Annotated in this window: 50 protein-coding genes, 1 tRNA gene and 3 riboswitches (1 of these 54 running past the window's edge); of the genes, 19 read left to right on the top strand and 32 right to left on the bottom strand. The window is 66.4% G+C overall.

What is annotated here, in order from left to right:
• From ABRP34_RS18725 to ABRP34_RS18715, 3 genes are all read right to left on the bottom strand, one after another.
• Positions 1-28, bottom strand: the beginning of a protein-coding gene (locus ABRP34_RS18725; protein ID WP_353711306.1) for a C40 family peptidase. Its footprint begins 575 nt before the window's first position; the window shows 28 of its 603 coding nt (coding positions 1-28); the start codon lies at positions 26-28; its stop codon lies off the left edge, out of view.
• Positions 29-188: 160 nt separating this feature from the next.
• Positions 189-382: riboswitch (cyclic di-AMP (ydaO/yuaA leader) on the bottom strand.
• A gap of 112 nt (positions 383-494) precedes the next feature.
• On the bottom strand, positions 495-1319 hold the full coding sequence (locus ABRP34_RS18720) for a M23 family metallopeptidase (protein ID WP_353713405.1): 825 nt from the start codon (positions 1317-1319) through the stop codon (positions 495-497).
• An 11-nt stretch (positions 1320-1330) separates the two neighbouring features.
• A riboswitch (cyclic di-AMP (ydaO/yuaA leader) is annotated at positions 1331-1573 on the bottom strand.
• A 150-nt stretch (positions 1574-1723) separates the two neighbouring features.
• Complete coding sequence (locus ABRP34_RS18715; protein ID WP_353711305.1) at positions 1724-2419, bottom strand: metal-dependent transcriptional regulator; 696 nt, start codon at positions 2417-2419, stop codon at positions 1724-1726.
• Between the two features lie 347 nt (positions 2420-2766).
• Here ABRP34_RS18715 and serC point away from each other — a divergent pair, with 347 nt between their 5' ends.
• Complete coding sequence (gene serC / locus ABRP34_RS18710) at positions 2767-3897, top strand: phosphoserine transaminase (RefSeq protein WP_353711304.1); 1131 nt, start codon at positions 2767-2769, stop codon at positions 3895-3897.
• A gap of 204 nt (positions 3898-4101) precedes the next feature.
• Here the strand turns inward: serC and ABRP34_RS18705 are convergent, their stop codons facing one another.
• Positions 4102-4716 (bottom strand): DUF3027 domain-containing protein, encoded by a 615-nt coding sequence (locus ABRP34_RS18705; RefSeq protein WP_353711303.1) that lies wholly within the window; start codon positions 4714-4716, stop codon positions 4102-4104.
• Positions 4717-4724: 8 nt separating this feature from the next.
• On the bottom strand, positions 4725-5108 hold the full coding sequence (locus tag ABRP34_RS18700; RefSeq protein WP_003804678.1) for a cold shock domain-containing protein: 384 nt from the start codon (positions 5106-5108) through the stop codon (positions 4725-4727).
• 183 nt (positions 5109-5291) lie between these two features.
• Between ABRP34_RS18700 and ABRP34_RS18695 the strand changes: the two genes are divergently transcribed.
• The 6 genes from ABRP34_RS18695 (at position 5292) to ABRP34_RS18670 (ending at position 12467) form a co-directional block, all read left to right on the top strand.
• A complete protein-coding gene (locus ABRP34_RS18695; RefSeq protein WP_353711302.1) occupies positions 5292-5525 on the top strand; it encodes a hypothetical protein in 234 nt (77 codons plus the stop codon).
• Positions 5526-5535: 10 nt separating this feature from the next.
• Entirely contained in the window at positions 5536-8028 is a 2493-nt protein-coding gene (locus ABRP34_RS18690; protein WP_353711301.1) for a helicase-associated domain-containing protein, read from the top strand.
• 13 nt (positions 8029-8041) lie between these two features.
• Positions 8042-9685, top strand: a complete 1644-nt coding sequence (locus ABRP34_RS18685; RefSeq protein ID WP_353711300.1) for a DNA repair helicase XPB — start codon at positions 8042-8044, stop codon at positions 9683-9685.
• 61 nt (positions 9686-9746) lie between these two features.
• Complete coding sequence (locus ABRP34_RS18680) at positions 9747-10460, top strand: response regulator transcription factor (RefSeq protein ID WP_043419482.1); 714 nt, start codon at positions 9747-9749, stop codon at positions 10458-10460.
• Positions 10461-10534: 74 nt separating this feature from the next.
• On the top strand, positions 10535-12052 hold the full coding sequence (locus ABRP34_RS18675; RefSeq protein ID WP_353713404.1) for a HAMP domain-containing sensor histidine kinase: 1518 nt from the start codon (positions 10535-10537) through the stop codon (positions 12050-12052).
• A 127-nt stretch (positions 12053-12179) separates the two neighbouring features.
• Complete coding sequence (locus tag ABRP34_RS18670; protein WP_003804689.1) at positions 12180-12467, top strand: WXG100 family type VII secretion target; 288 nt, start codon at positions 12180-12182, stop codon at positions 12465-12467.
• A gap of 24 nt (positions 12468-12491) precedes the next feature.
• Here the strand turns inward: ABRP34_RS18670 and ABRP34_RS18665 are convergent, their stop codons facing one another.
• From ABRP34_RS18665 to ABRP34_RS18640, 6 genes are all read right to left on the bottom strand, one after another.
• Positions 12492-13565, bottom strand: a complete 1074-nt coding sequence (locus ABRP34_RS18665; RefSeq protein WP_353711299.1) for a ribonuclease HI family protein — start codon at positions 13563-13565, stop codon at positions 12492-12494.
• A 117-nt stretch (positions 13566-13682) separates the two neighbouring features.
• Positions 13683-15311: a chaperonin GroEL gene (gene groL / locus ABRP34_RS18660; protein WP_003804695.1), complete on the bottom strand. Its 1629-nt coding sequence runs from the start codon at positions 15309-15311 to the stop codon at positions 13683-13685.
• Positions 15312-15600: 289 nt separating this feature from the next.
• Positions 15601-16875 (bottom strand): ABC transporter substrate-binding protein, encoded by a 1275-nt coding sequence (locus tag ABRP34_RS18655; RefSeq protein WP_353711298.1) that lies wholly within the window; start codon positions 16873-16875, stop codon positions 15601-15603.
• Entirely contained in the window at positions 16875-17078 is a 204-nt protein-coding gene (locus ABRP34_RS18650) for a cold-shock protein (protein ID WP_139023375.1), read from the bottom strand. The genes ABRP34_RS18655 and ABRP34_RS18650 overlap by 1 nt, the downstream gene beginning before the upstream one ends.
• 158 nt (positions 17079-17236) lie before the next feature.
• The gene (locus ABRP34_RS18645) at positions 17237-17887 is read right to left on the bottom strand and encodes a LytR C-terminal domain-containing protein (protein ID WP_353711297.1); all 651 of its coding nucleotides are present in this window, start codon (positions 17885-17887) and stop codon (positions 17237-17239) included.
• Positions 17888-17936: 49 nt separating this feature from the next.
• A complete protein-coding gene (locus ABRP34_RS18640; protein ID WP_043419556.1) occupies positions 17937-18245 on the bottom strand; it encodes a DUF3263 domain-containing protein in 309 nt (102 codons plus the stop codon).
• Between the two features lie 205 nt (positions 18246-18450).
• Here ABRP34_RS18640 and ABRP34_RS18635 point away from each other — a divergent pair, with 205 nt between their 5' ends.
• Positions 18451-19245 carry a uracil-DNA glycosylase gene (locus ABRP34_RS18635; RefSeq protein ID WP_353711296.1) on the top strand — a complete coding sequence of 265 codons (795 nt, stop codon included), beginning with the start codon at positions 18451-18453 and terminating at the stop codon, positions 19243-19245.
• A 10-nt stretch (positions 19246-19255) separates the two neighbouring features.
• Entirely contained in the window at positions 19256-20095 is an 840-nt protein-coding gene (locus tag ABRP34_RS18630; RefSeq protein WP_353711295.1) for a siderophore-interacting protein, read from the top strand.
• A gap of 36 nt (positions 20096-20131) precedes the next feature.
• On the opposite strand, the gene ABRP34_RS18625 is transcribed toward ABRP34_RS18630, so the two are convergent.
• The gene (locus ABRP34_RS18625; RefSeq protein WP_353711294.1) at positions 20132-21628 is read right to left on the bottom strand and encodes a threonine/serine exporter family protein; all 1497 of its coding nucleotides are present in this window, start codon (positions 21626-21628) and stop codon (positions 20132-20134) included.
• Positions 21629-21755: 127 nt separating this feature from the next.
• On the bottom strand, positions 21756-22829 hold the full coding sequence (locus tag ABRP34_RS18620; protein WP_353711293.1) for a peptidoglycan bridge formation glycyltransferase FemA/FemB family protein: 1074 nt from the start codon (positions 22827-22829) through the stop codon (positions 21756-21758).
• Between the two features lie 154 nt (positions 22830-22983).
• Here ABRP34_RS18620 and ABRP34_RS18615 point away from each other — a divergent pair, with 154 nt between their 5' ends.
• Positions 22984-23556, top strand: coding sequence for a TspO/MBR family protein (locus ABRP34_RS18615; protein WP_353711292.1), 573 nt, complete (start codon positions 22984-22986; stop codon positions 23554-23556).
• A 1-nt stretch (position 23557) separates the two neighbouring features.
• On the opposite strand, the gene ABRP34_RS18610 is transcribed toward ABRP34_RS18615, so the two are convergent.
• From ABRP34_RS18610 to ABRP34_RS18585, 6 genes are all read right to left on the bottom strand, one after another.
• The gene (locus ABRP34_RS18610; protein WP_353711291.1) at positions 23558-24970 is read right to left on the bottom strand and encodes an L-serine ammonia-lyase; all 1413 of its coding nucleotides are present in this window, start codon (positions 24968-24970) and stop codon (positions 23558-23560) included.
• A 144-nt stretch (positions 24971-25114) separates the two neighbouring features.
• The gene (gene glyA / locus ABRP34_RS18605; protein WP_353711290.1) at positions 25115-26464 is read right to left on the bottom strand and encodes a serine hydroxymethyltransferase; all 1350 of its coding nucleotides are present in this window, start codon (positions 26462-26464) and stop codon (positions 25115-25117) included.
• On the bottom strand, positions 26461-26844 hold the full coding sequence (gene gcvH / locus ABRP34_RS18600; RefSeq protein ID WP_003797444.1) for a glycine cleavage system protein GcvH: 384 nt from the start codon (positions 26842-26844) through the stop codon (positions 26461-26463). Before gcvH ends, glyA begins: the two co-directional genes overlap by 4 nt.
• A gap of 250 nt (positions 26845-27094) precedes the next feature.
• Positions 27095-28258 carry a glycine cleavage system aminomethyltransferase GcvT gene (gcvT, locus tag ABRP34_RS18595; RefSeq protein WP_353711289.1) on the bottom strand — a complete coding sequence of 388 codons (1164 nt, stop codon included), beginning with the start codon at positions 28256-28258 and terminating at the stop codon, positions 27095-27097.
• Between the two features lie 152 nt (positions 28259-28410).
• A complete protein-coding gene (gene gcvP / locus ABRP34_RS18590; RefSeq protein ID WP_353711288.1) occupies positions 28411-31257 on the bottom strand; it encodes an aminomethyl-transferring glycine dehydrogenase in 2847 nt (948 codons plus the stop codon).
• A gap of 201 nt (positions 31258-31458) precedes the next feature.
• Positions 31459-31557, bottom strand: a riboswitch (glycine riboswitch).
• 127 nt (positions 31558-31684) lie between these two features.
• Positions 31685-32224: a TetR/AcrR family transcriptional regulator gene (locus tag ABRP34_RS18585; RefSeq protein ID WP_353711287.1), complete on the bottom strand. Its 540-nt coding sequence runs from the start codon at positions 32222-32224 to the stop codon at positions 31685-31687.
• Positions 32225-32291: 67 nt separating this feature from the next.
• Here ABRP34_RS18585 and ABRP34_RS18580 point away from each other — a divergent pair, with 67 nt between their 5' ends.
• Positions 32292-33866 carry an MFS transporter gene (locus tag ABRP34_RS18580; RefSeq protein ID WP_353711286.1) on the top strand — a complete coding sequence of 525 codons (1575 nt, stop codon included), beginning with the start codon at positions 32292-32294 and terminating at the stop codon, positions 33864-33866.
• Positions 33867-33947: 81 nt separating this feature from the next.
• Here the strand turns inward: ABRP34_RS18580 and ABRP34_RS18575 are convergent, their stop codons facing one another.
• The gene (locus ABRP34_RS18575; protein WP_003798344.1) at positions 33948-34427 is read right to left on the bottom strand and encodes a DNA starvation/stationary phase protection protein; all 480 of its coding nucleotides are present in this window, start codon (positions 34425-34427) and stop codon (positions 33948-33950) included.
• A gap of 215 nt (positions 34428-34642) precedes the next feature.
• Here ABRP34_RS18575 and ABRP34_RS18570 point away from each other — a divergent pair, with 215 nt between their 5' ends.
• From ABRP34_RS18570 to ABRP34_RS18560, 3 genes are read left to right on the top strand one after another with little or no spacing between them, the layout of a single operon-like run.
• Positions 34643-35704 (top strand): nitrilase-related carbon-nitrogen hydrolase, encoded by a 1062-nt coding sequence (locus ABRP34_RS18570; protein WP_353711285.1) that lies wholly within the window; start codon positions 34643-34645, stop codon positions 35702-35704.
• The gene (locus tag ABRP34_RS18565; RefSeq protein ID WP_353711284.1) at positions 35701-36726 is read left to right on the top strand and encodes an agmatine deiminase family protein; all 1026 of its coding nucleotides are present in this window, start codon (positions 35701-35703) and stop codon (positions 36724-36726) included. Before ABRP34_RS18570 ends, ABRP34_RS18565 begins: the two co-directional genes overlap by 4 nt.
• Before the next feature lie 12 nt (positions 36727-36738).
• A complete protein-coding gene (locus ABRP34_RS18560) occupies positions 36739-38295 on the top strand; it encodes an APC family permease (protein WP_353711283.1) in 1557 nt (518 codons plus the stop codon).
• Positions 38296-38438: 143 nt separating this feature from the next.
• On the opposite strand, the gene ABRP34_RS18555 is transcribed toward ABRP34_RS18560, so the two are convergent.
• From ABRP34_RS18555 to ABRP34_RS18545, 3 genes are all read right to left on the bottom strand, one after another.
• Positions 38439-38987 (bottom strand): hypothetical protein, encoded by a 549-nt coding sequence (locus ABRP34_RS18555; protein WP_003798335.1) that lies wholly within the window; start codon positions 38985-38987, stop codon positions 38439-38441.
• 374 nt (positions 38988-39361) lie between these two features.
• Entirely contained in the window at positions 39362-39664 is a 303-nt protein-coding gene (locus tag ABRP34_RS18550) for a DUF4193 domain-containing protein (RefSeq protein ID WP_003798333.1), read from the bottom strand.
• A gap of 103 nt (positions 39665-39767) precedes the next feature.
• Positions 39768-39995 carry a hypothetical protein gene (locus tag ABRP34_RS18545; protein ID WP_353711282.1) on the bottom strand — a complete coding sequence of 76 codons (228 nt, stop codon included), beginning with the start codon at positions 39993-39995 and terminating at the stop codon, positions 39768-39770.
• A 192-nt stretch (positions 39996-40187) separates the two neighbouring features.
• On the opposite strand from ABRP34_RS18545, the gene ABRP34_RS18540 reads away from it, so the two are divergent.
• The gene (locus ABRP34_RS18540; protein WP_353711281.1) at positions 40188-40535 is read left to right on the top strand and encodes a hypothetical protein; all 348 of its coding nucleotides are present in this window, start codon (positions 40188-40190) and stop codon (positions 40533-40535) included.
• Between the two features lie 77 nt (positions 40536-40612).
• Here the strand turns inward: ABRP34_RS18540 and ABRP34_RS18535 are convergent, their stop codons facing one another.
• From ABRP34_RS18535 to ABRP34_RS18500, 8 genes are all read right to left on the bottom strand, one after another.
• Positions 40613-40876, bottom strand: coding sequence for a hypothetical protein (locus tag ABRP34_RS18535; protein WP_353711280.1), 264 nt, complete (start codon positions 40874-40876; stop codon positions 40613-40615).
• 38 nt (positions 40877-40914) lie between these two features.
• Positions 40915-42408 carry an aldehyde dehydrogenase family protein gene (locus ABRP34_RS18530; protein ID WP_353711279.1) on the bottom strand — a complete coding sequence of 498 codons (1494 nt, stop codon included), beginning with the start codon at positions 42406-42408 and terminating at the stop codon, positions 40915-40917.
• Positions 42409-42446: 38 nt separating this feature from the next.
• The gene (locus tag ABRP34_RS18525; RefSeq protein ID WP_003798323.1) at positions 42447-43928 is read right to left on the bottom strand and encodes an alanine/glycine:cation symporter family protein; all 1482 of its coding nucleotides are present in this window, start codon (positions 43926-43928) and stop codon (positions 42447-42449) included.
• Between the two features lie 3 nt (positions 43929-43931).
• Positions 43932-44825 (bottom strand): 4-hydroxy-tetrahydrodipicolinate synthase, encoded by an 894-nt coding sequence (gene dapA / locus ABRP34_RS18520; protein WP_353711278.1) that lies wholly within the window; start codon positions 44823-44825, stop codon positions 43932-43934.
• 75 nt (positions 44826-44900) lie between these two features.
• Positions 44901-46286 (bottom strand): FAD-dependent oxidoreductase, encoded by a 1386-nt coding sequence (locus tag ABRP34_RS18515; RefSeq protein ID WP_353711277.1) that lies wholly within the window; start codon positions 46284-46286, stop codon positions 44901-44903.
• Between the two features lie 518 nt (positions 46287-46804).
• Complete coding sequence (locus ABRP34_RS18510; protein ID WP_353711276.1) at positions 46805-48133, bottom strand: MFS transporter; 1329 nt, start codon at positions 48131-48133, stop codon at positions 46805-46807.
• 286 nt (positions 48134-48419) lie between these two features.
• Positions 48420-48493 (bottom strand) — tRNA-Thr (locus ABRP34_RS18505).
• A 144-nt stretch (positions 48494-48637) separates the two neighbouring features.
• Positions 48638-49528 carry a DsbA family protein gene (locus ABRP34_RS18500; RefSeq protein WP_353711275.1) on the bottom strand — a complete coding sequence of 297 codons (891 nt, stop codon included), beginning with the start codon at positions 49526-49528 and terminating at the stop codon, positions 48638-48640.
• A 269-nt stretch (positions 49529-49797) separates the two neighbouring features.
• On the opposite strand from ABRP34_RS18500, the gene otsA reads away from it, so the two are divergent.
• From otsA to ABRP34_RS18480, 4 genes are all read left to right on the top strand, one after another.
• Positions 49798-51210 carry an alpha,alpha-trehalose-phosphate synthase (UDP-forming) gene (gene otsA, locus ABRP34_RS18495; protein ID WP_245531454.1) on the top strand — a complete coding sequence of 471 codons (1413 nt, stop codon included), beginning with the start codon at positions 49798-49800 and terminating at the stop codon, positions 51208-51210.
• Positions 51200-52027, top strand: a complete 828-nt coding sequence (otsB, locus tag ABRP34_RS18490) for a trehalose-phosphatase (protein WP_003798286.1) — start codon at positions 51200-51202, stop codon at positions 52025-52027. The genes otsA and otsB overlap by 11 nt, the downstream gene beginning before the upstream one ends.
• Before the next feature lie 240 nt (positions 52028-52267).
• Entirely contained in the window at positions 52268-53350 is a 1083-nt protein-coding gene (gene ugpC, locus ABRP34_RS18485; protein WP_003798282.1) for a sn-glycerol-3-phosphate ABC transporter ATP-binding protein UgpC, read from the top strand.
• A 180-nt stretch (positions 53351-53530) separates the two neighbouring features.
• Positions 53531-54949, top strand: coding sequence for a DUF4032 domain-containing protein (locus ABRP34_RS18480; RefSeq protein ID WP_003798280.1), 1419 nt, complete (start codon positions 53531-53533; stop codon positions 54947-54949).
• A gap of 51 nt (positions 54950-55000) precedes the next feature.
• Here the strand turns inward: ABRP34_RS18480 and ABRP34_RS18475 are convergent, their stop codons facing one another.
• Positions 55001-56371 carry an FAD-linked oxidase C-terminal domain-containing protein gene (locus tag ABRP34_RS18475; protein ID WP_353711274.1) on the bottom strand — a complete coding sequence of 457 codons (1371 nt, stop codon included), beginning with the start codon at positions 56369-56371 and terminating at the stop codon, positions 55001-55003.
• Positions 56372-56589 lie beyond the last annotated feature (218 nt).

Raw genomic sequence — 56589 nt, 5'->3', positions numbered from 1 at the left:
TGTTGGCGTCGGCTGCGTTGGCAGGCATGCCAACACTCAGGATGAGTCCTGAAGCAGCTGCGATAACAGCTGCCTGGCGACCTACTGTGCCGGCATTGGCGCTAACCGCTTTGGACACGGAGTCCAACGGGTTCATACGAACCGTGTGCGCGCGGTGGCGCGCGGCATTGTGGCGTGAAGACACGAAGGTAGCCTCTCCCAATGCCTACGAGGTGAGCTGTCGGATTCGGATGGGAGTCACCCGGCCGCTCCGCTTCCTGGGAAGCATTGCGACTTAACCCCAAGGCCTTCTTGCGAAGACCAAAATTGGTTCCCCCGCCCCTGCCAGACGATGTAATGCGAACGGACCTTGAGCGGTGGCAGAGTTAGGCAATCCACTCAAGAGCGTCAACTTCGGAAAAGTTGACGCGGTTTAGACGGTACAGCAGTTCGGAGCCAATGTCACATTCAGGTCACGGCGTGTCACAGGAATGAGAGTGCTCACTCGGCTTGGCTCAGAGCCAGCCGGTGGGATCAACGACGTCCCCGTTGATCATCACCTCGAAGTGGAGGTGGCAGCCGGTGGAGGCGCCTGTGGTCCCGCTGAGGGCGATTACTTCGCCGCGGGTGACCTTCTGGCCAACCTGGACGCTGGAGGACGACAGGTGGTTATACGTGGTCTCGAGGCCGTTGCCGTGGTCGATCACCACGCGGTTGCCTCCCCCGTACGGGTGCCACCCCGAGAATGTCACAGTGCCGCTGGCTGCGGCCAGCACCTCGGTGCCGCACTGGGCGGCAAAGTCCTGGCCGCGGTGGAACTCGCCGGCGCCGCCGGTGATCGGGCTGACCCGGTAACCGAACGGCGAGGACTTGACCAGCGTGGTCAGCGGGCCACCCAAGGTGCCCACCGACGCCGAACGGCTGATGCTGCCGGCCGACTGGGCGCTCAGGAGCTGCTTGAGCTTTCCGTCCGGGTCACCGGTGGTGGAGACGGACGTGCGGCTGAAGTCGATCTTTGCCGCCGCTTCAGCCGAGACTTTGGGCTGGGCCGGGGAGGCAACGGACGCGGACGCCTCTCCCTGCTGCTCTCCGGCGGCAAGAACAGGACTGGTGGCGGGGACGGTCACAGTCAGCAGCAGGCCCGTGGCGGCAAGGGCTACGCCGGCTTTTTGCCCAACGCCGCTGGCCGAGGCGAAATCCGTAACCTGCCGGAACGGACCCCGGCGGCGACGGCGCGCTTCACGCTGGGCGTCCCGGGGACGGTCCGCGGCAATGGCCTCCGCGAGGCGCGGCTCCGGAGCGGGACCGGACGCGCGGCGGCGGCCCCGGGCATTCTGCATGGACAAGTACTGTTTCCTCTCTGGATAGCCTGCGAAGTTAGCTGTCGGATTCGGGTCAGAGAGTTCGGACCCGGTCCGCCGTAACAAGCCATTCCGGCACAGGGGTATCCCAGGAGGATTCCTTCTGCGGAAGAGACTTGCTGCTGCGGACTTCACCCCAAGGCTGTTAGAAACAGCCGGTTGTGGTTCCCCCGCCCCTGCCAGTGGGTGACTCGTGCTGCTGATCTGCTGGCAGGGTTCGGCTCCAGATCAGGTAACGCTTGTGTATCGGCGTTGCCGTTTAACTATAGGCGATTAAAAGGCACAGTAATAATTCCGTTATATTCACTGTGCAAAAGTGGTAGGTCATCCTGCCTGCAGATGTCAGACAGATGCGTCATGGGCCCCGAGGGGCTGTTGAGAAGCTAGCCGACTCGCACGAACACGTGCGCAGCCACTTCCGGCGGCAGCTCAAGGGCACCTTCGAAACCGGGCACGCGGACAGAGATGTACTCCCCCACACGCTCCAGCGAGACGGCAGCGCCGGGCCGGATCCCGCCTTCATCCAGCTGGAGCAGCAGCTCCGGCTCCACCTGGATGGGTTCTGCCAGACGGATGACGGTGACCTGGGATTCCGGGCCGTAGCCGGTCATGGCATCGAGCAGGCTCACCACCCCGTCCGTAAAGGGGCTGGCAGGCGGCCCGCCCAGCGCCGCAAGGCCGGGGATCGGGTTGCCGTACGGCGACTCTGTGGGGTGGTCGAGCAATTCGTAAATCCTGCGCTCCACCCGTTCGCTCATGACGTGCTCCCACCGGCAGGCCTCGTCATGCACGTAGGCCCAGTCGAGGCCGATGACGTCGGCGAGGAGGCGTTCGGCGAGCCGGTGCTTGCGCATCACCTCGGTGGCGCGCTTCCGGCCCACTTCGGTCAGTTCAAGGTGGCGGTCATTGGAGACGACGACTAGGCCGTCGCGCTCCATCCTGCCGATGGTCTGGGAAACGGTGGGGCCCGAGTGGCGGAGGCGTTCGGCGATGCGTGCCCGAAGCGCCACGATGTTCTCTTCCTCCAGCTCCAGAATGGTGCGAAGGTACATCTCCGTGGTGTCGATCAGATCCGTCATTCAGCTCAGCTCCTCGAGCACAGTATTTGTGTCCGTCCCACCGTACCGCGGGCCCGCCGCACCGGGATCCGGCAAGCTGCAGCGGCGGTCGTATATCCGACGGCGGCGCAGCACCGGCTGTCTGCCCGTACGTTCAGTGCCAGCTTAGCCTATTTTGAATTAGTCCGGATAATTCGCAGGGCGGGCGGCGGGCACTGTCTCAGTGACTGGACTATGACGGGGGCGTGTTCCTCCGGTATCGGCGCTTCGGGCAGAATAAGGAGGGTCGACGTGGCGGTCAAGGTTGTCTGCCGGCCATCGCCCCGACCCAGCCGAACCGCATTTCCATGCCGAAAATTGGAGCCACTGTGAGCGACACCAGCATCACTATTCCCGCAAACCTCCTGCCCAAGGACGGACGGTTCGGCGCCGGTCCCTCCAAGGTCAGGCCGGAGCAGATCGAGGCGCTCTCCGCAGCCGCCACGACGCTCCTTGGCACGTCCCACCGCCAGGCCCCGGTGAAGAACCTCGTTGGCTCCGTCCGCGAAGGCCTCAGCACTTTCTTCCGTGCCCCCGAAGGCTACGAAGTGGTCCTGGGTGTCGGCGGTTCCACCGCGTTCTGGGATGTCGCCAGCTTCGGCCTGGTGGAACAGAAGGCGCAGCACCTGTCGTTCGGCGAATTCGGGTCCAAGTTCGCCGCGGCCACCAACAAGGCGCCGTTCCTTGCGGAATCCTCCATCATCAAGTCCGAGCCCGGCACCTGCCCCGCCCCCAAGGCCGAGGCGGGCGTTGACGTTTACGCCTGGCCGCAGAACGAGACCTCAACGGGTGTTGCCGCGCCCGTCCAGCGGGTGAATGGCGCCGACGAGGGCGCACTGGTGCTGGTGGACGCTACCTCGGCTGCCGGCGGCCTTGACGTCGACGTGGCCCAGACGGACGTCTACTACTTCGCACCGCAGAAGAACTTCGCCTCCGACGGCGGGCTGTGGCTGGGCCTCTTCTCCCCGGCAGCGCTGGAGCGGGCCGAGCGCGTCAAGGCGAGCGGGCGCTGGATCCCTGACTTCCTGGACCTGAAGACCGCCATCGACAACTCCAAGCTGAACCAGACGTACAACACCCCGTCGCTGTCCACGCTCGTCACGCTGGATGCCCAGGTGCAGTGGCTGAACGCCAACGGTGGCCTGGACTTCGCCGCCGGACGCACGGCCGACTCGGCCGGACGCATCTACAAGTGGGCGGAAGCCTCCGAATTCGCCACGCCGTTCGTTGCCAATGCCGCCGAGCGCTCCAACGTGATCGCCACCATCGACTTCGATGACTCGATCGATGCCGCTGCGATTGCCAAGGTGCTCCGCGCCAACGGCATCGTGGACACCGAGCCCTACCGGAAGCTGGGACGCAACCAGCTGCGCATCGCCACCTTCGTGGCCATCGAGCCATCCGATGTTTCCGCCCTGCTCGAGTGCATCGACTACGTGGTTGGCGAGCTGAAGAAGTAGCCAGGAGTTTGAGTTGATGTCCAGATAATCGGAGCTCCACGGCCGTTTAGCCCCATTATCTGGACAAAACTCTTCCGCTAAGGTTCGACGGCGTCGGGCGGGCTTGCGCCAGGCCGGTTCCGTCCGGACTCATGGGAATGCCCCCGCTACCTACGAGGTAGCGGGGGCATTCCGCATTAAGTCCCGGCTGATCCGGCGGTGTGATCAGTCCTGCTCTCGGCCGCGAGTTTCAGTCTCGCCATTGGTACCAGCCTCATCCCCGGAGGCCGCGTCGGCGCCAGACTCTGTTTCGGTGTCGGTGTCGGACCCTGTTTCGGTGTCGGACCCTGTTTCAGCGGCGGCTTCGGCGCCCGCGGCCGTCTCACCCGGAGCGCCGTCGGCCCCGTCTTCAGCAGGAGCTTCGTCCTGGGCGTCTTCCGCGTCCTGCTCCTGGGCGTCCTCAGGGCGCACGCGCTCGGCCCACGGCACCCACTCCGGGGCGAGGATCGAGTCTTCCGAGGGAAGCAGGCCAAGCTCGTTGACCGTGATCACCTTGGAGCGGGAGTTCCGGGTCAGGACGGCATACCACTGCCAGCCGATGTACCCCGGCAGCCGTGATTCAAAAAGGTGCGTCACCACGCGGTCGCCCTCGGTGCGGGCGGCCAGGTGCTCCCCGATTTCGGATGCCTTCGCAATGCCTTCGATGGCGGTCCGGGCGGTGTCCACGGCAGCGGCCAGCACGGCGTCGGGTTTCCCCGTCCGCCACACCGGGACACCGGCACGCCGCTTGGGTGCCTTGGGTTCCACCTTGGATTCGGCCTGTTCAGGTTCCGGGTTCATCGGGAGGCCTAGGCGTCCAGCTCGTCGGCAACCTTACGCAGGGCAGCGGCAATGGCCTTGCCCTTGTTGCCATCCGGATACTTGCCGGACGACAGCGTGCCGGACAGGTTGTCCAGAACCGTCACCAGGTCCTGCACCAGCGGGGCGAGATCCCTCGCGCTGGGGCGCTTTGCCTTGGCGATGGACGGCGTCTTTTCGAGGACGCGCAGGCCTAGGGCCTGGGCGCCTTTGCGTCCGTCCGCGACGCCGAACTCAACCCGGGTGCCGGCTTTCAGTTCAGAAACTCCGGCGGGCAATGCGGACTTGGGAAGGAACACTTCCTGCCCGTCCTCGCCCGCGAGGAATCCGAAACCTTTGTCCTTGTCGTACCACTTGACCTTGCCGGTAGGCACCTAATCAACCTTCTTCGTTCTGACGTTCTGGGACATGGCCAGCCGTCACCGCATCCACACTGATGTGCGGGTTCAAGGTATGACTGACTGGTCCATGTTGGTCTGTTCCTTCAAGGTTATCCTGACTGGCAGGCTAATCCCGCTTTGAGGCGCGGCCGCGGCGCTGCTGTTAGCGTTACGTCCATGAAATCCGCGCGTTTCCGGCGGCCAATGATGGCCACCGCAGTGCTCCTTGCAGTTTTGTCCCTTGCCGCCGTCGGGGCGGTCATGGCGTTGGCCGCTGCGGGCCAGGCCGCGCCGCAGTGGATCACATCAACGGCGCTCTACGGCCTTCCGGCGGCCTTCCTGCTGATGCTTGTGCTGGTGGTCGACGGCGTTGCCGCCCGCCGCCGGGCAGGAAGCCCCGGCGGGCGGTAACGTTGGACTGATGTCCCTCATTCGAGCGCTCAGCAAGGAACTGGAGGCACGCAGCGACGAGTCACTGCGTGCCCTGTTCGCTGCGCGGCCGGACCTGATCTCCCCCGGCGTTCCCGACTTCCCCGCGCTGGCCGCCCGCGCCAGCGCGCGGGTGAGCGTGCAGCGGGCCCTGGAACGACTGAACCGCCCGCAAATGCAGGTCCTCGAGACCCTGCACCTGTGCACCAACACGGACACCGGGCACAGCGCATCGGCCGCGGTGCTGAAGAAGTCCATCGCAGGGGCCACGGTGGCGGCCATCGAGCAGCTCCTGCAGTCGCTGCATGACCTGGCCCTCGTGCAGCGGGCGGAGCCGCCGCACGGCGCGGGACCCGGCGCCCAGCGGCAGCGCTTCTACCTTCCGGTGAGCAGCCTGAAGGACGTCGTCGGGATCTACCCCGCAGGGCTGGGGCGCAGCTACACCGAGCTGGTCAGGCTGCAGCCGGCTTTCGCCCAGCGCGTTGTCCAGCTTGTCGCGGAGCTGCACCGCAGCGGCGCCGCCGTGCAGCCGGCCACCACCCCGATGGAGGCGGCGCTGGCGCTGCAGCACTGGACCTCTTCCCCAGAAGGGCTGCACGCGCTCCTCGGCAGCGCCCCCGAACGGACAGCTGCACTGCTGGCACGGTTCAGCAACTGGGCCATGGGCGCCGTCCCCCAAGCCCAGCGGAAGGCTTCCGTCACAACTGAAGGTCACGACGTCGGGCCCGTCGACTGGCTGTTGGCCCGGGGCCTGCTGGTTCCGCTGGACGCCGCCCACGTGGAACTTCCGCACAGCGTGGGCATCTCCCTGCGCGGCGGCGCCATCATCGACAACTTCTCCCTCACGCCCCCGGCGCCGACGCTCGGCGTCACCACTGCCGCGCTCCGCCGCAATGCCGCGCTCGGCGCGATCGCCGAGACCCTGCGCCTCACCGGCGAACTGCTGCACGCCGTGAGGGGCCAGCCCCTGGCCACCCTGCGGAGCGGCGGCGTGGGCATCCGCGAAATGCGGAGGCTCGCCGAGACGCTCCGCGTGGACCACCACACCACCGCCGTGCTGCTGGAGCTCAGCGCCCTGGCGGGCCTGATCCGGCTGGACGTGGACAGCTCGTGCTGGGTGCAGCCGCCCCAGCTGGAATGGCTCGGACTGCCGCGGCAGGAACAGTGGCTGTGGCTCGTCAACGCCTGGCTGGCGAGCGAGCGGGCCCCGTCACTCGTGGGGCAGCCCATCAATGGCCAGCCCGCAGGGCCCGCGAGCCACCGGGCCGCCCCGGCGGCCACCGTCAACGCCCTCTCCGCCGAGGCCCAGCGGGCCGACGCCCCAGTCATCCGCAAGAGGATCCTGGAGATACTGCGGGAGCTGACGCTCGAAGCGGAGATGCCGGACGGTGCGGCGCCGGTACTCAACGCGGAGGCAGTGCTGCAGCGTGCCGAGTGGTCCCAGCCCCGCATGGCGCGGCGGTTCAGTTCCCTGATCGGCGGCGTCCTGGCCGAGGCGGAGCTGCTGGGGCTGATCGGGTCCGGTGCCCTCAGCCAGCTGGGCGCCGCCATCGCCGCGGATGCGCCTGACGACGCCATGAACCTCCTCGGCGAACACCTGCCCGCAGCCCTCAACCACGTGCTCCTGCAGGCGGACCTGACCGCGGTAGCGCCCGGCTATCTGTCCCCCGAGCTGGCCGAGCAGCTCCAGCGGATGGCGGACGCCGAAGGGCAGGGCCCGGCCACCACGTACCGGTTCTCCGTGGAGTCCATCCGGCGCGCACTGGACTCGGGCCAGGACGCAGCAGCAATCCTCGATTTCCTCCGCCGGCACTCCGCCACCGCCGTTCCGCAGCCGCTGCAGTATCTCGTGGAGGACACGGCCGCCAGGCACGGCAAGCTGCGGGTCGGGGCGGCCGCCAGCTTCATCCAGAGTGACGACGAAGCCGCACTCAGTGAGCTCTGCCGGGAAGCTGCAGCCTCATCCCTGGGCCTGGTCCGGATCGCCCCCACCGTCCTGGTCTCCATGGCCTCTCCCCGGCAGACGGCCCTCGTGCTGCGCGGGCTGGGACTGTCACCCGCCGTAGAAGAGGCCGGATCCGCCGTCGTACACCTCAACCGCACCGCGCCCGCAGCGGCCACCGGGCGCCCCGTCTACAGTGCGCCGCGAACCGCCCTCCCCGACGCCGACGTCACCGCCCAGCTCGCCATCCTCCGCCGCCATGCGGAGCACGGCGGCAGCCCCAACGGTGCCCGTCCGGCTCCCGCCGGCGGCGAGGAGGCAACCCAGCTGGGACTGGAGACCCTGCACAAGGCCATCCGGCTCCGGCAGAAAGTCGTGATGAACGTGGTGGACAGCCTGGGGAATGCGAAACTGGAAACGGTGGTTCCGGTATCCGTGGCGGGCGGACGCGTCCGTGTCTTTGACCCCGCGAAGGACACGGAGCGGGTGCTTTCCATCCACCGCATCATCGATATCGAGGCAGCAGAGGAAATGCAGCAGTGAAGGTTCGACCTGCGTGAATGACGGCCCCCTGATTGTCCAGAGCGACAAGACCATCCTCCTCGAAGTGGACCACGAGCAGGCGACGGAGGCCCGGCACGCCATCGCGGCCTTCGCCGAGCTGGAGCGCGCGCCCGAGCACATGCACAGCTACCGGCTCACGCCGCTGGGGCTTTGGAACGCCCGGGCAGCAGGGCTCGACGCCGAGAGGGTGCTGGACACGCTGCTCACCTATTCCCGCTTCCCGGTGCCGCACTCGCTGCTGATCGACATCGAAGAAACCATGTCCCGGTACGGCCGGTTGCGGCTGGAGAAGGACCCCCAGCACGGGCTGGTCATGCGCACCAGCGACTATCCGGTGCTGGAGGAGGTCAGCAGGGCCAAGAAGATCCAGCCGCTGCTGGGTCCGCGCATCGACGCGGAGACCGTGGTGGTCCATTCCTCCCAGCGCGGCCAGCTGAAGCAGCTGCTGCTGAAGATCGGCTGGCCCGCGGAGGACCTGGCCGGCTACGTGGACGGCACGCCGCACCCCATCCTGCTCAACGAATCCGGCTGGACACTGCGGCCGTACCAGCGGCTGGCCACGGAGAACTTCTGGGCCGGCGGCAGCGGAGTCGTCGTGCTCCCCTGCGGCGCCGGAAAGACACTCGTGGGCGCCGCGGCGATGGCCACGAGTTCCACCACAACGCTGATCCTCGTCACCAACACGGTCTCGGCCCGGCAGTGGAAGGATGAGCTGCTCCGGCGCACCTCGCTGACCGAGGACGAGATCGGCGAGTATTCGGGCGCCGTCAAGGAGGTCCGTCCGGTGACGATCGCAACCTACCAGGTCCTCACCACCAAGCGCGGCGGCCTCTACCCGCACCTTGAGCTAGTGGACGGCCACGACTGGGGGCTGATCATCTACGACGAGGTCCACCTGCTGCCCGCGCCGATCTTCCGGATGACGGCGGACCTGCAGGCCCGCCGGCGGCTCGGCCTCACGGCAACCCTGGTGCGCGAGGACGGCCGGGAAGGGGAGGTCTTCAGCCTCATCGGCCCCAAACGCTATGACGCGCCGTGGAAGGACATCGAAGCGCAGGGCTACATCGCCCCCGCGGACTGCGTGGAGGTGCGCGTGGACCTTCCCAAGGACGAGCGCGTGGCCTACGCCATGGCCGAGGACGCGGACAAGTACCGGCTGTGCGCCACGTCCGAGACCAAGACCCTCGTGGCCGAGCAGCTGGTGGAGCACCACCGAGGCGAGCAGGTCCTCGTGATCGGGCAGTACATCGACCAGCTCGACGAACTCGGTGAGCGGCTGGGCGCCCCGGTCATCAAGGGCGAAACCTCGGTCAAGGCGCGGCAGAAGCTCTTTGACGCCTTCCGCGCCGGAGAGGTCCAGACCCTCGTGGTGTCCAAGGTGGCCAACTTTTCCATCGACCTCCCGGAAGCCTCCGTGGCCATCCAGGTCTCCGGCTCCTTCGGCTCGCGCCAGGAGGAGGCCCAGCGGCTCGGCCGGCTGCTGCGCCCCAAGCAGGACGGCCGGGCGGCACGCTTCTACTCCCTCGTTGCCCGCGACACCCTGGACCAGGATTTCGCGGCCAAGCGCCAGCGCTTCCTGGCCGAGCAGGGCTACGCCTACCGCATCATGGACGCCAAGGACGTCGAATCCTGCTGACCCAAGCAACGCACAACATACATCCAGAAAACTCCCAGATTCTGGGAGCATCATGGGAGATATGAAAAAGAACAGCGCCGAAGCGAAGCTCCTCGTGGTTGATGACGAACCGAACATCCGCGAGCTGCTTTCCACGTCCTTGCGCTTCGCCGGCTTTGAAGTGGTGTCCGCCGGGAACGGGCGGGAGGCGCTGGCCGCCGTCGAGGCGCACGCACCCGACCTCGCGGTGCTGGACGTCATGCTTCCGGACATGGACGGCTTCACCGTCACCCGCCGGCTGCGCGCGGCAGGCAAGCATTTCCCTGTCCTCTTCCTGACCGCCAAGGATGACACCGAGGACAAGGTCACCGGCCTCACAGTGGGCGGGGACGACTACGTCACCAAGCCCTTCAGCCTGGACGAGGTGGTGGCCCGCATCCGCGCCGTGCTCCGCAGGACACAGCCGATGCTGGAGGACGACGAGGCCGTCATCCGGGTGGACGATCTGGAGCTCGACGACGACGCCCACGAGGTGCGCCGCGGCGGCAAGGTGATCGAGCTGTCGCCCACCGAATTCAAGCTGCTCCGCTACCTGATGCTGAACCCGAACCGGGTCCTGTCCAAAGCACAGATCCTGGACCACGTCTGGGAATACGACTTCAACGGTGACGCCTCCATCGTTGAGTCCTACATTTCCTACCTGCGGCGCAAAGTGGACATCGATCCTGACGCCCCGGCCCTCATCCAGACCAAGCGCGGCGTCGGCTACGTGCTGCGGACAGCAGAAAAGCGCTGACGTTGCTCGAGCGCTGGAGGTCCGCGCTGGAGCGCTGGAAGTCCGCCACCCTCAGGTCCCAGCTGGTAGCCATTATGATGGCCCTCCTGCTCGTTGCCCTCGCCGTGACCGGGACAGGTGCGCTGACGCTGCTGCGCGGCTACCTCCAGGGCCAGGTGGACGATAAGCTGCGGGCCGCCGTCGAAGCCGCCCAGCGCCAGCGCTCCATCTCCCCCATTGCCAACCCGGTGATTCCCACGGATTACACAGTGACCCTCTATTATCCGGGAGCCGCGGCGAGCCACCTGGACGAGAAGCCCGACCGCCCTGACATTGAATCGATCTCCCTGGATGAAGCCCGTGAGCGCGATCTGAGGCCGTACCAGGTGCGGGGCACCGACGGTGAGAACTGGCGCGTGGTGGCAGTCCCCGTTGTTGTGGGAAGCGAGCAGCAGCGGGCGGTGGTGGTTATCGGGCTGCCGCTGTCCACGGTGGATGAGGTGCTGCGCCTTTCCACCCTGGTGGTGGTGGGTGTTGGACTGCTGACGCTCATCCTCGCCTTCTTCATCGCCAACTGGACCGTGACCAGGTCCTTCCGCCCGCTGGCAAGAGTGGAGAAGACCGCCGCCGCCATTGCCGCCGGCGACCTGTCGCGCCGTGTCGACGTGGAGAACCCCGCCACGGAGGTGGGCCGCCTCGGCCGGTCGCTGAACGCCATGCTCGCCCACATCGAGGCCGCCTTCGCGGCCCGGATGGCGTCCGAGGACCGGATGCGCCGGTTCGCGGCGGACGCGTCCCATGAGCTGCGCACCCCGCTGGTGACGATCAGGGGCTACTCGGAGCTGTACCGGCACGGCGCGCTGCAGTCGTCGGAGGACGTGGCCAGCGCCATGGGCCGGATCGAGAGTGAGGCCAAGCGGATGGGCTCCATGGTGGAGGACCTGCTGCTGCTGGCACGGCTCGACGAGCAGCGGCCGCTGCAGCGCAAGCCGATCGACCTGCAGCTGCTTGCCCATGACGCCGTGGTGGACACCCAGGCCAGCGAACGGAACCGCACCATCACCCTGACCGGCCTGCACAACGGCAGCGCCGAACCGGCACCGGTGCTCGGCGATGAGGCGAAGCTCCGCCAGGTCATCGGCAACCTGGTGGGCAACGCGCTGCGCTACACGCCCGGGGGAACCCCCATCGAACTCGCCGTGGGCGTCCGGCGGGCCGACGACGGTTCCGCCCAGTCCGTCCTGGAGGTCCGGGACCACGGCCCCGGGATCTCCGACACGGAGGCGCCCAAGGTCTTTGAGCGCTTCTACCGGGCCGACACGTCACGCACCCGGGAGACGGGCGGCAGCGGGCTGGGGCTGGCGATCGTGGCTGCCATTGTCGGCTCGCACGGCGGCTCCGTCCGGGTGGAAGGTACCGACGGCGGAGGCGCAACCCTTGTGGTCAGCCTTCCCCTCCGGGAGGACTCCCCCGAGGCGGACAGCCGGGAAGTGGATGCTCCGGAGGTGGACGGCATCGGGACATTCTCGGACAGCGCCGATGCAGACGGTGTCACCGGGTCCGACACTGCCGGCGGGAACCGGGCGCCCGGCGGGCACCGGTTATCCACATAGCGGATCCGGCTGTGGTGCCGGCCGCCCGCGGGTTCCTAGGCTCGATGTAGCGGACCGCAACGGCCGGTCCGCCAGCCACAGCGACTGTCCTGCCGGGGCAGTTCCCCAAGTTGTCGAGAGGCCCGCCATGAGCATCATTACCGTCGATACCGATCAACTGCAGGTGAAGTCAGCCAACGTCAAGGCAACCGTCGACCGGATCAGCGCCGACGTACAGGCGATGAAGCACGGCCTGGACGAACTGCAGGCCACGTGGCGAGGTTCGGCTGCCACCAACTTCCAGGCCCTCGTTGCCGAGTGGACGCTGACGCAGGGCAAGGTCGAGGCCTCCCTCGCCTCCATCAACCTGGCCCTGTCATCGGCCGCGGACACCTATGCGCAAGCGGAACTGGGCAACGCGCAGCGCTTCAGCTGACGACTGCCCGGCTCGGGCCCCGGCTCAGGCCTCGGGTGTGCCCTGGTGGAACCGCAGGCGCCACTGTTCACCGTCCAGGACCCACAGGGAGCTCCGCAGGGCTGAGCCGGCGCGCGAGTAGCTGCGGTAGGTCAGCAGGACCGTGTCCGTGCCGATCCGGTCGGCGCTGAGCACGTCCAGGTCGACAGGACCGGCCGGGCTTTCCTCGAGGGACATCATCATCGCGTCGCGGGTCCAGAGGCGCCCGGCGGTACCGATTTCGGTGAAGTCCGGGTGCAGGAGCTGCCCCGTCCGGCCGATGTCGCTCCGGACATCAGGGCGAAGAAGCTCACGTTCGAAGGCCTCGACAATCTGTTCGGGCGTGGCGCCGGCCGGAGGCTGCGAAAACTCCTCTACACCAAGGTCGCCGGCACTCAGTTCACTGAAGAGGTCGGGCTCGTCTCCGAAGAGGGCCGGAGTTCCGGACTCGAAGCTGACCTGGTTGGCGGTTTCGCTGCGGGCCGGGGTTCCTGCCGTGCCGCGGGCCAGTGTTTCAGCCGCGCCCCGGGCCGGTGTGTCGGGTTCAAACAGCGGAGGGATGCCGCCCTCGCCACGGCCCTCCTTGACGGGCCTCCGGCCTGCCGCCGGTTCCGCGTCGGGGAAGCCGGGTCCTGAGCGGGCGGCAACACCCTGCTGGTAGGCGATCGCCACGGCCCTGGCGCGCTCGTCTGCGGCTTCGTTCAGCTCGTGCCCGGCGTGGCCCTTGACCCATTCGAACCTGTACTTCCGCCCGGCGAGCTCCCGGTCGATGTCCTTGAGGATGTCCACGTTCAGCACGGGCTTGCCGTCGGCTTTGCGCCATCCTTTGCGCTTCCATCCGGGCATCCACTTGGTCACGGAATTGATCACGTACTGGCTGTCGCAGAGGATGTGCAGGTCCTCGTCGGGGAGATGCGCGGTGGAGCGGAAGAGGTCCAGGACAGCCATCAGCTCACCCTGGTTGTTGGTGCCGTGCGGCCAGCCGCCGGCCCGCCAGCAGTCGTCGTTCACGTACCAGGCCCAGCCTGCGGGACCCGGGTTTCCCAATGCCGAACCGTCGGCTGCTGCAGTAATCGTCACCGAACCATCCTGCCAGACTGGACAGACAAAAAATGCGCAGACAAAACCCGCACACAAAAAAGTGCGGCCCCCTCGGTGGAGGGGGCCGCACTTTTAGACGCTAGGAGCAGCGGGTGGCTAGAAGCCGCCCATGCCGCCCATCTCGTCGCCGCCGCCGACGGCCGGGGCGTTCTTCTCCGGCTTGTCGGCCACAACGGCCTCAGTGGTGAGGAACAGACCGGCAATGGAAGCCGCGTTCTGCAGGGCAGAGCGGGTCACCTTGACGGGGTCGTTCACGCCGGCAGCCAGCAGGTCGACGTATTCGCCGGTTGCTGCGTTCAGGCCGTGGCCTGCGGGCAGGCCGCGGACCTTGTCGACCACGACGCCGGGCTCGAGGCCGGCGTTGAAGGCGATCTGCTTCAGCGGGGCGTCGATGGCAACGCGGACGATGTTCGCGCCGGTTGCTTCGTCGCCGGTCAGGTTCAGGTTGGCGAATGCCTTGGCGCCGGCCTGGATCAGGGCCACGCCACCACCGGCAACGATGCCCTCTTCGACGGCAGCCTTTGCGTTGCGGACAGCGTCCTCAATGCGGTGCTTGCGCTCCTTGAGCTCAACCTCCGTGGCGGCACCGGCCTTGATGACTGCAACGCCGCCGGCCAGCTTGGCCAGGCGCTCCTGCAGCTTCTCGCGGTCGTAGTCGGAGTCGGAGTTTTCGATCTCGGCGCGGATCTGGGAAACGCGGCCGGCGATCTGGTCGGCGTCGCCTGCACCTTCGACGATGGTGGTCTCGTCCTTGGTGACAACAACCTTGCGTGCCTTGCCCAGGAGTTCGAGGCCGGCGGTCTCAAGCTTGAGGCCGACTTCCTCGGCGATGACCTGGCCGCCGGTGAGGATGGCGATGTCAGCAAGCTGTGCCTTGCGGCGGTCACCGAAGCCCGGAGCCTTGACGGCGACGGACTTGAAGGTGCCGCGGATCTTGTTGACGATCAGGGTGGCCAGGGCCTCGCCCTCGATGTCTTCGGCGATGATCAGCAGCGGCTTGTTGGACTGCATGACCTTCTCGAGGACAGCAACCAGTTCCTTGACGTTGGAGATCTTGGAGTTGACGATCAGGATGTACGGGTCTTCGAGGACCGTTTCCTGGCGCTCGGTGTCCGTGACGAAGTATGCGGAGATGTAGCCCTTGTCGAAGCGCATGCCTTCGGTGAGCTCCAGCTCGAGGCCGAAGGTGTTGGACTCCTCGACCGTGATGACGCCTTCCTTGCCCACCTTGTCCAGGGCTTCGGCGATCAGGGCGCCGATTTCGTCGTCACCGGCGGAGATGGAAGCCGTGGCTGCGATCTCTTCCTTGGTTTCGATTTCCTTGGCGGAGTTCAGCAGTTCAGCGGTTACGGCTTCAACGGCCTTCTCGATGCCGCGCTTGAGGGACAGCGGGTCAGCGCCGGCCGCGACGTTGCGCAGGCCTTCCTTGACCAGTGCCTGGGCCAGGACGGTGGCCGTGGTGGTGCCGTCACCAGCGACGTCATCCGTCTTCTTGGCAACTTCCTTGACCAGCTCGGCGCCGATCTTCTCGTAGGGATCGTCCAGCTCGATCTCCTTGGCGATGGAAACACCATCGTTGGTGATCGTGGGAGCGCCCCACTTCTTTTCGAGGACGACGTTGCGGCCACGCGGGCCGAGGGTGACCTTGACGGCGTCGGCGAGGATGTTCAGGCCCCGCTCAAGACCGCGGCGTGCCTCTTCATCAAATGCAATGATCTTGGCCATAACGGCAATAGTCCTTTCGGGACAGTCGTTAAGAAGGAACCTCGCTGCGGTGCCCGCGACGGACGATCCTTTCTGCAGGCCTCTGTATGCCCGACAGTCCGGATCTCACCCCAACCAGGTGTTTCTTTCGCTCCTTGCGCCGCCGCCGGGGAGGTGCCGGCGTGAACCGGACGACCCTTTAGCAGTCGGCACGCTGGAGTGCTAATCAATAATTAGCACTCCCCCGGGGAGAGTGCAAGCAGATGCGCCTGTTAATCCCGCGAACGTGCGGAGTATTCGCTGCCAGCGATCAGCCGGCAGACCTGCCGGCGGCCTCGCTGCCCGTGAGCTTCGCCTTGTTGTCGGCTCCGTAGGTGAACACCATGAACTTGGCAGCGGTGACGTCTCCGTTAGCATCGAAGCGGACAGGTCCTGACTCGCCGTCGTAGTCGATGGCCTTTCCGTCCCGGATGGCGGCAAGGCAGTCCTTGTACGTCGAGCAGACGGCCCGCGGGCCGGACGGCGAGGCGGACGCCCGGCTGCCGGAAGTGCCGCCGGAGACGGGAATGAGGGTACCGGCGATGGAGGCACCGGCGTCGTCCTCTGCCTCAGCGGCGGCCAGGGCCGCGAGGTTCACGGCGTCATAGGTCTCGGCGGCGAACGTCATGTCCTTGAGTCCCGCATCGATGGCCACGAGTTCAGCCTGGAAGTGCGCCGAGGGGAAGACCCCGGGCACCAGGGCACGCGTTCCCTCCATCGACTTCGATCCGAGGGCGGACCCGTACTGCCTGAAGCCGCCGTCGCCGAGGATGAGTTTGTTGCCCGGCAGCCCGGCGTTGGTGAGCTCGGCGATGGCGCCCTGCGCACCGTCCCGGGCAATGACGACGACGGCGTCCGGCGCCGCGTCGCGGGCAGCGGCCGCGGACTTCTGTGCCTCGCCCGCTTTGAAGCCGGAGACGGTGACGGGGTCCAGCCCGCCGGCCTTGGCCGAAGCGGACACTGCCGCAGACACGGCCTGGCCGTAGCTGCCGTCCTCGTAGACCACCGCGAGGCTGTTGGCTCCAGCGTCCTTGGCGAGTTTCACCAGCACGGGAGCCTGCGCGATGTCAGCCGCCGCCGTGCGGAAGTAGTAGCCGCCGCTCTTGTAGCTGCTGAGTTCGGGTGCCGTGTTGGCGGGAGAGATGAGCGTGATCCCGGCTTTGGACAGCACGTCAATGGCGGCCGGCGCTCGGCTGGAATCGGTGGGACCGATCACGACGTCGGCCTTGGCATCGGCGAGTTTCCGGGCCTGCGCGGCGGTGTCGGCACCGGTGGATTCGGGCAGCAGTTCCACGGGCCGTCCCTTGTGTCCGCCCGCCGCGTTGATCTGCTGGACGGCGAGCTTGGCCGCAGCGAGTTGGGCGGCGTTCAGGAAGGCCTGGGGTCCGGTGTTGTCGAGGATCAGTCCGATCCGCAGGGTCCCGTCGCCGCTGGCTTCCACCGGAGCCGTCCGGGCGTTGTCCCCGGATCCGGAGCAGGCAGCCAGCGTCATCACGACGGCGGCGCCCCAGACAGCGGATCCCAGGAGACCTGTGCGTCGTGCCACTAGACGGGCCGGACCTTTTCTGCCTGCGGACCCTTTTCGCCTTCGCCCACTTCAAGCTCCACCCGCTGGCCCTCATCCAGGGCCCGGTACCCGTCGGTCTGGATGGCCGACCAGTGCACAAAGACGTCGTCGCCCGATTCGTCAACGGTGATGAAGCCGTAGCCCTTGTCCGCGTTGAACCACTTCACGGTTCCCAATGCCATGATCCCCACACTTTCAGGTTGCTTCCGTAAGGCCCACGTCGGTGTGTGCCGTGAATTACGCCTTGAAGCCTGTCATAACTGTATCCAGTCAGGCCCTTGCAGGCGCAGGCCGACGGCCGGCAGCGGAGGCAATAGTTATTCAGGCGTAACCGGACCAGCTACTCGTAGCCGGGGCCCAGGACCACCGCAACGGGCGTCGGGAAGTCCGCGCTCTCGACCAGCGTGGGGATGTTCAGCAATGCACTGAGCGCCTCGGCGTTGGCCCTGTGGGCAGCGTCCGAGTAGAAGATCACCGACTGTTGCTGGGGAGCACCCTGCCAGTTGGCCACCTCACCGAGCACCCAGCCGTCGGACTTGACCGTGGCACCAACACGTCCGGCCAGTCCGGAAGTCAGCGTGCCATTAAAAATGGCGACCGGCTGCGACTTGTCCACCGCCGCAGGGGCAATGGTTTCCGAGGTGGCGGGCTCCAGCGCGGAGGGCGACGCCGGGTCGGAGGCGGACGCCGAGGCCGAGGCGGTGGCGCTGGGTGCCGCACTTCCCGAAGGCCTCGCCGTGGGGCTGGCCGACGCCGTGGAAGTGGAAACGGAAGTTCCGGCCGCCGCGGCGGGCTGTGGCGAGGTGGCGGTCTGGAAGCCCAGCTGCGGCAGCAGGAGGAAAGCAACCAGGCCGACGGCGAGCGCCCCGATTCCCACGGAAAGGATCGGCCACAACTTCGGGCGCGACGGCGCGGAGACAACGCGGTGTACGCCCTGCCGGGAGGAGTCCTCAGGCACCCTGTCGAATTCGTCCCGAGCAAAATTAGTCATGGTAAACAGGCGTCCTTGTTGGTTTTCGCCGGCAGTCCGGCACTAGCAGTTACGCGTCAGATCCAAGGCGGCGGGCAGTGCGGGCCCGCTGACGTGACGTACGTAGTCTACGCAATCTCTTTACCAGCATGGGGTCGTGGGCCAGCGCGTGCTCTGTATCAATGAGGGCATTGAGGATCTGGTAGTAGTGCGTCGCGGACAGGTCAAAGAGCTCGCGGATGGCCTGCTCCTTGGCGCCGGCGTACTTCCACCATTGCCGTTCCAGGGCAAGAATCTGCTGCTCCCGCTCACTCAGCGGCGAGTCCCGTGGCGTGAAGCCGTCCAGCAGCGAGCCGCTCCGCAACCCGTGCTCCTGCACTGAATCGTGCCCTGAATTCTGCACTGAATCCTGCTCGGTGAGATGGTCCTGCAACGGCTCGGCCACTGCGCTCTCCTTAGCTGAATCCGGTCAAAGTACCTCCCCTATGTTACGGAGGAATAACAGCCTTGTCATTTGCGGCGCGGCGGCACGGGCCGCCCTTCCGTCGACGGTTGCGGCGGGCTCGGGCCAGCCGTGCGGGAGAATGGACACTGTGACGGAACCTGAACCGCTCTTCGACCTCGAGCCCACCATGGCGGCTGGCCCGGACTTCGCGGAGCTGGCCGGCCTGCCCCTTGGCGAGCTGATGGCACCCGACTGGGCGGACGCGCTGGCGGGAGTGGAGGCCGAGTTGCGGTCCGTCCTGTCCTTCCTCGCCGGCGAGGAGGCGGCCGGGCAGCGTGTGCTGCCGTCGGCGTCGAACGTCCTCAGAGCTTTCCGGCAGCCCCTGAACGGGGTTCGGGTCCTGATCGTCGGCCAGGATCCCTATCCCACCCCCGGGCACGCTGTGGGGCTGGCCTTTTCCGTGGACGCCGGCACCCGCCCCATCCCGCGCAGCCTGGTTAACATCTACAAGGAACTCGAAACGGATCTGGGCCTGCCGCCGCGGATCCACGGCGATCTCGGCGCCTGGGCAGACCAGGGCGTCCTGCTGCTCAACCGGGTGCTGAGCGTGCGTGAGGGCGCTGCCGGGTCCCACCGCGGCAAGGGCTGGGAACCGATCACGACGGCGGCTGTTGCCGCCGTCGTCGGCCGCCGGACAGCGGGGGGAACCACAGCGCCTCTCGTCGCCGTGCTCTGGGGCAAGGATGCCGAGAGCGTCCGCCCCCTGCTGGGCAGTACGCCCGTGGTGGCCAGCGCCCACCCCAGCCCGCTCTCCGCCTCGCGGGGGTTCTTCGGCTCCCGGCCGTTCAGCCACGCGAACGACCTGCTGAAAGAGCAGGGTACCGGGCCTGTGGACTGGGAACTCCCGGCGGTCCCGCCAACGTACTTAGGCTAGGCTTACCTGCATGACTTCCCTTCCGGCCACCACCACCGCCACGAAAAATTCCCGCCCGCAGGTCACCCTGAGCGTCCTTCGCCGGGAGCAGCTTTCCGCGCACATGGTGCGGATCGTCGCCGGCGGTCCGGGGTTTGCTGACTACGTCAACAACGACTTCGTGGACCGGTACGTCAAGATCGTCTTTCCGCAGCCCGGGGTGGACTACCCCCAGCCCCTGGACCTTTGGGCCATCCGGGAGACCATGCCCCGCGAGCAGTGGCCGCACACCCGGACCTACACGGTCCGCTGGGTGGATACGGCCACCGGCGAACTGGCCGTTGATTTCGTCGTTCACGGCGACGAGGGCCTGGCCGGTCCCTGGGCTGCCGCGGCCCAACCGGGCGACACCCTCATCTTCACGGGGCCTGGAGGCGGCTACAACCCCGATCCGGCCGCGGACTGGTACCTGCTGGCCGGGGACGAGGCCGCCCTGCCGGCGGTGGCCGCCGTCATCGAATCCCTTCCCGCACACGCCCGCGGCGTCGCCTTTATCGAGGTGGGTTCGGACGCGGACGTCCAGGAGATTGCTGCCCCTGCCGGACTTGAGCTGGTCTGGCTGCAGCGCGGAGACGTTCCCGCCGGTGAGAGCAGCCAGCTGGTGGAGGCAGTGCGCACCGCCGCCTGGCCCGAGGGGCGCGTGAACGTGTTCGCGCACGGAGAGCGCGGCTACATGAAGGGCCTGCGGGAGGTGCTGTTCCGTGAGCGCGGCCTGGACCGCAGCCAGGTTTCGCTGTCCGGCTACTGGGCCAAGGGCCGGGTCGAGGACGTGTTCCAGGCTGAGAAGAAGCTGCCGATAGGCCAGATCTAAAGCCGGAAGATCTAACGCCGCAGGATCCAGCAGGCCCTAGCGGCGGCGGGCGCGCCGTCGCTCGTTGCTGGCGAGGCTGCGCGTGAGCGGCCGGGCCAGCGTGTCACCGAGCACAATGCCGCCGGCCACGCCGAACACGATCGCACCGGCGCTGAGCATCCCGCCCGCCCCCAGCAGGATCTCGGACTCCTCGATGGTCAGAACATACATCGACCGGAATATAGTGAGGCCGGGCAGGAGAATCAGACCGGCCGGCACGGCGACCACAAGCTGCGGAGCCCCCATCTTCAAGGCCACCACGCGGGCCAGCAGGCCGATCACGACGGCGGCAAGCGCCGGCGAGAACCGCGCGCCAACGCCCAGCAGGTCACTGCCGATGAGGACCAGGTGCCCCACTACGCCGACAGCCGCCGTCGGAAGCAGCAGTTTCCAGTCCGTTTGCTCGGTGATGCCGATCGCCACAACAGCGACGGCAACCATGATCACCTGTATCCACAGCGGATACGCGGGCGGAAAGGTCTCCGTGACGTCGATCGGCGCCATGCCGATCCGGTCCCCCACGACGAACGCGACTGCGATCCCGGCGACCACCGCCCCGAATGTCAGCAGCGTGGAAAGGAAACGTCCGGCCGCCGTGACGGGAAAGCCGTTGATGGCGTCCTGCACCGAGGAGACCAGGCGCCCGGTGGGAAGCAGCAGCAGGATGCCGCCCACCACCACAATGGCGGGGGCCAGCCGGAAGCCCACGGGACTGCCGAACTTCCACATGAGCAGCGCGATGACCGTAACCACAAAAGAGCACGCCGCCGTGACGAAGAAGTCAGGCGTCCGCCAGCGGCCCAGCTTCCTGGCCAGCAGGCTGATCAGGATATTGGACGCGAAGGCCACCGCGGAGGCGCCGGGGCCGCCGCCGATCACGCCAACGAACACCGCCGAGAAGACGGCGAACGCGACCGTCACCATCCAGCGCGGAAACGGCTTGGGACTGCGGATGATCTCGTCGAGCCGCCGGATGGCCTCGTCCCGGCCAACGCCTCCGGCCACGATGTCGGTGACCAGTTGGTGGACCTTGGCAAGCCCGGCGTAGTTGTTCGTCCAGGAACGGACCACCCGCAGGAGCGCGATGGGAGTCTGGTCCTTCGGGGCGTAGTTGATGCCCACGGACTGGTTGGTGATGTCCACCTCGATGTTCTTCAGCCCCAGAGCTGCGGTGACCGCAATGATGCTCGTCTCCACCTCGAGGGAGCCTGCACCGTAGCGGAACATGGATTCAGCGAGATGCAGCGCAAAGTCCATGGTCTTGCGTGCCGACGTGTCGACGCCGCCCACCTGGATCATCGGGTTGGCATAGGGGCTCCCGGCGAGCCGGTCCACGATGCTCAGCGGCGCCGTCGGCGGACTTTCACTCTGCACCAGCCGGCGGAGCATGCGCTTGGCCGCCGCGTTCTGGTGCATCTGCGAGGGGGTGAGTGGCTCCGTTTTGGGCAGCCCGTCCGTGGGCGGCCGGTTGGCGCCGCGGGGTTGTTTGGCCATCAGGGCTCCCTCCGTTCAGGCCTCAGCCGTTCAGGCTCGCAGGTTGTGCAGCTGTATGGATCCAGTCTTTCAGGCTTCTGTCGTAAAAGGTCCCGGCTCCCCGGCGCAGTGCCGGGAATCACGGTCCTCAGTAAAACTGCTGCCCGGTGCGGCGCGTGTACAGCTGCCGGGCGACGCGTTCGCCTGCAACAATCCACGCCTTGTACTTCAACGGGCTGATGACCTGGTCATAGCAGCCGACAAAATCAGTGACCGTCTTGCTGAAGCTGGTCTTGAACAGCCCCAGCCCGTGGAAGGGATTCGACGTGTCCTTGAGTTTGTCGCTGGGCGGCGTTCCGCAGAAATCGTATTCGGTGCAGCCCAGCTCCTTGAGCTGGTTGATCGCTGTCCACTGCACCAGGTGCGAATCACCGTACTGGCCGCGTTTCTGGAGCGACCCGCCGTCCTTATACGTGCCCTTGCGGCCGTAGTTGATGACAAACGCGCCCACCGAGGGAACCCCGTTTTCGTACACAAACATGAGCCTGCCCTGGCCGCGCTTGATGAAGTTCGTCCAGAACTGGCGGTAGTACTCGTATTCGCGGACCCGGACCTGCGACTTCGCCTGGACGGTGTCGGTCATCAGGGCGTACATGGACTTGAAGTTTTCCTCGCTGGGATCCACGTTGTGCACCTCGACGCCCTCACGGATGGCGCGGCGGACGGCGTTCCGTCCCCGTGAGTGGAGGTTGCGGAGCAGCTGGTTCTCCTCGGGGGAAATATCCAGCAGTGCCGTGGAGTCGTTGGGCTGCAGATTGTGCGTCTTGACCAGCCCGGCCCCCTCGATCACCCTTCGGGCGGCGTCACTAAGGATGATGTCCGGCTCGATCTTGATGGCGAAGACGCCCAGCCGTGCGCGCTTGACGAACTCCGCGTTGGCCGCGGCGATCCCCGGGATGTCCTCGACGCCGGCAACGTCCGGCCCCTTGATGAGGTACCAGAGCTTGCCCAGCACCGGGAAGCTCTTTTCCAGCACGAGGTTGTAGCTCGTGTAATCGGCCGTTTCGTAGACAAGGTGCAGGGTCTTCCAGCCGAAGTGCTGCTTGACCTCGGCGAAGGCCTCCGACTGCAGCAGGTTTCCGCCGTTCGGATTCGCGGTGACGTGGGAGTCCCAGTTGGCAACCTCTTCGGAGGTGGCAAAGCGGGCAGTGAATTCTCGCAAGTGTGCCGTGTCCAATCTTCGCTTACGTTTCGTGCAGTTGCCGGAGAAGCAGCCTCAAGTCTATCCGCCAGGCCTCCCGGACCGCTTGCCGCGGGCACGTGATCCTGGTCCGAGCCTCCTTGACTCTGGCTGCGCCCTTGGCAACTGTAGAGAAATGGAAAGCAGGGAGCGCGTACCGGCCGCGGGAGCCGGAGGAGGCACCAGCAGCAGAGGTGGCGGCGCGGAGCCTAAGCCGCGGCGCACCGCCGTCGAACTGGCCGCACTCCTGGGGTTCCTGGCCGCGTCCGCCCTGGTGGCCTGGCTGGGTTCGCAGGCGACCATCAGCAACGTCACCGGCTGGTACGCCACCGCCGACAAGGCGCCGTGGTCTCCGCCCAACTGGCTGTTCGGGCCGGTCTGGACGGTGCTGTACACGGCCATGGCGGTGGCGGCGTGGCTCGTTTGGCGGAGCCGCAGCCCGAACCGCCGGACTGCGCTCACCGTCTACGGCGTGCAGTTGGGCCTGAACCTGGCCTGGACGCCCGTGTTCTTCGGGCTGTACCCGGTGTGGGGTTCGGCCGCGCTCTGGCTGGCACTGGGCATCATCATTGCGCTGGCGCTGGCCGTCGCCGCCACCGTGCTCCTGTTCGGGCCGATCCGCCGCACGGCCGGGCTGCTGATGCTGCCGTACCTGTCGTGGATCGTCTTCGCGGCGAGCCTGAACCTCTGGGCGGCCGCCAACAACTAGGTCAGCACTCGACGACGTTGACCGCCAGGCCGCCCATTGCGGTTTCCTTGTATTTGGAGCTCATGTCCTTGCCGGTCTCCCGCATGGTCACGATGACCTCATCCAGCGAGACCCGGTGCGAGCCATCGCCCCACAACGCCATCTTCGCGGCGTTGATCGCCTTGGCTGCGGCGATGGCGTTGCGTTCGATGCAGGGCACCTGGACCAGCCCGCCGATCGGGTCGCAGGTCAGGCCAAGGTTGTGTTCCATCGCGATCTCCGCGGCGTTTTCCACCTGCGCGGGTGTGCCGCCCATGACCTCGGCCAGGCCGGCGGCCGCCATCGACGACGCCGATCCCACCTCGCCCTGGCAGCCCACCTCCGCCCCGGAAATGGACGCCTGCTCCTTGTACAGCACCCCGACGGCGCCGGCGGCGAGCAGGAACTTCACCACCACGTCGTCGCGGTCCTCCCGGGTCGCCTGATCCATGCCCGGCGCGAAGTGCAGCGCGTAGTAGAGCACGGCCGGGATGATGCCCGCGGCGCCGTTCGTGGGGGCAGTCACCACCCGCCCGCCCGAGGCGTTCTCTTCGTTGACCGCCAGGGCGATCAGGTTCACCCACTCCTGCCAGTACTTCGGGTCCCGGTAGTCGGGATCGTGGTCCCGGCTTTCCTTCAGGAGCCGTTCGTGCCAGTCCGGGGCACGACGGCGGACCTTCAGCCCGCCGGGCAGCAGCCCCTCACGCTTGAGGCTGGTCGCCACGCAGCCCTCCATCACCGAGTAGATGTGCAGCAGGCCGTCCCGGATGTCCTCCTCGGACCGGGAGGCGCGCTCGTTGACCAGCATGACCTCGCCGATGGACAGGCCCTGGGCGCCGCAGTGCTCCAGCAGTTCGGCGGCGGTCCGGAACGGCAGCGGCAGTTCCTTCTTGGACTCCTCGAGCTCCTGCTGGGCCGCGTCCTCCTCGCCCTCGCGGACAATGAACCCGCCGCCCACGGAGAAGAACGTCGCCTCGTGGAGCACGTTCCCGGCGGCGTCCGAGACCGTGAAGGTCATGCCGTTGGTGTGCCGCGGCAGCACGGTCAGCGGCCGCAGGACCATGTCCTTAACCCCGTAGGGCAGGGCGACGGACCCGGCCAGCCGCAGGGTCCCGGTCTCCGCGATCGACGCCAGCCGCTCCTCGACCTCATCGGGCAGGATCAGCTCCGGATGGAAGCCCTCCAGCCCCAGCAGGATCGCCGTCATGGTTCCGTGGCCGTGCCCCGTCGCCGCGAGCGAGCCGTACAGGTCCACCCGCAACGACGCCACCTCCGCCAGCTTGCCGGACGCCTTCAGCTCCTCGGCAAACACCGCCGCAGCCCGCATGGGACCCACCGTGTGGGAACTGGATGGGCCTATTCCGATAGAGAAGAGGTCGAAGACGCCAACGGCCATGGTCGGTTCCTAACTGATGCTGTGATCCAGCAGATGGTCCTGCCGGTAGGCTGCAGAGCCGCGGTTGACGGCCCTGCAGCCGGGAGACTCGACGCGGTCGGCGGCTTGTGGCAGCCGCCCGCCGTCGTGCTCTTTTAATCCACGCTACGCGGTTTTTGCCGCGGCGAGGTCTTGTACCGACGGGTAAAGCGGGTGGGCTTCGGCGAGTGCCTCGACACGGTGACGCAGGCCCGAGAGGTCCGCGTCGGCGTCGGCAATCAGGGCCTCCGCGATGATGTCCGCGACCTCGGCGAAAGTGGCTTCGCCGAAACCTCGGGTGGCCAGGGCGGGGGTGCCGATGCGCAGTCCTGAGGTGACCATCGGGGGGCGGGGATCGAACGGCACGGCGTTGCGGTTGACGGTGATGTCGATTTCCGCGAGGCGGTCCTCGGCCTGCTGGCCGTCGAGTTCGCAGTTGCGCAGGTCCACGAGCACCAGGTGCACGTCGGTTCCGCCGGAGATCACGCTGATCCCCTTGGCGGTGACGTCCGGCTGGACCAGGCGGTCGGCCAGGATCCGGGCACCTGCGAGGACGCGTTCCTGGCGTTCCTTGAACTCGGGGGATGCGGCGATCTTGAAGGCCACGGCCTTGCCCGCGATCACGTGCTCCAGCGGACCGCCCTGCTGGCCGGGAAATACTGCCGAATTGATTTTCTTGGCGACGTCGGCGTCGTTGGTCAGGATGATGCCGCCGCGCGGACCGGCGAGGGTCTTGTGCGTCGTGGACGTCGTGACGTGCGCGTGCGGGACCGGTGACGGGTGCAGCCCGGCGGCAACGAGACCGGCGAAGTGCGCCATGTCCACCATGAGGTAGGCACCGACGGAGTCGGCGATCCGGCGGAACTCGGCGAAGTCCAGCTGCCGGGCGTAGGCGGACCAGCCGGCGACGATCAGCTGCGGCTTGTGCTCCTGGGCCAGGCGCTCCACCTCGGCCATGTCGATCCGGTGGTCCTCTTCGCGGACCTGGTACGGGATCACGTTGTACAGGCGGCCGGAAAAGTTGATCCGCATGCCGTGGGTCAGGTGCCCGCCGTGGGCCAGGTTCAGGCCCATGATGGTGTCGCCCGGCTTGATCAGGGCGTGCATCACCGACGCGTTGGCCTGGGCGCCGGAGTGCGGCTGCACGTTCGCGTACTCGGCGCCGAACAGGGCCTTGACCCGGTCGATCGCGAGCTGTTCGATCACGTCCACGTGTTCGCAGCCGCCGTAGTAGCGTTTGCCCGGGTAGCCCTCGGCGTACTTGTTGGTCAGCACCGACCCCTGTGCCTGCATCACGGCCGCGGCGGTGTGGTTCTCCGACGCGATCATCTCCAGGCCCGAACGCTGGCGGCCGAGCTCGTCGTCGATCTTCGCCGCGATCTCCGGGTCCAGCTCCGCGAGGTCCGCATTCAGGCTCGGGGATACGACCTGCTCGAAAGCTACTGTCTCGGTGCCTGCGGCACCTGCCGCGCTCACAGCTCGCCGCCGTTCTTGGCAGCGTATTCCTCGGCTGACAGCAGCGGGCCCTCGGAATCAGCTGCCACCTTGAACAGCCAGCCGGCGCCGTACGGATCATTGTTGATCAGGGCGGGGTCCTCGATGACCACCGGGTTGATCTCCGTAACCTCACCCGTCACCGGGGAGTAAAGGTCCGAGACCGACTTGGTGGACTCCACCTCACCGCAGGTCTCCCCGGCGGTCACAGCCGAACCGACCTCGGGCAGGTCCACGTAGACAATGTCGCCGAGGGCGTCGGTGGCCACGGCGGAAATACCAATGGACACAACGTTCCCGTCCTCGCGGGAGACCCACTCGTGTTCGTCGGAGTACTGCAGTTCAGCGGCAACTTTTGCCATTGTGTTCCTTAATCTCGTTACTACTGTGGACGGTTTAGGAGGCGGATGACCGAATTCCTCCGCGTCGATTCCTGGGCCTCAAGGGTTCTACAAGCTCGACCCCCAATGATCGAGCCTGCAAGGGCAAGGCCCCGGCCTGGTTTCGACAGGCTCAACCAGCGCTTAGCGGGCGTCTACGCGACCGAGCACGCGGAGGATGTCAGCCCGACGGGCCGACGTTGGCCGGCCAGCGTCGAAACCAGCGGTTGGGCTACTTGGAGCGCTTGTAGAAAGGCAGTGCGACGACTTCGAACGGCTCCGCCTTGCCGCGCAGGTCGATGTCCAGTGCCGTGCCGGGTTCGGCGTAGGCGACGTCGACGTAGGCCATGGCAACCGGGTAGCCGAGGGTCGGGCTGGGCTGGCCGGACGTCACTTCGCCAACGACGTTGCCGTCCTTGAGCACCGGGTAGTGCCCGCGGCCGGCGCGCCGGCCCCGGCCCTTGAGGCCCACGAGCTTGCGGCCCGAGGTGGAACCGGCGCCGGCTTCCTTCTTGGCTGCCAGCGCGGCCTTGCCCACGAAATCGCCTTCCTTGGACAGCGCGACGACGGGGCCCAGGCCGGCGGCGAACGGGTCGCCCTCGAGGGAGAGTTCGTTGCCGTACAGCGGCATGCCGGCCTCAAGGCGGAGCGAGTCGCGGGACGCTAGCCCGGACGGCGTCAGCTCCCCCTCGTCCGCAACGGCGACGATCGACTGCCAGAGGGCGGCGGCGGCGTCGTTCTCCACGAAAATCTCGAAGCCGTCCTCGCCGGTGTACCCCGTGCGGGCCAGGAGCAGGTTCCGGCTGGCGCCGCCCACAAGGAAGGACACTTCGACGGCGGCGTAGTACTTGAGTCCGGTCACCAGCTCGTGCTGGGCTGCCGGGACGAGGCGCAGGAGGATCTCCTCGGCCTTGGGACCCTGCACGGCGATCAGTGATGTGGCGTCGGAAACGTCGTCGACGGCAACCTCGAACCCGCCCTCCCGGGCAGAACCAGCCCGCTGGGCCAGTGCCTCGGCCACGACTTTGGCGTTGCCTGCGTTGGGCACAACCAGGAACCGGTGGTGGCCCTCGTCGTCTGCCGGCCTGCGGTACACGATGAGGTCGTCGATGATGCCGCCGGCCTCGTTGCAGATCAGGGAGTACTTGGCCTTGCCGACGGCCATCGCGGAGATCTTGCCGGCCAGGGCGTAGTCCAGGAACGCGGCGGCGTCCGGGCCGGTGACCCAGACTTCGCCCATGTGGGAGAGGTCGAAGATGCCGGCCGAGTTGCGGACGGCGTGGTGCTCGGCCAGTTCGGAGCCGTACTTCAGCGGCATCTGCCAGCCGCCGAAGTCGGTGAACGAGGCGCCCAGCTTCTTGTGCTCCTCGTAAAGGGCAGTGTAGTTCTCAGTCATTGAGGAATCCTTTGTGTGCGGATTGAGCCTGGGCGGCCCGGGGTTTCGCTCCCCAACCGTTCCCTAACCTCGCAAGCTCGGTTAGGGAACCCGGCGGTCGTGGGCCCAAGCTCCACCACCGGGGCGCCGACAGGCTCAATCACCGGACGAATCTAGTTCTCGAAGGCTTCAATCGGCGGGCAGGAGCAGACCAGGTTGCGGTCGCCGGCTGCGCCGTCGATGCGGCCCACCGGCGGGAAGTACTTGTCCTGCTTGAGCGTGTGAACGGGGAAGACGGCCTGCTCACGCGGGTAGGCGCGGTCCCAGTCCGAGCTGATCGCAGCGGCCGCGGTGTGCGGCGCATTGCGCAGCGGGCTGTTTTCCACGGTGAAGTCGCCGTTGGCAACCTGGTCGATCTCGCCGCGAATGGCGATCATGGCCTTGATGAACCGGTCGATCTCGGCCAGGTCCTCGGACTCGGTGGGTTCGACCATCAGGGTGCCGGCCACCGGGAACGCCAGGGTGGGGGCGTGGAAGCCGTAGTCGATTAGGCGCTTGGCCACGTCCTCGGCGGTGACGCCGGTCTTGGCCGTGAGTTCGCGGAGGTCCAGGATGCACTCGTGTGCCACGAGACCGCCTTCGCCCGTGTAGAGCACGGGGAAGAAGTCGTTGAGGCTGGCGGCAACGTAATTCGCGGCGAGCAGCGCGGACTTGGTGGCCTCGGTCAGGCCGGCCCCGCCCATCAGCTTCACGTAGGCCCAGGAAATGGGCAGCACGCCAGCGGAGCCGAAGCGCGAGGCGGAGATCGGAACGTCGTTGCCTTCGGTCCAGGTGGCAGCATCGCCCGGCATGAACGGGGCCAGGTGCGCCTTGGCCGCGACCGGGCCGACGCCGGGTCCGCCGCCGCCGTGCGGGATGCAGAAGGTCTTGTGCAGGTTCAGGTGCGAGACGTCGCCGCCGAACTTGCCCGGCTGCGCGAGCCCGACGAGCGCGTTCAGGTTGGCCCCGTCCACGTAGACCTGGCCGCCGGCCGCATGGATGGCGTCGCAGACCTCACGGACGTCGGCGTCGTACACCCCGTGCGTGGACGGGTAGGTGATCATGATCGCCGAGAGAACATCCCGGTGCTGCTCGATCTTGGCGTACAGGTCGGCGTGGTCGATCGTGCCGTCGGCGGCGGTGGCCACCACGACAACTTTCATGCCGGCCAGCACAGCCGAGGCGGCGTTGGTGCCGTGCGCCGAGGCAGGGATCAGGCAGACGTTGCGCTGGTCGTCGCCGCGGGACAGGTGGTAGCCGCGGATGGCCAGCAGCCCGGCGAGCTCACCCTGCGAGCCGGCGTTCGGCTGGATGGAGACCTGGTCGTAGCCGGTGATCTCGGCGAGGTCCGCCTCCAGGCCATCAATCAGTTCCCGCCAGCCTGCGGTCTGGGAATCCGGGGCGAACGGGTGGATCGAGGCGAACTCCGGCCAGGAGATGGCTTCCATCTCGGCGGTGGCGTTCAGCTTCATGGTGCAGGAGCCCAGCGGGATCATGGTGCGGTCCAGCGCCAGGTCGCGGTCGGAGAGCTTGCGGATGTAACGCAGCAGCTGGGTCTCGGAACGGTGCGTGTTGAACACCGGGTGCTGCAGGTACGCGGAGGAACGCTCGACGGCGGCATCCAGGGCGAAGCCGTCAGTCGCCTCCACTGCCCCGGCACCGAAGGCGGCGAGGAGGTCGGCCACGATGGCCGGCGTCGTTGTCTCATCAGTGGAGATGCCAACGGTGTCAGCATCGATGCTGCGGAGGTTGATGCCCTTCTTCTCGGCGGCGGCGATGATGCCGGCGGCCTTGCCCGGGACGGAAACCGTCACGGTGTCGAAGAAGCTCGTGTGCAGGACGTCCAGGCCGGCGGCCTGGAGTGATGCGGCCAGGGTCCTGGCGTGGCCGTGGGCGGTTTCGGCGATCGCCTTCAGGCCCTCCGGTCCGTGGTAAACGGCGTACATGGAGGCAACGATGGCCAGCAGCGCCTGCGCCGTGCAGATGTTGGACGTGGCCTTCTCGCGGCGGATGTGCTGCTCGCGGGTCTGCAGCGCCAGGCGGTAGGCGGGGACGCCGGCGTTGTCCTTGGAGACGCCCACCAGGCGGCCGGGCAGGGAGCGTTCCAGCCCCTTCTGCACGGCCATGTAGGCGGCGTGCGGCCCGCCGAAGAACAGCGGAACGCCCAGGCGCTGGGCGGAGCCGACGGCGATATCCGCGCCCTGCTCGCCAGGAGGCGTGATCAGGGTCAGGGCAAGCAGGTCAGCGGCCACCGTGACCAGCGCGCCGCGCTCCTTGGCGGCGGCGATGACCTCACTGTGGTCGAAGACGCGGCCGGAGACACCAGGCTGCTGGAGGACAACGCCGTTGATGTCGCCGTCGGGAAGCCCCTGGGACAGGTCCGCCACCTCCACCTCGAAACCGAGGGCTTCGGCGCGGCCCTTGACGATGGCAATCGTCTGCGGCAGGCAGTCCGCGTCCAGGACAGTCTTGCCGTCGTGGGCGGTCTTGTTCTTGTTGGCCCGGCGCATCAGCAGCACGGCCTCGGCCACGGCCGTGGCTTCATCCAGCAGCGAGGCGTTGGCGATGGGCAGGCCCACCAGGTCCTGGACCATGGTCTGGAAATTCAGCAGCGCTTCCAGCCGGCCCTGCGAGATCTCCGGCTGGTACGGGGTGTACGCGGTGTACCAGGCGGGTGCCTCAAGGACGTTGCGGCGGATCACCGGGGGCGTCACGGTGTCGTAGTAGCCCTGGCCGATCATCTGCACGGCGGTCTTGTTCTTGGCCGCGAGCTTCCGGAGTTCCGCGAGTGCTTCCACTTCGCTCAGGGCCGGCGCGAGCTGCAGCGCTGAATCCTGGCGGATGTCGTTGGGCACTGCCGTATCAACCAGCGCGTCGACGGTGTCGTAGCCGACGGCCTTGAGCATGGCTTCGACGTCGGCCTGGCGGCGGGCGCCAATATGCCGGTCGACGAAGGACGAGGAGGCTGAATTAACGGTCAAAAGGAACTCCATAACTAAGGCGACGCAGGGTACGCCACATTGATTCGGGTTCCTCCCCGCTCTGTATTGGACCTGAGAGTTTCCGCGATGCTGCGCTTTCGCACAGCTCCGCTTGCACCGTCGGTGAGCACAGCGTGCCCTGAACTGTCCGCGCGAAGGCGGAACATTTCCAGCGGGCAGCCTGCTGCTTTCCAGAGTTGCCTTGCCGCGGCGGTACATGGGCCTGAGAGATTCCTGGGGAGGTTTTGCTCCTACGGCGCCTGCTTGTACCTACTTGCAGGACTCTCCCGCCGCAGATCAAAGGCTTATTCAATTGAGCGGTGACAGCTGTCACAGAGGCTATTGTCCTACGCCGGGATCGCGTCTGCAAACTGTGGCGGCGTGGGCTGGCACACCCCCGACGGCGGGCAACCCCGGGGAAGCCCACCTACCCCCTGAGCCGCTCAAGTGCGGCCAGGAGGCTTTCGACGTCGGCCGCCGTCTCGGCGGGCGACGCAGCCGGCCCGATGGACAGCATGGCGTTGAAATAGAGGCCGTCGCCCATATACAGGACGGCCTTGGCCAAGCCTGGCCCGACGTCGCGGGCGATCTCATCAAGCCACCTCTGCTGGATGTGGGCAAACCGGCGCCGCGTCTCCTCGTGCGCCACCTCGGCAAGCCTCGTCGCGGCCACGATGGCACGGTCCAGCGGAGTGTCCGCCCAGACGGACGATTTGATGAAGTAGGCGGCCGCACCCTCCGCAGCCGCAGCCATGGCAAGGGCATCCGCTTCCGCGTACTCGTCGAGGCGGTCCAGCAGGACGCCGATCAGCGCTTCCTTGTTCGGAAAGTGGTACAGGAGCCCGCCCTTGGACACGCCTGCGCGGGCTGCCACGGCATCAAGGGTGGCGGCGCGCTCCCCCACCTCGATCAGGAGGGATTCAAACGCATCGAGCACTGCGCCGCGGGCGACCGGTTTTCTGGGCATGGCTCCCATCATGCCCGGTTCCGACCCCGGGTTTATAACTATACCGTCTGGACGGTATAGTTATTTCATGACCCTGCACTCAACCCTTCGCCCGGAGAACACGTCCGCAGAGCAGGCCCGCGGTGGCGCGCGCGACTGGTTCGCCCTGGCCCTGCTCATGTTCCCGGTCCTCCTGGTGGCCGTGGACAACACTGCGCTGACGTTCGCCCTTCCCGCAATCGCCCGCAGCCTCGACCCCTCGGGCGTACAGCTTTTGTGGGTGGTGGATGCCTACGCCCTGGTCCTCGCCGGACTCCTTGTTGCCATGGGCAGCCTCGGCGACAGGATCGGGCGCCGCCGGCTGCTGCTGGTCGGCATTTCCGGCTTCGCTGCGGTCTCCGCGGCGTCGGCCTTCGCCCCGAGTGCCGAATGGCTCATTGCCGGCCGCGCGGCCCTCGGATTCTTCGGCGCCATGCTCATGCCGTCCACGCTGTCACTGATCCGCAACATCTTCCGGGAGCCGGGCAGGCGGAGGCTGGCCGTGGCCATCTGGGCTGCGGGGTTCTCCGGCGGCGCAGCGCTGGGACCGATCTTTGGCGGCTGGCTGGTGGAGCACTTCTGGTGGGGCGCCGTCCTGCTCGTGGCCGTGCCCATCATGCTGCCGCCACTGGTGCTGGGTCGCTTCCTCATTCCGGAATCCAAGGATCCGAATCCCGGCCGCGTGGACCTGGCCAGCGTGGTGCTGTCAATGCTGGCCATGGTGCCGGTGGTCTACGGCATCAAGGAACTGGCCACCCATGGACCCGGCGTGACGCCGTTCGGGGTTCTGGCGTTTGGCCTGGCCATGGGACTCCTGTTTGTCCGCCGCCAGCACGCCCTCACGTCCCCGCTCCTGGACATGTCCCCACTGCTGGATATGTCACTGTTCAGCAACCGCGTGTTCAGCACAGCGATCACGGCAAACATCCTGGCGCTGTTCTCCTACAACGGCTTCATCCTGTTTCTGGCCCAGCACCTGCAGCTGCTCGAAGGCATGTCACCGTCAGAGTCGGGCACCGCCATGCTGCCGGCCCTGACGGCCACCGTGGTGGCGGGTTTGCTCGTGGTTCCGCTGGTCCGGAAGGTCCGGCCGGGCTTTGTGGTGGCCGCCGGACTGGCGCTGAGCGCCGCCGGCTACTGCATCGTGGCGTTCGGGGATCACGACGCCGGGCCCACCGCGCTGCTGGTCGCCCTCCTCGTCCTGGCGCTGGGCGTGGGTTCTGCCGAGACCATCTCGAACGATCTGATACTGGGCGCCGTGCCGGCCGAAAAATCCGGCGCAGCGGCGGCCATATCGGAGACCGGCTACGAAGTGGGCTCACTCCTCGGGACAGCCCTCCTGGGGTCCATCCTGACCGCGTCATACCAGCAGCATCTCGCCCTCCCGGAGACCGTTGCCCACGCAGTCCCGGCAGAGTCGGCGGACCAGGCCAGGGAGACCCTGGCCGGTGCCATGGAGCTCGCCGGGTCGCTGCCGGCTCCGCTGGCCGAGGGGCTCACGGCGGCCGCCCGGGCCGCCTTCGATTCCGGCGTCCACATCACCGCGGCGATCGCGCTGGTACTGATGGCAGGAGCCTCGGTGCTCGCCGCCGTCGTACTTCGCCGCATCCCGCCCGCGAAGTAGCCGGCACAGAAACGGGCAGCCCCGGAGAATTACTCCGGGGCTGCCCGCTGCGATCGGCTCCTGGCTTGTCCCGCCGGCCGGCTACTTGCTGTCAGGGTGCGTGACGTTGGCCGACGCCTTCATGTTCTCGGCGCCAACCATCCACGCGTACTGCTCGAGCTTTTCGATGAACGTATGCAGCAGGTCTGCAGTGGTGGGGTCCTCCTCATCCACCTCGTCATGGACCTTGCGCATGGTGCCTACGGCCGCTTCGAGCGCTGCCACGATGCGGTCGATCGCATCCTTGGTGTTGATGAGCCCGTCGGGGAACGGGGGAAGGTGGGTCGACTTCGCAACAGTCGTGCTGCGACCGTCCGGCAGGGCGTGCAGGGCACGCATGCGCTCCGCGATGTCGTCGGCAAAGGCCCGGGCGGCGTCGACGATCTCGTCGAGCTGAAGGTGCAGATCCCTGAAGTTGGTTCCAACGATGTTCCAGTGCGCCTGCTTGCCCTGGATGTGCAGTTCGATCAGGTCCGTCAGGACGGCCTGCATGTTGTTGGTCAGTGTCGGTGAAGCCTTCATGAATCCTCCTCGATTGGTCCAGTGGTTTCGACGCTACATCAGCGGCCCGGGGACCGGGAGCGCCGATGCGCCAATTTCACGATCAGCTTACTTACTACTTTGCGGGTCGTAAATGATCAGCATTCAAATAGCCCTTGCCACACCCGCGTTGTACGTGCATACTAAATGAACGTCATTCATTTAGTGACGGTCGTCTCACTGGAGTAATCATCATCATGATCGAAGTAACCTGCCTCAACGCGCCTGCCTCCCTTGCCCGGACAGCGCCGTCCGGCCGCCCCGCCTTGAGGGTGGGCGTTGTGCAGCACCGCTGGCACAGCAGCGCCGCCGCACTCCGTGCGGAACTCAACGACGGCATCGACCGGGCGGCCCGGCTGGGCGCCACCGTGGTGTTCCTGCCCGAGCTCACCCTCTCCCGCTACCCCGCAGACCAGGTTCCGGAGAATGACCTTGCACGGCAGGGCCAGGACCGGCTGCGCCCCTCCGACACCGCCGAGGACCTGCTGACCGGCCCCACGTTCCGCTTTGCCGCCGAGGCCGCCCGCCGGAACGGCATCACCGTCCATGCCTCGCTCTACCAGCGCGCCTGCAACCCGGACGGCTCGGACGACGGCCTGGGCCTGAACACCTCCATCCTCGTGTCCCCGGCCGGCGAGCTACTGGCCGCCACCCACAAGCTGCACATCCCGGTGACCGCCGGATACTACGAGGACAAGTTCTTCCGCCAGGGTCCCGCAGCGGGGGACGCCTACCAGGTCCATGCCCCGGCTGAACTCGGCGGCGCCCGGCTGGGGATGCCCACCTGCTGGGACGAATGGTTCCCCGAGCTGGCCCGCATGTACTCCCTCGGGGGCGCCGAACTGCTGGTGTACCCGACGGCGATCGGTTCCGAGCCGCTGTTCCCGGACTTTGACACCCAGCCGCTCTGGCAGCAGGTCATCGTGGGCAACGGCATCGCCAACGGCCTGTTCATGGTGGTCCCGAACCGCTGGGGCCGGGAGGGCAGTCTGAACTTCTACGGCTCTTCCTTCATTTCGGACCCCTACGGCCGCATCCTGGTCCAGGCGCCCCGCGACGAGTCGGCAGTCCTCGTGGCCGACCTCGACCTGGACCAGCGCAGGGACTGGCTGACGCTGTTCCCGTTCCTGACCACCCGCCGCCCCGACACCTACGCACGGCTCACAGAACCGGTCCGTCCCGAGGAGCCGTTCGGCACGCCGGACCTGCTTTCGGCAAGCTCAACCAGCGGCTCCGCAACCGCCGGGGTAAACGCGTGAGCGCGTGGCGGATGCCGGCCGAGACGGCGCGCCAGGAGCGGCTCTGGATGGCCTTTCCCACCGGCGGCTACACCCTCGGCGACACCGCTGAGGCGGCGCACGCCGCCCGTTCCGTCTGGGCCGCCGTCGCGAACGCCGCCGTCGAGTTTGAACCGGTCACCATGGTGGTGGACCCGTCCGACGTCGGGACAGCCGCACGCTATCTGTCCCCCGCCGTCGAGGTGCTGACAGCGGAACTCAACGACGCCTGGATGCGCGACATCGGCCCAACGTTTGTCCTGGACGGAAAAGGCGCCCTGGGCGCCGTCGACTGGGTCTTCAACGGCTGGGGTGCCCAGGACTGGGCCAGCTGGGACAAGGACGCGCTGGTCGCCGCCGAGGTGGCCGGACGGTCCAGCGCCCGGCACCTCGTGTCCGAACTGGTCAACGAGGGCGGCGGAATCCAGGTGGACGGCGAGGGCACGGTGCTGGTCACCGAAACGGTGCAGCTGGATCCGGGCCGCAACCCCGGTCTCAGCAAGGCCGACGTCGAGGCCGAACTGGCCAGGACCATTGGCGCCACGAAGGTGATCTGGCTGCCCCGCGGCCTTACCCGCGACTCACAGCGGTTCGGGACGCGCGGGCACGTGGATATCGTTGCCGCCATCCCGTCCCCGGGCACCCTGCTGGTCCATTCCCAGCAGAACCCCGCCCACCCGGACTATGAGGTCAGCCGCGAAATCATCAGTTTCCTGTCCTCCACTACGGATGCTGCGGGCCGGGAATGGTCCATCGTCGAAGTCCCGGCGCCCGTTGCACTGACGGATCCGGAGGGCTTCGTGGACTACAGCTACATCAACCATGTGGTGGTCAACGGCGGCGTCATCGCCTGCACGTTCGCCGACCCCAATGACGAGAAGGCGCTCCGCATCCTCGCGGATGCGTATCCCGGGCGCAAGGTGGTGGGCATCGATGCCCGCGAACTCTTCGCCCGCGGCGGGGGCATCCACTGCATCACCCAGCAGCAGCCCGCTGCAGTCTAGAAAGGGCAAGTCATGAGCCAAACCACGAGCATCCAGCCCGGAGGGAAGAGCACTCCCCCGGCTGGCGAAGCAACGCACGGCATCACCGGGAAGGGCCTCAAGGGCGGGCAGCTGGGCCTCCTGGCCGTCGTCGTCCTGGGTATCTCGACCATCGCGCCGGCCTACACGCTGACCAGCGCGCTGGGTCCCACGGTAAACGAGGCGGGGCTCCAGCTGCCGGTGATCTTCCTCATCGGCTTTATCCCCATGATCCTCGTGTCGCTCGCCTACCGGGAGCTGAACGCTGACTCTCCGGACAGCGGCACCACGTTCACGTGGGTGACCAAGGCGTTCGGGCCGTGGGTTGGCTGGATGGGCGGCTGGGGCCTGCTGGCCGCCAACATCATCGTGCTGTCCAACCTCGCCGGGGTGGCGGTGGACTTCTTCTACCTCTTCCTGGCGCAGCTGACCGGGTCGCCGGAACTGGCGGACCTCGCCGCCAACAAGCCGCTGAACGTGCTGACGTGTTTCGTCTTCGTGGCGCTGGCCGTGTGGGTCAGCTATCGCGGCCTGCACACCACCAAGGTTGTCCAGTACGGCCTGGTGGGTTTCCAGCTGGTGGTTTTGGGCCTCTTCGTGGCCATGGCCTTCGCCAACTGGTCCACGTCCAGCACCGCCATCCCCTTCAGCTGGGACTGGTTCGACGTGACAAAGATCGAGACATTCGGCCAGGTTGCCGCAGGCATCTCGCTGTCCATCTTCGTCTACTGGGGCTGGGACGTGTGCCTTACCGTCAACGAGGAAACGGCCAACGGGAAGAAGACCGCCGGCCTGGCCGGAACCCTGACCGCCGCCGTCGTCCTGGGCATCTACCTGCTGGTGACCATCGCCACCATGATGTTCGCCGGCGTCGGTAACACGGGGATCGGCCTCAACAACGAGGAGAACCACGCGAACGTCTTCACCGCGCTGGCCTCCCCCGTCATGGGCCCGTTCGCCATCCTGATGTCCCTGGCGGTCCTGTCGAGTTCGGCGGCGTCGCTGCAGTCGACGTTCACGTCGCCATCGCGCAGCCTGCTCGCGATGGCCCACTACGGCGCCCTGCCCCGGCAGTTCAGCCACATGAGCAGGAAATTTTCGACGCCGGGCTTCGCCACCGTCGCCGCAGGCGTGCTGTCGGCCGGGTTCTACGCCGTGATGCACGTGGTGAGCGAGAACGTCCTCAACGACACCATCCTGGCCCTCGGCCTGATGATCTGCTTCTACTACGGGCTGACGGCGTTTGCCTGCGCCTGGTACTTCCGCGGGAGCGTTTTCAGCAGTGTCCGCAACTTCGTGCTGCGGCTGCTGTGTCCGCTGCTGGGCGGCATCGGCCTGACGGTGGTCTTCCTGCAGACCGCCATCGACAGCTGGGCGCCTGAGTTTGGCAGCGGATCGCAGGTCTTCGGGGTAGGGCTCGTCTTCGTGCTCGGCGTCGGGATCCTGGCCCTGGGGATCGTCTTCATGCTGGTAATGGCGCGGCTGCGGCCCGGATATTTCCGGGGCGACACCATCCGCCGCGACACCCCTGCGCTGGTGGTGCCCGAATAACACCGCCTGCGAATGCGGCGATGCCCCGCCTCCCGGACCGGAGGCGGGGCATCGCTTGCATTGGAGCAAATCGGCGTGGAGCCAATCAGCGTCTCCGGGACCCCTAGTCCCGTCAGCCCTCCTGCTCCCCTACCGCAGGCGACTCACCAGTAGTGGGCGACGTCGACGACGAGCCGGGAACCGGACCCGGGGCCATCCAGCGTGTACACCTTGAATGGCAGCCGGGCACGGACGCCCAGGCCGAGTGTCGTGTAGCCCTCGAAGCTTCCTGCCCACGCCACCTGCCGGAACGTGTGGTACCCGGAAACGTTGGTCACCTCGGACCGGTTGGCCGGAATGAAGGTCGCTTTGCCGGTGGCATTGTCATAGGCCGGCGAGTTGATGGTCAGTTGCAGGAAGGCCGCGCCACGGAGCTTGACCGGCAGGCCGGACCCTTCCTGGGCCACTTCGGAAACGTAGCGGACGTTGTAGCCTTTGGCTTTGCCCTTGAGGTCGATCACGAGGCGGTCGAAGCAGTAGTGCTGCCCTGTGCGGACGTTGGTGACGGCTGCGGTACTCATGGTCTTGTCTGCCTTCGCCAGCGAGCCCCACACCTGCCCGCAGTAGGAGGCTGCCGAGGCGGAGCCCGGAGCCAGCAGGCCCAGCCCAACAGCCAGAAATATGACTGTGAGCCAGGCGGGAATTCTTTTCATTTGGCCACCCCTTTCGGATGAGTGATTGGATAGCTCCAGAGTAGGAGCGCCAAAGGCCCTGTACGAGGGATGTGGCCGGTTCGGGGCGCAACCGTTAACGTCGCAAAATACGGGTCACGGGGCCGTGATTCCGGGCGTGCTTTTGTGGGGTTCGAGAGGCGTTCGTGGCCCTTTCTCCACGCTTCCGTTACCGCAGATAACGGCGCTTGTGCGGTCCCAAAAAGGCTGTGCGGACGCAAAGAATCTGTGAGGGCATGAAAAGCGAGGCGCCGGCCTCCCCATGGGGAGCCGGCGCCTCGCGTGGCTTTGCTTTGGCGGCTGCCTGGCTATGAAGGCTGCCTGGCTGCAAAGCGGAATATGCGCGGAGTGGCTGTTTAGCCTTCGCAGTCGTGGCAGTACTTCAAGCCGTTCTTTTCCTTGGCTACCTGGGACCGGTGGCGGACCAGGAAGCAGGAGCCGCAGGTGAACTCGTCGGACTGCTCGGGGACGACGATGACCGTCAGTTCCTCGTTGGAAAGATCGGCGCCCGGAAGGTCGATTCCCTCGGCGGTGTCGTTCTCGTCGACGTCGATAACGGCGGTCTGGGCACCGCCGCCGCGGGACGCCTGGAGTGCCTCCAGCGATTCGGAGGGAGACTCTTCTTCTGTCTTGCGTGGGGCGTCGTAATCGGTAGCCATAGCGTTGTTCACTTTCGTTGCTGCACAGCGCCATTCAGGCACCTCAGTGAAGCAGTTTAGGTCATAAAGCGGCAACGTCAAGAATAGTGTGGCCAACGCGACACTAAGTGGTCTTTTCCGCCTGTTTCGTGGGCTGGCCGGCGGTATTTCCGTGCATCCTGAGCGCGTGGTCACCCCCGACGGCGACCCCGCTGAGCGCAGGCAGCCACGCCCATCGTGTGACCTCCTGGAGGGCGTCGTTGGCCTGCTCGGCAGTGGCAGGAACCGGCGGCAAGAGCAGGGCGTCCGCGAGCGCCGCGCGCATCCGGGTAAGCGACTTTGTGATGGTCATGGCGCAAAGCTATGCGGCCAGTGTTGTGGACACGTTTCGGCCGCGTCTCCGGGCAGTTAAACCGCATTGGCCCTACTGCCAGGTCCGGGGCCAACGGGACCTGGCCCTACCGCGGGGACTGGCGGGGCGCCGTCGTCGGTCTTAGCCTTGATCTGTTCTCGGATCTGACCACCCAGCAGGCGGAGGCACCCCATGGCTACGAAACTGAACCGCAAGGCGTTGGAGCATGCACGCAGTCTCGTTAAGAACGGGAAGGTGGAGCGGGACGTCCGTGATGACTGGAGCGAACACGCTCCCTCAGCGGACGACGAGAATTCCTTCATCGATAAGCACGGCTTCGACGAGTTCTCGAAGTGGCACCTCGGCATTGACCGCGAGAAGTCCGAAGGCACCAAGGGCAGCGTGAGCTTCCCATTCGGGGACCTCAAGAAGGTCCACCGCTGCGCCATCATTTCGCTGGAGAGCCGGGCGGCACAGTACGACCACGACGACATCCGCAAGGCTGCCAAGGACCTCCTGGAAGAGATCGACGCGGACTGACCGCAGCGTAGCCCACACGCAGGAAACCCCTCCGTCCCGGCGAGGCGCCGGGACGGAGGGGTGTGCGGCCCCGAGACTCAGCAGGTCAGGGCTTCACCGGCACGCGGATCAATGACCCGGGAATCCCGCTGGAAATAGACGTTGCCAGTGACGGCGAAGTCATATTCGTCCTGGGAATGGACCAGCCGGCGGGTGCCGACCTCGTCGGTCACCCAGATGATGTGACCGTCTTCAGTGCGGTCATCGATGACACCGCCCCAAAGAGTCAGCCCCCGGCGGCTGAGAGTAATAACGTCCCCCTGGGCGAGTGATAACCACTTCGCCGTACGGCTGCTGTTCACAGTGCATCTTCCCTTTCCGGTTGCGCCCGAGACTGGTCTCAGCCGCGGTTGTACATGACGTGCTTCGTGCGGGAGAAGTCCTCCAGGGCATAGATGGAGAGGTCACGGCCGTAGCCGGAGCCCTTGAAGCCGCCCCAGGGCATTTCGTTGGCGATGACCAGGTGCGAATTGACCCAGACGGTGCCGAAGTCGAGCCGGCGGGGAACGGACAGCGAGCGGGCGGAGTTCGTGGTCCACACCGAGGCGGCAAGCCCGTAGACGGTTTCGTTGGACCGGGTGATGGCCTCCTCGTCGGTGCTGAAGGTCTCCACCGACACCACCGGGCCGAAGATCTCCGTGCTGGTGACCGGGGCACCGGCGGGCACGTCGGTGACCACGGTGGGTTCGATGAAGTAGCCCGGCCCCTCCAGCGCGTTGCCGCCGACGGCGATGGTCAGGCCGTCCTTCCGGATGTCCTCCAGTGCAGCCAGGACACGTTCGTAGTGGGCCCTGGAGATCATGGACCCCATCTCGACGTCGTCACCCGCACCGGGAGCGCCGACCGAAATCTCACTCACTTCCCGTACCAGCAGCTCCGTGAACTTCTCCGCGACGGACTCATGGACCAGGACGCGGCACGCCGAACCGCATTCCTGCCCGCCGTTCCAGAACCCGGCGGAGCGTACGCCCTTGGCGGCCGCTTCCAGGTCGGCGTCCTCGAACACGACGACGGGTGCCTTGCCTCCCAGTTCCAGGTGCACCCGCTTGACGGTGGCGGCTGCGCTTTCGGCGACCTTCTGGCCGCTGCCGACGCTTCCGGTGATCGCGACGAGGTCGACGTCAGGGTGTTCGGAAATCCGGTTGCCCACCACACGGCCGGAGCCGGTGACGATGTTCAGGACACCGGCGGGAACGTCGTTGGCGATGAGTTCGGCCAGCTTGAGGGTGGTCAGCGGGGTCTGCTCCGACGGCTTGAGCACCAGGGTGTTGCCGGCGGCCAGGATCGGGGCAATCTTCCATGCGGCCATCAGCAGCGGGTAGTTCCACGGCGTGATCACACCGACCACGCCTACGGGCTCGCGGAAGACCACCGAGGTGTGGTTCTCTGCGTAGTCGTCCGCACCGAGCGTGGTGAAGGCACGCGCAGCACCGGCCGAGAACCTGAAGGTGTCAATCGCACTCGAGATGTCGTCCTCGGCCACAGCAGCGGGCTTGCCGGTGTTGGCAGCTTCGAGGGTTTCGAGCAGTTCGCGGTTGTCCTCAATGATGTCCGCGATGCGAAGCAGGACGGCGGACCTGTCCTTGGGAGTCTTCGCTGCCCACCCCGCCTTCGCCGCGACGGCGGCCGCGACCGCCGCGTCGGCGTCCTCAACCGATCCGGAGGGAACCTGCATGATGGTCTCCTCCGTGGCCGGATTCACCACATCGGCGGTGGAGTCCGACACGGGGCCGACGAACGCCCCGCCGATGAACTGGCCGAAAGGCGGAAGGGACGGCACCGGGGCGTCTCCGGTCCTGCGGACGGTGAACAATGCTGATTCTGTCGTGGTCATGGTTTTTCCTTCAGTCATGTCTTAGCTAAGGGATGTGCCTACCTGACGGCGGCGGGCGACTTTTCGGTCTCGTGTTCCCAGAACTCGGCTCCTTCGATGCCCAGTGCCTTGGGATCGAAGGTGGGGTTCAGGCCCAGCTTCCGCTGGCGTTCGTAGTCGCGGTAGATCTTCCGGACCAGCGGGAACAGGAAGACCAGGCAGATGAGGTTGACCCAGGCGATCAGGCCAAGCCCGATGTCGCCGGCCGCCCAGACCAGCTGCGCGTTCACCACGGATCCGAAGAACACGATGGCCATGGTGCCGACCTTCAGTACGGTCTTCCACCCATGCCCGCTCTTCCCGTCCAGCAGGTAGAGGAGGTTGGAGTTCGCGACGTAGAAGTAGGCCAGCAGGCAGGTGAAGCCGAAGAGCAGCACGGCGACTGCAATGAACCCGGCCCCCCAGCCCGGGACCAGCGTGTCGATGGCTTCCTGGACCCAGTTGGCGCCGACCGGCACGCCCGGCATGTTGTTGATGAGGTAACCGCCGGAACCGTCCGAGACGTTGTACTTGCCGGACACGACCATCATCAGGCCGGTGGCCATGCAGATCAGCAGCACGTCGATGTAGATGCTGAAGGTCTGGACCAGGCCCTGCTTGCCCGGGTGTGACGTGCGCGCTGCCGCGGCGGCGAACGTTGCTTCACCGAGACCGTTGGAGGAGGCGAAGACTGCCCGGCGGACGCCCCAGGCCACAGCAGCACCGGCGATGCCGCCAAGGACGGGGTGAATGCCCACCGCGGACTGGAAGATCAGGGCCACGGCGGCCGGAACGCTGCCGATATTGATGCCGATGACGGCCAGTGCCAGAAGCAGGTAGCCGATGGCGAGCACCGGGACCAGTGCCTGGGTGACCTTCACCAGGCGGGTGGTGCCGCCAAAGATGACCAGCGCTATCAGCACAGTTACGAACACGGCGGGGATCCAGCTGTCCAGGCCGAAAGCCAGTTTGGCACTGGCCGCGATGGTGTTGACCTGCAGGCCCGGGAAGACGAACCCGTAACCGATGACACCCAGCACCGCGACGAGCGCACCCACCTTGGGCAGCTTCAGGCCGTACTTGATGTAGTACGGCATGCCGCCGATGTCCTCGTTGGCGTTGCGGCGGTCCTCGTCCTGGACCTGGCGCTTGAATGTCTGGGACAGGGTCGCCTCCGCGTAGCCGACGGTGCAGCCGACCAGCCCCGTGACGGCCATCCAGACGAGGGCGCCCGGCCCGCCGGCGCTGACAGCAGTCGCCACACCGGCGATGCTGCCAACGCCGACCCGGCTGGCGAGGGCGAGGACGAGGGCCTGGAACGATGACAGGCCCCCGTCGCTGCCGCTTTCCTCCCGGAGCTGGCGCAGCATGTCGGGGATTCTCCTGAACTGCACGCCCTTGGTGGCAACCGAGTAGGCGACGCCGAGCCCGAGCACGACATAGGCCATGGGTGCCCAGATCGCGTCGGAAACACCCGACAGGAGCTCCTCGAAATCACCCATGCCTTATCCCACCGTCTGCTTGAGGGCAGAGAGAGCCTGCTCAACGCGGGCCAGGTCTTCGGCGTTGAGGTCGGCCGTCGGGCGACGGGGGGCGCCGGCCGGAAGGCCCTGCAGGGACAGGCCGGCCTTGACGGCCGGGATGAACGGCACGGAGAGGAGGGCGTCGATGACCGGGTACAGGTCGTTCCACAGTGCACGGGCGCCGGTGAGGTCGCCTTCGGCGACCAGGCGGCTCACGGCGACGATTTCGTTGGGGACGACGTTGGCGGTGCCGGCCATCACGCCCGCTGCACCCTCGGCAAGGGCGCTGTAGAGGTAGACGTCCCAGCCGATGAAGGTGCCAATGACGTCAGAGTGGTGGTGGATCAGCTGCAGCGCCTGTTCCCAGTTCGCGCTGGAGTCCTTGATGTACTTGATGTTGTCCACTTCTTCGGCCAGTGCACGGACCGTGGCCGGGTCCAGGTTGACGCCGGTGACGGCCGGGATGTTGTAGAGCATGACCGGGATGGTGACAGACCGGGCGACGTCCTTGATGTAGGTGACCGTTTCCTCAAGGGACAGCGGCTCGTAGTACGGCGTGATCAGCATGAGCACGTCAGCGCCGGCCTTCTCTGCCGCCTGCGACAGCCGGATAGCCTCGGCCGTCGAAGTAGCGCCGGTGTTGGCGATGACCGGGACGCGGCCGTTCGCCTGGTCGATGACCGTGGTGATGAGCAGCAGCCGCTCCTCGGAGGACAGGGCACCGACTTCGCCCGTTGAACCGGCAGCCACAACGCCGTCGACACCGGCGTCGATGGAGCGGTCAACGATGCGCCGCAGGGTCGCGACGTCGAGGGTCTCGTCCTGGTTGAACGGGGTGGACAGTGCGGTCAGGACACCGCGGAGTTCGTTGGACATGAATGTTCCTCTTCTTAAGTACGGGGGTTTTAGTCCGGATGGAAAACGTGGGTTGGGTTAGGGCGGTGGTCGTTGTTAGGCGACGATCGAGAGGCCGGACTGCGGCGGGGCCTGGCGGTGCGTGGCCAGCAGGCTGGCGGCCTCCTGCGCTGCCGAGAAGCCGGTGGTGATGGAGCTCTCGGTGTAGAGGGTTCCGAGGTAATCGCCGGCCAGGAATACGCGGTCGGTCCCGCGCATGAGGGTGGACTGGAGCTTGGCCCGGCCGGGGAAGCAGTAGGGGGACGCTACCTTCCAGCGGTCGGTCTTGGCCTCGACCACGCTGTCGGCGAACCCGTGGCCGAGGACCTGGTCGAGGTCGGTGAGGTGGGTCTTGATGACTTCCTCGTCGCTCTTGTCCAGCAGGGCCTTCCCGAGGCTGGCCGGTGAGAAGGTCATGAAGCTGCCGCCGGGTTTGCGCACGGATTCGGTGTCTCGGACGATGCTCGCCTGGTTCAGGGCGATCGCGAATGACCGTTTCGGGGCCGCGATGGCGTAGATGTCATCCCACGGCCGCGCCGAGGTCTCGTTGGTCAGGAAGGCCGTGCTGACGTGCGGGCCGTACTTGATCTGGCCCAGCGCACCGCGCAGTTCCTCCGGCAGGTCCACGCCGACCTTGTGCGTGACGTCAGCCGTGGTGGCGAGGACAACGGTGCGGGCCTCAACTTCGTGGTCGGCTCCGCCCTGGCTGTAGCGGACGACGACGGATTCCTTCTTGTGAACGACCTCCTGCACGGTGGCGCCGAGCTGGACGCGGTCGCCGAGCGAGGCTGCGACCGATTCGGTCAGGGTTGACGGGCCGCCGACGATGCCCTGGCTGAGGCCCTGGCCGATACCCAGCACCAGGCTGAAGTATCCGATGCCGGCGCCGGCGGAGATCTCGTTCATGTCACCGGCCGAGCGGGTGACAGTGGTCTTGAACAGCGCGGCCGCGTCCTCGGACAGGTTTCCGATGAAGTCCTGGAACGAGCTGTCGTTCTCGAAGTCGTAGATGCGCTGCTGCCGCATCGCGCCGGACTCCCCCGCACGCTTCCGGACAACGCCCGTGTACTTGGCGACGCCGCTGACAACCTTCAGGCCGGCCCGCAGCGTGTCGATGCGGGACGACAGGGACATCGGGATCCGGAACGGATACGTGGCGATGTGCCCCTTGCGGATGAACTTCCCGTTCATTGACAACGCCTGGAGCGATCCCGGGATGTTGACGGCAGTCACGCCGACCTCGTTGAGCAGGGCATCAGTGGAAGATCCTGCGCCGGCAAAGACGTGCCCGCCCCAGTTCAACCAATAGGCACCCCGGCGCTCCGAGCGGATCCGTCCGCCGACGCGGTTCTCCGACTCCAGAACAACGGTGTCCCAGTGCCGAAGCCGCCATGCTGCCGACAGGCCAGCGAGTCCAGCGCCGACGATGACTACATCTTTCATGATTTTGAACTTTCTTACTCAGGGGATCCAGGGTGCCGGGGCTGCCGGTCCAGAAGACATCCGCCGGTGGGGAAGGTATGTGGTGGCAAAAGCCTGAACGCTTCTTCCTTGGCAGCGCACAGGCGGGTTTCGCCGGTTGTTGTAGCCGTAGTTGGCATATGCGTCCCGGGAGCGGTGTGTGCCCCTAGTCACAAATTAAAGATACATCATTGTATGATTAATGCAATAGCTTTAATGGAGTCGCACGGGAGTGTTACTGCGAACCAGAGTCCACGGGCCTCCGGCAGGTCGACCGACCTCGCCAAAACGACGTCGGCCGGTCACCTCACAAGGTGACCGGCCGACGTCGTACTTCCATCAACTCCCCCCCCGAGCATTAGTACGGCTGTTGGGCTCTAAAGCGCTCGGAAGCCGCGACAACTGGACAAAAACTCCTCGCGAGCCTGTCCGGCGCCGACTTCGTTGAGCTATTGATGGACGGCCACAGGCGAAGCCGTCAAGTACGGGCAGCGCCGTCGTTAGTGCGCGTACCCTGCGGCCGCTTCCGTGAGCGTCTTGCCCTTCGTCTCCGGAGCCAGCCACTGCGAGAGCCCGGCACCGAGGAGGGCGACTCCGGCTGCGATCAGCATGGTCGGGCCGGCCCCGAGGGACTCCATCGACATTGGCAGGAGGAAGATGCCGATGCCCGCGCCGACGCGGCTGACAGCGGCCGCGAAGCCGGTTCCGATTCCCCGGATCTCGGTCGGGAGGACCTCTCCCGGGTAAACGTTCGTCAGCGTGTTGTAACCCGCATTGAAGAACGAGAAGACCAGGAAGAGGATGAGCACAACAAGCGCCGGCGCGCCGGCCCACAGGCCGATGATCGCGAGGACGACGGCGCACAGCCACTGCGGCGGAACGGTCAGCGTGCGGCGGCCAATCTTCTCGATCAGCAGGAACGTGACGACGACCCCGGCCAGGGCAACGGCGGAGAGCCCGACTCCACCGGCGAGTCCACCGGCGAGGCCGTACTGTTCCAACACGCTGTCGGCGAAGGTGGCGATGGCGAAGTACGGCGTCACGGCGCAGAACCAGAACGCCGAGATGAACAGTGTGGACCGCCAGTACTCCCTGGAGAACAGCATCCCGAAGCTGCCCTTGCGGACGTCCTCGTGCTGGACGTCGTCGAGCGCGTCATCGGGCATGTACCTCGCGGCGAGGGCTCGCGCCTCATCCTTGCGGCCCACGCTCCAGAGCCACCGAGGGGATTCCGGCATGCCGAGCCGGGCGAGGAAAATAGCCACGGCGATGAACGTGCTTGTACCCAGGATGAAGTGCCAGCTCAGATCGGTGTATTCATTGAGCAGGTGGCCGATCAGGAACGCGATCATGAAGCCGCCGTACCAGGCGATGCCCATGGCGGCCATCAGCTTTCCCCGCAGGTGGGTGGGTGAGAACTCGGCCATCAGCGGCCAGCCGACCGCGTATTCGGTGCCGATCGCGATGCCCATCAGCAACCGCACCACGATGAGCCACACCGGTGAGTCAACGAAAAACTGCATTCCCGACGCGATGGCGAACAGACCGATATCGAACATGAAAATCGGCTTACGGCCCCACCTGTCAGCGGCCAGGCCGCCGAGCGGTGATCCGATCAGGATGCCGATCAGAGCAGCCGCGGCGATCAGACCTTGCCAGAACGCATCGAGCTGCAGGTCCTCGGCCATCCGCCCCGACACCGGTCCGATGATGCCGAGGACATAGCCGTCCAGGACCATGCCGCCGATCAGCACGGTGACCATTCTGATCAGGAAGCGCCGTTTGCTGGCTGCCGAGGCCGGGCCCCGTTGGGCGGTTGGGTTCTTCATGGATGACATCGTCGTCACTCCTGGCGGGTTGGGGATATATGAGGTGATCTCTGGCCCGCGGGGCGGGTTTCGCTGGCTGGTAGAGCCGTAAGGGGCGGTGCCCGGGAACTGGACGTGTCCCGAGTCACAACTTAAAGATACATCATTGTATGATTAATGCAATAGCTTTTTTGGCCTGAAGACAGCTGAGCATCGCTGCAGGATATTCCGAGGGGTTGGCCGTCGAGGCGAAAAGAAAACCGCTCCGACACTGGACTACTTCACAGTGTTAGAGCGGTTTTTTGTGAGCCCCCTGTCGGATTCGAACCGACGACCCCCGCTTTACAAGAGCGGTGCTCTGGCCAACTGAGCTAAGGAGGCGTGCCCGTCAGGGCAGGTGCGCTATGGCGCTAGATAAGGTTAGCCCAAGGACAGCCCGCCCGTAAAAACGGACAAGCGGTTTAAACGGAAGGTGGCCCGGTGCCCGGAGAATCCGGACGCCGGGCCACCGCCCAAAAAGACCGCTTAGGCCTTGGCCTTGATGGCCGCCTCAACGAAGGCCGGGAATTCGGTCTGGGCGCTGTCGCCCTTGCCCCACTGCTTGCCGTCCACGAGGACCGTCGGCGTACCGCTCACGCCAATAGCTGCGGCTTCCTGGGTGGTGTACTTGACCCACGGGCGGTACGTCTTGTTCTCGACGCAGGAGCCGATGTCCTTGGCGCCGACGTCCGTGGCCAGCTTCTTCAGCTCGTCGTCGGAGAGCCCGGCGCTGCCCTCGGCCGGCTGGTTGGCGAACAGGGTGTCCACGAATGCCGAGTACTTCTCCGGGGATTCGTTCACCACGCATGCGGCGGCGTTGGCCGCACGCGAGGAGTAGTTGGTGGTGGAGCGGCTGTCCAGGAAGCCCAGGGCCCGGTACTCCACAGTGATCTTGCCTTCGTCACGGAGCTTCGTCAGCGTCTCGTTGTACGTCGCCTCGAAGTTCTTGCACACGGGGCAGATGAAGTCGATGTAGAGGACGACCTTAACCGGCTTGCCCTTTTCGGCTTCCGCGCCCGGCGCCGTGACGGTGGCAGGCGCCGAGGCTGCCGGCGACGGAATGTCTGCGACGTTCACGGTGGCGGCGGCCGATTTTGCCACTTCGGTGCCCTTAAGCAGGGTGATGCCGCCGTGGACGTTGCCGTTGGCCGGGGTGGGACCCTGGTCCGCCACCGGGGCGTTGTTCTTAAGGCTGCTGGTGACCACCAGTGCGACGACGGCAAGGATGGCCACGACGGCGACCACGATGCCCCAGCCAATGAGCAGTTTGTTCCGCTTGTCCTTCTTAAGCTGCGCCTCCCGGATCTCGCGGGCTTTCTCGCGGGCCTCGGCCGTGCGTTCTGCTTTGGACTTGCGGGGTTCGTTTGCGGGGCTCATTAGTTCCTCGTGTCGTACGGACAAGTGCGGGCCACCAGGGGCAACTCCCCCAGTTTAGGGGAGAACCCTGGAGCTTGCGCTTTCAAGTATTCGTTTCAGCCTGACCAACGGACGAATGGCCCGTAAGATTCCGGCCCGATAGGGTTGATGGGAGCCACAAGCAACCTTAGGGAGCCCCCATGCACGGAGCCGTAAGCGACAAATCCGACACAAAAACGGAAAGCTCGGCCGTGCCCGGCGACAGCTCGGACACCACCAGGTACGACTTCATGGTGGTCTCGAACCGCCTGCCGGTGGACCGCTGCGCGCCCGGTGAGCCCGGCGATGACGGCTCCGGCTGGCGGCGGTCCCCGGGCGGCCTGGTCACCGCGCTGGCTCCCATGATGACCCGGACGGACGGCGCCTGGGTGGGGTGGCACGGTGCCGCGGATGAGACAGTGGAGCCGTTCAGCCACGGCGGCATGGACCTTGTGCCGGTCCAGCTCAGCAGCGATGACGTTGAGCTGTATTACGAAGGTTTCTCCAATGCGACGCTGTGGCCCCTGTACCACGATGTCATCGCGCCGCCGGAGTTCCACCGAACCTGGTGGGACGCCTACCGCACGGTGAACAGAAGGTTCGCCGACGCCGTCGTCCGTACTGCCGACGAAGGCGCAACTGTCTGGGTGCAGGACTACCAGCTTCAGCTGGTGCCGCGGATGCTGCGCCAGGCGCGGCCGGACCTGAAGATCGGGTTCTTCAACCACATCCCGTTCCCGCCACCGGAGATTTTCGCCCAGCTCCCCTGGCGCCAGGCCATCATCGACGGGCTGCTGGGGGCTGACCTGGTGGGCTTCCAGCGCAGCAGCGACGCCGGCAACTTCATGCGTTCTGCCCGTCGCTTCCTTGGTGCCAGCGTCAAGCAGCAGCAGGTCCACGTCAAGGATACCGAGGGCGATCTCACGCACATCGCCCGCGCCCAGGCCTTCCCCATTTCCATCGATGTCCAGCACATCACCGAACTGGCCCGGAAGCCCGAGATCATCGAACGCGCACGCCAGATCCGGCAGGACCTCGGCAATCCCAAGACCATCCTGCTGGGCGTGGACCGGCTGGACTACACGAAGGGCATCGGCCACCGGCTCAAGGCGTACGAGGAGCTCCTGAATGAGGGCCACCTCAAGGTGGGCGACGCGACACTGATCCAGGTTGCCAGCCCCAGCCGCGAGCGCGTGGAGCAGTACCGGCTCCTGCGTGAAGAGGTCGAGGGTACCGTGGGCCACATCAACGGCACCTACGACACCATCGAAAACACGGCGGTCCGGTACCTGCACCACAGCTACCCGGTCGAGGAGATGGTGGCGCTCTACCTGGCGGCGGACGTCATGCTGGTCACCGCACTGCGCGACGGCATGAACCTCGTCGCCAAGGAGTACGTCACGGCACGGACCAACAACGACGGCGCCCTGGTGCTCAGCGAGTTCGCCGGCGCCGCCGACCAGCTTAAGCAGGCCCTGCTGATGAACCCGCACGACATCGACGGCCTGAAGGACGCCGTGATGCGGGCGGTGAAGATGTCCCCCAAGGAATCCGCCCGCCGCATGCGCGCCATGCGCAAGCAGATCCTGGACCACGACGTCGACCACTGGTCGGCCGACTTCCTGAACGCCCTCAATGAGAAAGTAATCCGCGATGACTCCTGAGGCAGAGCACACCGGCGGCGCCGGCACCCGCCTGACGTTGTCCCCCGAACTGCTGGAGGCAGTGCGCCGCATCGCCGGCACGGAGCACCTGCTGGTGGCCATGGACTTCGATGGCACCATCTCCCCCATCGTGGACCACGCCGGGGACGCGCGCCCGCTCCCCCGCTCTGCTGCCGCTTTCGCCGAACTGAGTTCGCTTCCGCGTACGACGACGGCGCTCATCTCCGGGAGGGCACTGGACAGTCTGCGGGCGGTCGCCTCCCCGCCGGAGGAGACCCTGCTGATCGGCAGCCACGGCGCCGAGGCGTGGCTGGGTCCGGGGTCGGCGCCGCTGACCCTCGACCCCGAGCAGCTGTCACTTCTCGACGAGGTCCGGGGCATCCTTGCGGAGATCGCGGACCTCGCGCCCGGCACCGTCCTGGAGGAAAAGCCCGCCGGCGTCGTCCTGCACACACGACTGGCGGCGGACGACGTTGCAGAGGACGCCGTCGCGGCCGCCCGCGCCGCACTCCAGGACCGCCCTGGTGTCTACCTCAAGAATGGCAAGCGCGTCCTGGAAACGTCCGTGGTGCACGCATCCAAAGGTGAGGGCGTGGACTTCCTCCGCCAGGCCACCGGAGCCACCGGCGTGCTGTTCGCTGGCGACGACACCACGGACGAGGACGCCCTGGCCCGCCTGGGGCAGCACGACGTCGGTGTGAAGGTGGGCCTCGACTTCACCCAGGCACAGTTCCGGGTGGAGGCCCCGGTCCATGTCGCCGAACTCCTTGAGGCCCTGCTGCGGGAACGCCGGAAGGCCGTTGCTCCCGCATCCTGACGAGGCTGCCGGGTAAACGCCGCTGTGCGGCATCTCATATGTGACGTCCGTAACATTTTGTCCGATTCGCGATAAATCTGACATACTCTTCTTTGTGATGTGGCGCACAGGAACCGTGCGGCGTCACTGGATGCTCCTCGGCCTCGGCCGGGGAGTCATCATGTAGGGCACAACTGAATTACATGAACCATTCACTACGGATCGTCCGGCACGTACCTGCCGGTGAAGGGATTGATAACTGTGGCAACAGTTACTTTTGACAACGCTACGCGTCTGTACCCGGGCACTGAAAAGCCCGCTGTTGACAAGCTCAACATCGAAATCGCCGACGGCGAATTCCTGGTCCTCGTTGGACCCTCCGGTTGCGGTAAGTCCACCTCCCTGCGCATGCTCGCAGGCCTCGAGGACGTCAACGCCGGCCGGATCCTCATTGGCGACCGCGATGTCACCGACGTTCCGCCGAAGGACCGCGACATCGCGATGGTTTTCCAGAACTACGCCCTGTACCCGCACATGACCGTGGCGGACAACATGGGCTTCGCCCTCAAGATCGCCGGTGTGAGCAAGGAAGAGCGCGCCGAGCGCGTCCGCGAAGCCGCAAAGCTCCTGGACCTTGAGCAGTACCTCGACCGCAAGCCGAAGGCACTCTCCGGCGGTCAGCGCCAGCGTGTTGCCATGGGCCGCGCCATCGTGCGTAACCCGCAGGTCTTCCTCATGGACGAGCCGCTCTCCAACCTGGACGCCAAGCTCCGTGTCCAGACCCGCACCCAGATCGCTTCCCTGACCCGCCGCCTGGGCGTCACCACCGTTTACGTCACCCACGACCAGGTCGAGGCCATGACCATGGGCGACCGCGTTGCTGTGCTCAAGGACGGCCTGCTGATGCAGGTGGACACTCCGCGCAACCTGTACGACCGCCCCAAGAACGTCTTCGTGGCCGGCTTCATCGGCTCCCCCGCCATGAACCTGCTGGAACTTCCCGTGGTCGACGGCGGCGTCCAGTTCGGCGGCACCGTCTACCCTGTGCCGCACGAGATCCTCGATGAGGCCCACGGCCGCACCGTCACGCTGGGCAGCCGCCCGGAGGACCTGGAGACCGCAGCCCAGGGCGAAGGCATCCAGGTTGAGGTCGACGTCGTCGAGGAACTCGGTGCCGACGCTTACGTTTACGGCCACACCACGCTGGACGGCAAGAGCCACGACATTGTGGCCCGCGTCGACGGCCGCCGTCCCCCGATGAAGGGCGAGTCCATCTGGGTCCGTCCGCAGTCCGGCCACGTGCACCTGTTCGACACCAAGACCGGCGAGCGCCTGGGCGACTAATCCTCCCCACCGGCACCCTAATCCCGCTCCTCTTCGGCCAGGGAACCCTGCCGGAGTGGGCCCAGGTTAGCACCGCACGAACCTTGGCGGCGGTCCTCCCCAACCGGAGGGCCGCCGTCGGGCTTTAACCGCTGCCCCCCCCTTTTAGGCACCCCCCGCAAAATACGGAAGAATTGACCCATGACCGAGGAACACAACGCGCAGTGGCACGACGAACCCACCGACTACGGGCAGATCGGCAAGCTGCCGCGGTTCGAAGCAGCCAGCGCCAATGACGACAAGGCAGCCTCGGTCGCAAGCAACCTCAACATCACGGCCGCTGCCGCCGACCCCGAACTCCTCGATCTGCCCTGGCACATAGCGCTCGAAGACTGGCCGGCGGAAAACCTGGCCGCCCTCCCCCGCGGTATCTCCCGGCACATCGTTCGGTTCGCCCACCTCGGCGGCTCCGTCATCGCCATCAAGGAAACGTCCGAGCACGTCGCCCGCCACGAGTACCACATGCTCCGCAAGCTTGCGCGCCTGGACGTGCCCTGCGTGGAGCCCGTGGCCGTCATCACCGGCCGCACCACCCCCGACGGGCGCCCCCTGAACCCGGTCCTCGTGACCCGCCACCTGAAGTTCTCCATGCCGTACCGCGCGCTCTTCTCCCAGATGCTGCGCAAGGACACGCTCACCCGGCTCATCGACGCCCAGGCGCTGCTGATGGTCCGGCTGCACCTCATCGGCTTCTACTGGGGCGATGTCTCGCTGTCCAACACCCTGTTCCGCCGGGACGCAGGCGCCTTCGCCGCCTACCTGGTGGACGCCGAAACCGGCGAACTGTACCCGGACCTCTCTACCGGCCAGCGCGAGTACGACCTGGAAATCGCCCGCGTCAACATCGCCGGCGAACTCATGGACCTCCTCGACGGCGGGCTGATCGAAGAGAAGGTGGACCCCGTGGCCACCAGCGAACTCATCATGGAAAGCTACCGGCGCCTGTGGACGGAGCTGACCGCCAAGGAATCCTTCGAACTGGGCGAGCGCTGGCGCGTCGGCGCCCGCATCCGCCGGCTCAACGAGCTCGGCTTCGACGTCGAAGAGTACGCGATCAAGACCACCCAGAACGGCTCCACCATCCAGCTGCAGCCGAAGGTCGTCGACGCCGGCCACCACATGCGCCGCCTGTTGCGCCTGACCGGCCTCGACGCCCAGGAAAACCAGGCCCGCCGCCTGCTCAACGACATGGACTCCTTCCGGGCCGACAACAACCCGGAGATGGACGAGGAATACAGCGCTCACCTGTGGGTCAGCCAGATCTTCGAGCCGATCGTCCGTTCCATCCCCCGCGACCTCTCCGGAAAGCTCGAACCGGCCGAAGCCGTGCACGAGGTGCTGGAGCACCGCTGGTACATGTCCGAAAAGCAGGAACGGCACATCCCCCTGGCCGAGGCAGTCCAGTCCTACATCGACTCGATCCTGCGCCACCGCCGCGACGAGGCCGCCATCATGCTGAACCCGGACACGGAGATGCTGAAAATCCTCGCCGTGGAGACCGAGGAGTCGCGGTACGGGGCCGATGAGACCGAGGACGAGTATCCCGACGCCGACGACTGAGTCTTTCCGGCGGGCTTTAGCCCTGCCTGAGAGCGCCTCCTAGATCGTCGTTTAGATTGCCTTGCCCGGGTTCAGGATGCCGGAAGGGTCGAATAGATCCTTGACCCTGCGCTGCAGTTGCCGCAGCGGCTCGGGCTGTTCCAGTCCCAGCCAGCGCAGCTTGTACTGCCCTACACCGTGTTCGCCTGTGATGGTTCCGCCCATTTCCAGTGCCGCCACGATGGACGCGTCGAGCGCCGTGTTCAGGCGGCGCAAGGCGCCGGCGTCCACCACGTCGTTCACGCGGTCAATCCAGAAGGTCGGATGCAGGTTGCCGTCGCCGGCATGGGCCACGACCTTCAGGCTGACATCGTGGACCTCGGCCAGCGCTTCCAGCGCCGCCACGTAGTCCACCAGCCTGGAACGCGGCACGGCAACGTCCTCGCCCACGCGGTACTCGTCATCCACCTCCACGCCCCTGCTGTTGCGCCGCAGTTCCACCAGCTGTTCCGCCTCTGCGCTGGTCTCGGTGGTGACCACGGCACCGCCGGCCGCCAGGACCCCCCGCACCACGTCGGCCTCCGCTGCCGCCCCGAAGCCGTCCGTCTGGACCAGGAGCAGTGCGGCTCCCCGCGACGCGAGGTCCGATCCGTGCAGCTCATCCAACTGGGCCAGCGACCCGCCGTCGAGCAGTTCCATGATGGCCGGCTGCACGCGCGCCTTGCCGACGGCCAGCACACCGGCCGCGGCCTGCCGGAAGTCAGGGTAGAACGCGGCGATCGTGTGCACCTCGCGGGGCAGGTACTTCAGCCGGACCGTCGCTCCGACCACGATACCCAGCGTGCCCTCTGAACCCACGAACAGCCCGGTCAGGTCGTAGCCGGCCACGCCCTTGAACGTCTGGTGGCCGGTGTGCAGGAGCGACCCGTCCGCGAGGACCACGTCCAGTGCCAGCACAGAGTCCCGGGTCACGCCGTACTTCGCGCACCGCAGCCCGCCGGCGTTGGTGGCCACGTTCCCGCCGATGGTGGAGATCCTGAAACTGGCCGGATCCGGAGCGAACATGAGTCCGTGCGCCGCAGCAGCGTCGTTCAGGTCGGCGTTGATAACTCCGGGTTCGACGACGGCGGTCTCGTCATCCGCGTTGAGCTTCAGAATGCGGTTCATCCGTTCCAGGCCAAGGACAATGCAGCCGTCGCTGGCATGGGCTCCTCCCGATACCCCGGTCCCGGCACCGCGGGGCACCAGCGGCACATTCCGGGCCGCGCAGGCTTTGACGGTGGCCTGGACATCATCGATGGACTCCGCCAGTACCACCGCGGCGGGCAGCCGGTAGTCCACCACGGGCGCCTGGTCCACCGCGTACACGGCAAGTGTGGCCTCGTCCCGGAGGACTTTCCCCGGCCCCAGGATGGATGTCAGTTCGTCGGCGATGCTGCCCATGGGTCTCCCGTTCGATCACTTTGCTTTCAGTCTAGGTCTCATGTGGTGGGCACCTATCCGTGCTGGCCCCGTCGCCGGAGGACAGCCGGCATTCCCCTCACTGGAAGCGTTTCCAACCTTGTGATGCCGGTGACCCCGCAGGCCGTCGAGTTGACCCGAATTGTCAACGGGTTTTAGGGTGTAAACGCTTTCATTCGCGTGCATCCCCCCTTTAGGAT

Origin of the sequence: Arthrobacter sp. K5, from assembly GCF_040448525.1 — a bacterium.
GTDB classification, from domain to species: domain Bacteria; phylum Actinomycetota; class Actinomycetes; order Actinomycetales; family Micrococcaceae; genus Arthrobacter; species Arthrobacter globiformis.
Note: the sequence above shows the minus strand (reverse complement) of the source record. Positions and strands in the feature narration are given on the sequence as shown.

What these genes read in the sequence shown, in the direction of transcription:
- ABRP34_RS18500 (WP_353711275.1), bottom strand. Translation starts at nt 49,528, where the DNA reads ATGAGCCCCGCAAACGAACCCCGCAAGTCCAAAGCAGAACGCACGGCC.
- ABRP34_RS18705 (WP_353711303.1), bottom strand. Translation starts at nt 4,716, where the DNA reads ATGAACCCGGAACCTGAACAGGCCGAATCCAAGGTGGAACCCAAGGCA.
- ABRP34_RS18610 (WP_353711291.1), bottom strand. Translation starts at nt 24,970, where the DNA reads ATGGCCGTTGGCGTCTTCGACCTCTTCTCTATCGGAATAGGCCCATCC.
- groL (WP_003804695.1), bottom strand. Translation starts at nt 15,311, where the DNA reads ATGGCCAAGATCATTGCATTTGATGAAGAGGCACGCCGCGGTCTTGAG.
- ABRP34_RS18515 (WP_353711277.1), bottom strand. Translation starts at nt 46,286, where the DNA reads ATGAAAGATGTAGTCATCGTCGGCGCTGGACTCGCTGGCCTGTCGGCA.
- ABRP34_RS18480 (WP_003798280.1), top strand. Translation starts at nt 53,531, where the DNA reads ATGACCGAGGAACACAACGCGCAGTGGCACGACGAACCCACCGACTAC.
- ABRP34_RS18545 (WP_353711282.1), bottom strand. Translation starts at nt 39,995, where the DNA reads ATGACCATCACAAAGTCGCTTACCCGGATGCGCGCGGCGCTCGCGGAC.
- ABRP34_RS18675 (WP_353713404.1), top strand. Translation starts at nt 10,535, where the DNA reads ATGATGGCCCTCCTGCTCGTTGCCCTCGCCGTGACCGGGACAGGTGCG.
- ABRP34_RS18525 (WP_003798323.1), bottom strand. Translation starts at nt 43,928, where the DNA reads ATGGGTGATTTCGAGGAGCTCCTGTCGGGTGTTTCCGACGCGATCTGG.
- gcvH (WP_003797444.1), bottom strand. Translation starts at nt 26,844, where the DNA reads ATGGCAAAAGTTGCCGCTGAACTGCAGTACTCCGACGAACACGAGTGG.
- ABRP34_RS18550 (WP_003798333.1), bottom strand. Translation starts at nt 39,664, where the DNA reads ATGGCTACCGATTACGACGCCCCACGCAAGACAGAAGAAGAGTCTCCC.
- otsB (WP_003798286.1), top strand. Translation starts at nt 51,200, where the DNA reads ATGACTCCTGAGGCAGAGCACACCGGCGGCGCCGGCACCCGCCTGACG.
- ABRP34_RS18715 (WP_353711305.1), bottom strand. Translation starts at nt 2,419, where the DNA reads ATGACGGATCTGATCGACACCACGGAGATGTACCTTCGCACCATTCTG.
- ABRP34_RS18625 (WP_353711294.1), bottom strand. Translation starts at nt 21,628, where the DNA reads ATGGCCAAACAACCCCGCGGCGCCAACCGGCCGCCCACGGACGGGCTG.
- ABRP34_RS18645 (WP_353711297.1), bottom strand. Translation starts at nt 17,887, where the DNA reads ATGACTAATTTTGCTCGGGACGAATTCGACAGGGTGCCTGAGGACTCC.
- ABRP34_RS18540 (WP_353711281.1), top strand. Translation starts at nt 40,188, where the DNA reads ATGGCTACGAAACTGAACCGCAAGGCGTTGGAGCATGCACGCAGTCTC.
- ABRP34_RS18650 (WP_139023375.1), bottom strand. Translation starts at nt 17,078, where the DNA reads ATGGCATTGGGAACCGTGAAGTGGTTCAACGCGGACAAGGGCTACGGC.
- ABRP34_RS18680 (WP_043419482.1), top strand. Translation starts at nt 9,747, where the DNA reads ATGAAAAAGAACAGCGCCGAAGCGAAGCTCCTCGTGGTTGATGACGAA.
- ABRP34_RS18575 (WP_003798344.1), bottom strand. Translation starts at nt 34,427, where the DNA reads ATGAAGGCTTCACCGACACTGACCAACAACATGCAGGCCGTCCTGACG.
- ABRP34_RS18615 (WP_353711292.1), top strand. Translation starts at nt 22,984, where the DNA reads ATGGAAAGCAGGGAGCGCGTACCGGCCGCGGGAGCCGGAGGAGGCACC.
- ABRP34_RS18580 (WP_353711286.1), top strand. Translation starts at nt 32,292, where the DNA reads ATGACCCTGCACTCAACCCTTCGCCCGGAGAACACGTCCGCAGAGCAG.
- otsA (WP_245531454.1), top strand. Translation starts at nt 49,798, where the DNA reads ATGGTGGTCTCGAACCGCCTGCCGGTGGACCGCTGCGCGCCCGGTGAG.
- gcvT (WP_353711289.1), bottom strand. Translation starts at nt 28,258, where the DNA reads ATGACTGAGAACTACACTGCCCTTTACGAGGAGCACAAGAAGCTGGGC.
- ABRP34_RS18720 (WP_353713405.1), bottom strand. Translation starts at nt 1,319, where the DNA reads ATGCAGAATGCCCGGGGCCGCCGCCGCGCGTCCGGTCCCGCTCCGGAG.
- ABRP34_RS18560 (WP_353711283.1), top strand. Translation starts at nt 36,739, where the DNA reads ATGAGCCAAACCACGAGCATCCAGCCCGGAGGGAAGAGCACTCCCCCG.
- ABRP34_RS18555 (WP_003798335.1), bottom strand. Translation starts at nt 38,987, where the DNA reads ATGAAAAGAATTCCCGCCTGGCTCACAGTCATATTTCTGGCTGTTGGG.
- ABRP34_RS18690 (WP_353711301.1), top strand. Translation starts at nt 5,536, where the DNA reads ATGTCCCTCATTCGAGCGCTCAGCAAGGAACTGGAGGCACGCAGCGAC.
- ABRP34_RS18635 (WP_353711296.1), top strand. Translation starts at nt 18,451, where the DNA reads ATGGACACTGTGACGGAACCTGAACCGCTCTTCGACCTCGAGCCCACC.
- ABRP34_RS18695 (WP_353711302.1), top strand. Translation starts at nt 5,292, where the DNA reads ATGAAATCCGCGCGTTTCCGGCGGCCAATGATGGCCACCGCAGTGCTC.
- ABRP34_RS18630 (WP_353711295.1), top strand. Translation starts at nt 19,256, where the DNA reads ATGACTTCCCTTCCGGCCACCACCACCGCCACGAAAAATTCCCGCCCG.
- ABRP34_RS18585 (WP_353711287.1), bottom strand. Translation starts at nt 32,224, where the DNA reads ATGCCCAGAAAACCGGTCGCCCGCGGCGCAGTGCTCGATGCGTTTGAA.
- ABRP34_RS18510 (WP_353711276.1), bottom strand. Translation starts at nt 48,133, where the DNA reads ATGAAGAACCCAACCGCCCAACGGGGCCCGGCCTCGGCAGCCAGCAAA.
- ABRP34_RS18475 (WP_353711274.1), bottom strand. Translation starts at nt 56,371, where the DNA reads ATGGGCAGCATCGCCGACGAACTGACATCCATCCTGGGGCCGGGGAAA.
- ABRP34_RS18670 (WP_003804689.1), top strand. Translation starts at nt 12,180, where the DNA reads ATGAGCATCATTACCGTCGATACCGATCAACTGCAGGTGAAGTCAGCC.
- dapA (WP_353711278.1), bottom strand. Translation starts at nt 44,825, where the DNA reads ATGTCCAACGAACTCCGCGGTGTCCTGACCGCACTGTCCACCCCGTTC.
- ABRP34_RS18530 (WP_353711279.1), bottom strand. Translation starts at nt 42,408, where the DNA reads ATGACCACGACAGAATCAGCATTGTTCACCGTCCGCAGGACCGGAGAC.
- ABRP34_RS18570 (WP_353711285.1), top strand. Translation starts at nt 34,643, where the DNA reads ATGATCGAAGTAACCTGCCTCAACGCGCCTGCCTCCCTTGCCCGGACA.